This is a genomic window from Streptomyces albidus (ex Kaewkla and Franco 2022), from assembly GCF_013870515.1.
Lineage (GTDB): Bacteria > Actinomycetota > Actinomycetes > Streptomycetales > Streptomycetaceae > Streptomyces > Streptomyces albidus.
This window is the reverse complement of sequence record NZ_JACBXA010000020.1, coordinates 1-45,678: the sequence shown is the minus strand read 5'-3', so window position 1 is coordinate 45,678 and position 45,678 is coordinate 1. Positions and strand designations below refer to the sequence as shown.

Below are 45,678 nucleotides of genomic sequence, written 5' to 3'. Positions count from 1 at the left end.
CGTGCACCACCCGCGCCCCCTCCAGCGTCTCCACGCGGATCTGGTCGGGGGAGGTCGGTCCGGTGGAGCGCGCCTGGTTCTCGGCGGACGACCCCGCCCCGTTCTTCGCCATGACCCGCTCCTCGATCCGCCGCTGCGCACGCAAGGCCTGGCTGCGCGTCAGACCTGCGCGTCCCGAGTTCCCGGCCACCGTGCTGGGGCTGCCGTCCACAACGCATTTCCGCACCACTCGTGATGAGCGATCAGTGAATGATCAGAGAGAAGGAAACGCATGTACGACCTCGTAGTGGTGGGCGCCGGCCCCTACGGCCTCTCCATCGCCTCGCACGCAGCAGCGGCCGGACTCAACCTGCGCGTTCTGGGCCGGCCCATGGCCTCGTGGCGCGACCACATGCCCCAGGGCATGTTCCTGAAGTCCGAGCCCTGGTCCTCCAACCTCTCCGACCCCTCCGGCACCCACACGCTGGCCGCGTACTGCGCCGCACGCGGCATCACCGTGGAGCACGGACGCCCGCTGCCCATCGGCACGTTCACCGAGTACGGGCAGTGGTTCGGCAAGCGGGCCACTCCGCTCGCGGACGAGCAGACGGTGACCTCCGTCGTCCCCTGCGCCCGCGGATTCCGGGTCGAGACGGCGGAGGGCGAGGTCCTCGTGGCGCGTACGGTCGTGCTCGCCATCGGCGTCATGCCGTTCGTGCACAAGCCCGGACCGCTGCGCAAGCTCCCCTTCGAGCTCGTATCGCACAGCAGCCACCACCGCGAGCTGTCGCAGTTCAAGGGCAAGGACGTGACGGTCGTCGGAGCCGGCCAGGCCGCGCTGGAGTCCGCGGCGCTGCTCGCCGAGGAGGGTGCCCACGTGCGCGTCGTCGCCCGCGCCGACCGCATCAACTGGAACTCCCCGCCGCAGCCGCTGCAGCGCTCCATGATGCGGGCGCTGCGCGACCCGCACTGCGGCCTCGGCACGGGCTGGCCGAGCTGGGCGTGGTCCGAGATCCCGTGGGCCGTACGGAAGTTGCCGGCCGGGCTGCGCTTGCACATCGCGCGCAACGCGCTGGGGCCCGCGGGCGCCTGGTGGCTGCGCGACAGGTTCGAGTTCGCGGTGCCCGTGCTGCTCAGCAGCCGTCTGACCTCGGCGGAGCTGGTACGGGACCAGGTGCGGCTGCGTCTGGAGTCCACGGACGGCGTCGTCCGTACCGTCGAGACGGACCATGTCGTGGCCGCCACCGGCTTCACTCCGCGGCTGTCGCGGCTGCCGATGCTCGACGAGTCCGTACGCCGCATCCTGCACCGGGTCGGCAACAGCGACGCACCGGAGCTGAACGGACGCTTCGAGTCCTCGCACCCCGGGCTGTTCTTCGCCGGTCTGATCACGGCGCCGTCCTTCGGGCCTTCGATGCGCTTCGTGTACGGCGCGACCTTCACCGCCTCCCGGCTCGTGCAGGGCGTCCAGCGACGCCTGGCCGAGCCGCGGCTGCCGACCGTGCCGCACGCGGCCCGCTCCCGCGTGAGAGACGAGGAGAGGAGAGCGGTCGAGCAGCAGCTGAGCGCTCAGGCCGTACGGCGCTGAGCGCGCAAGCCTGTCAGGCGCTGAGCGCCGGCGAGTCACCGGATCAGGACGTGCCCAGCGCGCCGGCGGCCACCCGCAGGTCCTCCACCAGACCCCGGCGGACGGCCTCCCGGTCATCGGCGCGCAGCACGGCGGACGGGTGGATCGTCGCGAGAAGGCGTTCGGTCCGCCCGTGCACGTCCTGTTCCATGAGCACACCGCGCTGCTTGGTCACCCGGAACGAGGAGCCGAGCAGCGCCTTTCCCGCTGTCGCACCCAATACGACGATCAACTCCGGTTCGACCAGGGCGATTTCAGCGGCGAGCCACGGACCGCACGCGGTCATCTCGCGCAGGCTGGGCGCCTTGTGGATCCTCCGCTTGGACTTCGTCCCGGAGGAGTCCCCGCCCTTGCCGCGCCCGGCGGAGGCGTACTCGAACTTGAAGTGCTTGACCGCGTTGGTGACGTAGGACTGCGCGGGGTCGATCCCCGCCTCCTCCAGGGCCCTGTCGAGGACCTTGCCGGCGGGGCCGACGAAAGGCTCTCCCCGCCGGTCCTCCTGGTCGCCGGGCTGTTCCCCGAGAATCAGGATCCGGGCACCGGGAGCGCCCTCGCCGAAGACCGTCTGCGTGGTGTCCCGGTGCAGGGGGCATCCCCGGCACCGGGCTGCTGCCGCGCGCAGCTCGTCGAGTCCGGCCCCGCCTCCGGGAACGAAGGGCGCAGCGGTGTAGTCGTCCTCGGGACTGCCGTGCTCACGGGGTGCGGCCATGCGGCCGCGAGTACCCCGCCGCCCGTCTCAGATGCGCATCGGCTGAGGCGCCTCGCGGCGCTCCGGGTCCGGGCCGTCGTACTCGCGCAGGATCTCGTAGCGGGTGTTCCGCTCGACGGGCTTGAAGCCCGCGTCGCGGATCAGGTCGAGCAGATCCTCACGGGTGAGCTTGTCGGGCGTGCCGTAGTTGTCGGCGTCGTGAGTGATCTTGTACTCGACGACCGACCCGTCCATGTCGTCCGCACCGTGCTGTAGCGCGAGCTGGGCGGTCTGGACGCCGTGCATGACCCAGAAGACCTTCACGTGCGGCACGTTGTCGAAGAGCAGACGGGAGACCGCGAAGGTCTTCAGCGCCTCCGCACCGGACGCCATCGTGGTGCGCGCCTGAAGCCGGTTGCGGACCTTGCCGTCCTGCATGTCGACGAAGTCGTGCTGGTAGCGAAGGGGGATGAAGACCTGGAAGCCGCCCGTCTCGTCCTGCAGCTCACGCAGACGCAGCACGTGGTCCACGCGGTGACGCGGCTCCTCGATGTGTCCGTACAGCATCGTGCTGGGCGTCTTGAGGCCCTTCGAGTGCGCGAGGCGGTGGATGCGCGACCAGTCCTCCCAGTGGGTGTCGTGGTCGACGATGTGCTGCCGGACCTCCCAGTCGAAGATCTCGGCACCGCCGCCCGTCAGGGACTCGAGGCCCGACTCGATCAGGACGTCGAGGATCTCGCTCGCGTCCATCCCGGAGATCTTCTCGAAGTGCTGGATCTCGGTGGCGGTGAACGCCTTCAGCGACACGGTGTCGGGCAGCGCCTCCTTGAGCGCGCTGAGCGACCGCGGGTAGTACCGCCAAGGCAGCGTCGGATGCAGACCGTTGACGATGTGGAGCTCGGTGAGGTTCTCGCCCTCCATCGCCTTGGCGAGCTTCACCGCCTCCTCGATGCGCATCGTGTAAGCGTCCTTCTCACCCGGCTTGCGCTGGAACGAGCAGTACGCGCACGAGGCCGTGCACACGTTCGTCATGTTGAGATGGCGGTTGATGTTGAAGTGAACGACATCGCCGTTCTTGCGCGTTCGCACCTCGTGGGCGAGCCCGCCGAGCCATGCCAGGTCGTCGCAGTCGTAGAGGGCGATACCGTCCTCGCGGGTGAGCCGCTCACCTGCGTGGACCTTCTCCTCCAGCTCGCGCTTGAGCCCAGCGTCCATGCGTAGCCCTCCTCGGATGTCTGCTTCGAGCGCCTTGTGGAGCCTACTCCCCGCACTTGCGGGGCTCGGGACCGGTCTGGTCCCGCTCAGACCTCCTGCGGGAGTTCACCGACGCGGTTCTCCCACTTCGTGGACAGCACGACTGTCGTGCGCGTACGGGAGACGCCCTTGGTGCCGGAGAGCCGTCGGATGAGGGTCTCCAGCGCGTCCACGTCCGATGCGCGCACCTTGAGCATGTAGGAGTCGTCGCCGGCGATGAACCAGCAGTCCTCGACCTCGCTCAGGTCACGCAGCCGGCCGGCGACGTCCTCGTGGTCGGTGGCGTCGGAGAGCTGGATGCCGATGAGCGCGGTGACCCCCAGACCGAGCGAGCGTGCGTCGACGGTCGCGCGGTATCCGGTGATCACACCGGCGGTCTCGAGCCGGTTGATGCGATCGGTGACACTGGGGCCGGAGAGGCCGACGAGTCGGCCGAGCTCGGCGTAGGAGGCCCTGCCGTTCTCGCGCAGCGCCTGAATGAGCTGCCTGTCCACCGCGTCCATGTGTCCTGGTGCCTTCCGTTGCCGAATGCTTGAGGTCTCCCCGCCGAGCGTGGGGAAGCGTGGCTCCGTGAAATCTCCGGTAACGAATCTAAGGCATGGGGGTCGCTCGCCCTCAGACACCTCTCCTCAAGCGGCTCCGAGGCCACTCTTGGGCCTCCCCGTGCGCTCCTCCGGGATCCGCCGGGCGGGCCCCGCCCCAGGGCTTCGTCCCCGACGCCCCCGCGTACGCTCGACGACGTGACCGCATCGACCGACCGCCGCCCCTGGGTCGTCGGCGTCTCCGGCGCCTCGGGAACGCCGTACGCCGCCGCCGTGCTCCGTGCGCTGCTGCACGCGGGTGAGGCCGTGGACCTCATCGTCAGCCGCGCGGCCCGGCTCACGATTCTCGACGAGACCGGGCACCCCTTCCGTGACGGTCACGCCCAGGAGGACCTGCGCCGCTGGCTCACGCGCGGCGCCGACGGCACACCCGACGCCTTCGACCCCGACGTCTCCGCTGTACGGCACTGGCCCGCCGGCGACCTCGCGGCCGGCCCCTCGTCCGGCTCGTACCCGGTGAAGGGGATGCTGATCGTGCCGGCAAGCACCGCCTGCGTGGCGGGAGTTGCCCTCGGCCTCTCCAAGGACCTGCTGCAACGCACCGCTTCGGTCACGCTCAAGGAGCGGCGGCCCCTCGTCGTCGCCGTGCGCGAGACGCCGCTGAACGGTCAGACGCTCAGGCACCTGGTCTCCCTCGACGATGCGGGCGCCGTCGTGCTGCCCGCCTCCCCCGCCTTCTACGCGGGCGGCAGTTCCGTCCAGCACCTCGTCGACTTCGTCGCGGGCCGTGCGCTGGACGCCGCGGGCGTACCGCACAAGCTCTACCGGCGCTGGGAAGGCGAGTTGGCGGATCCTGACCGCCGCGCCTGACGCTCCCGTGATTTCCGTATCGTCCTGACTGGCGTCGAAGGCCGGTGATGCTGTTGGCTCGGTGCATGCACACCTCCCGCCCGCTCCACCGCCCGCGGCTGCGGCTCGTCGCCGCCGTGGGAGGAGTCGCGTTGCTGGCCGTCTCCGCATCCGCGTGCAGCGCGACGGAACGTCTGACGACCGGCATGAAGGTGCGGAGCGCCGTGGTCAAGCTCGGCGAGCAGTCCTCCGCGACCGTCGTCGCCTCCGTGGACGGTTCTACCCGTCAGGCCCGCACCTTCCTCACGCAGGCGCGCGGCAAGGCGGTCACCCACCGGGACGCGGTCCGGCTCGCGCGGGCCGAACTGACCGTCGCTGCGGGGTCGGGGGACGACGAGACGCCGCTCAAGGAGATGCCGGCGTCCGACGCGGCGGACGTGGCGGCTGCAGTCAACTTCGGCGGCAGGGACGTCGCCGCCCTCAAGTCGGTCGACGACAAGCTGTATCTGCGCGTCAGCCTGCGCTCGCTCGTACGGCAGACGGAGGGCTCGCACGAAGCGCAGAAGACGGCCTCGGAGATCGTCGAGCTCGCGGACGACCTGCCGTCCACGCTCCGGGCGGCGAAGGACGCGCTCAGGGGCGAGTGGGTCAGGGCCGACCCTGAGGCCTTCGACGACTTCGCACGGGCCGCCGAGACGCTGGCGGCACGCGAGGTGGACGAGCGGCACCGTTCCGAGAAGAAGTCCTCCGAGAAGTCCGAGAAGAAGGACAAGGGGAGCGACACCGGCAGCGAAAAGGCCCGCGCCCGCGAGGAGGCCCGCCGCGCGAGCGACGAGGCCAGGCGGAGCCGGGAGATCCGCGACGCGGTGACCGTCGGGGCGGCTCTCGACGGACAGTCGCAGCGCGAGTTCGTGGGCGGCGTGCAGGAGCTCCTCCGCGAGCACGCCACCTTCGCCGACAAGGGCGAGCACCACGGCGCCGAGCGCGTACGGATGACGCTGCCGGGCCGCGAGGCCGCCCATGACCTGGTCGCCGCGCTCCGGCCACTGGGTGCGGAGATCGACCCGGACCGCGTGCCGAAGCGCGACATCACCGCGGACCTCGACATCCGGCGCGGACAGCTGACGACGCTCTCCCTCGACCTCGGCCAGTTCACCGGCGCGGACGACCACCTGCCGCTGCGTCTGGAGTTCAACGGCGGCGACGCCGTGGCCGTCACGGCACCCGGCGGCACCAAGGAGCTGCAGCCGCAGGACCTGGTGGCGGCGCTGATGTACGGCACCCTGGGCACCGAGCGATTCTGACGCCATCCTGGTGTGCGGAACTCGGCAAGCCGTCTGCCACGTTGTAAAGCCACAGGCATCGGCCTCGCTCACTCTCTCTCGGGGGGAGACTCGATGGCGTACGGATCAGGCTCCGACATCAACCGCACCACCAGCGACAAGTCCACACGCGGGGGCGCCATGGCGGCGGCCAAGCTGATCCTGCTCTGGACCGGGCTGCTGTGGCTGCTCGAGGTCGTCGACCACATGACGGGGCACGCGCTGGACTCCTTCGGCATCGTGCCGCGGCAGCAGGGCGAGCTGGTCGATGTGGTTCCCGCCGCATTCATGCACTTCGGCTTCGGTCACCTCGTGGCGAACACGGTGCCGCTGCTCGTCCTCGGCTTCCTCGCGGCGCTGCGCGGCACGGGGCGCTTCCTGGCCGTCGCCTTCACGATCATCCTGGTGAGCGGCCTCGGCGTGTGGCTCGTCGCCCCCGACGGGAGCAACACGGCGGGCGCATCGGGCCTGATCTTCGGCCTCTTCGGCTATCTGCTGGTGAGGGGCTTCGTGGACCGCCGCATCACGGATGTGGCGCTCGGCGGGGTCGTCGCCGTGCTGTACGGCTCGATCCTCTGGGGCGTCCTCCCCACCGACGGAGGCATCTCCTGGCAGGGCCATCTGTTCGGCCTGATCGGCGGCATCATGGCTGCGTTCGTGACCTCGACGGGGCGCTCGTCCGGCGGCGGGAAGCCCGCCTGGCACTGACACCGGTGCACCGGGGGATGCCGCTTCTGCTCGGCGCCCACGGCCCCGTCACGGGTGTCAGACGCTGAGCCCGCGCACCGCCAGGTCCAGCAGCGCGCACACGAAGAGCGCGATGCCGATGAACCCGTTGACCGTGAAGAAGGCGCGGTTGAGGCGGGAGAGGTCGCCGGGCTTGACGATCGAGTGCTCGTAGACGAAGGCGCACGCGACGATCAGCAGCCCCAGCCAGAAGAACACCCCGGCCCCTGTCAGCACACCGAACCAGGCGAGCAGGACCACCGTGACGACATGGCTGCCCCGCGCCCCGTACAGCGCCGCCGCGATCCCGAAGCGTGCCGGTACGGAGCGCACGCCGTGCGCACGGTCGGCCGCGACGTCCTGGCAGCCGAAGATGAGGTCGAAGCCGCCGATCCACACGCCGACGGCCAGCCCCAGCACCACCGCGTCCCACGACCAGACGCCCGTCACCGCGATCCAGGCGCCGATCGGGCCGATGGCCTGCGCGATCCCGAGGATGGCGTGCGGGAAGTCCGTGAAGCGCTTGCCGTACGGATAGACCACCATCGGCACGACGGCGACGGGCGCGAGGGCGAGGCAGAGCGGGTTGAGCAGGGCGCACGCACCGAGGAAGACGGCGACGGCGACGAGCGCGCCCGTCCACGCGGACCGCACGGACAGCGCGCCGGTGACCAGTTCGCGTCCGGCGGTTCGCGGATTGCGCGCGTCGATCTCGCGGTCGATGATCCGGTTCGCCGCCATGGCGAAGGTGCGCATCCCCACCATCGCCACGGTGACCAGGAGCAGCTCCCGCCACTGGACCGTGCCGCTCGTCTCGAACATCGCGGTGAGCCCGGCGATGTAGGCGAAGGGCAGCGCGAAGACCGAGTGCTCGATCATCACCAGGCGCAGGAACGCCTGCACCCCACCGCGTGACGGGAGGTCGGCCTCCGCGCTTCCGCCCGTCGCGACGTCCCCACTCACAGGCCGTACTCCTTCCAGCGCCTCGTGACGCGTTCGGCGACTTCGGGATCCGACTCGATCATGTTCGGCCAGCCGCCGTCACGGGTGTAGCCCTCCTCGGGCAGTTTCGCCGTCGCGTCGATGCCGGCCTTGCCGCCCCAGAACTGCTGGTACGAGGCGTGGTCGAGGTGGTCGACCGGGCCCTCGACGATGCTGAGGTCACGGGAGTAGTCGACGTTCCCCAAGGCGCGCCATGCCACTTCGTGGAGGTCGCGTACGTCGCATCCGGCGTCCACGACGATGATCAGCTTCTCCAGGGAGAGCATGTGTGCGCCCCAGATCGCGTGCATGACCTTCTGGGCGTGCTTCGGGTACTTCTTGTCGATCGAAACGATCATGCAGTTGTGGAAGCCGCCGGCCTCGGGCAGGTGGTAGTCCACGACGTCCGGGACGATGATCTTGAACAGCGGCAGGAAGAACCTTTCGGTCGCCCGCCCCAGCGGCCCGTCCTCCGTCGGCGGGCGGCCCACCACGATCGACTGGAAGACCGGACGCTTGCGCATCGTCACGCAGTCGATCGTCAGCGCGGGGAAGTCCTCCTGCGGCGTGTAGAAGCCGGTGTGGTCGCCGAACGGCCCCTCCGGCAGCGTCTTCCCTGGCTCCAGCCAGCCCTCCAGCACCACTTCGGCGTTCGCGGGCACCTGGAGCGGCACGGTCTTGCAGTCGACCATCTCCACGCGCTTGCCCTGGGTGAAGCCCGCGAAGAGGTACTCGTCGATGTCGCCGGGCAGCGGCGCGGTCGCGGCGTAGGTCACCACGGGCGGGCAGCCGAAAGCGATGGCGACGGGCAGCTTCTCACCGCGCCGGGCGGCGACCTGGTAGTGGTTGCGGCTGTCCTTGTGGATCTGCCAGTGCATGCCGATGGTGTTCCGGTCGTGGCGCTGGAGCCGGTAGAGGCCCAGGTTCCGTACGCCGCTCTCCGGGTGCTTGGTGTGCGTCAGACCGAGGTTGAAGAAGGACCCGCCGTCCTCGGGCCAGGTGAACAGGGCGGGCAGCTGCTCCAGGTCGACGTCGTCGCCGCGCAGCACGACTTCGTGGACGGGCCCGTCCTTCACCTTCTTCGGCGGCACGTGCGCCATCGCGCCGAGCTTGCCGAAGGCCTCGCGCATGCCGACGAAGCCCTGCGGCAGTTCGGGCTTGAGCAGCCCGCCGATCTTGTCGCTGATCTCGTCGTACGACTTCAGGCCGAGCGCTTTGAGAAGGCGCCGGTCCGTACCGAAGACGTTCATGGCCAGCGGCATCGAGGAACCCTTGACGTTCTCGAACAGCAGCGCGGGACCGCCGGACTTCTGCACCCGGTCGACGATCTCCCCGATTTCGAGGTACGGATCGACCTCGGCGGTGATGCGCTTGAGGTCCCGGTCCCGCTCCAGCGCCCGCAGCAGCGAGCGAAGATCGTCGTATGCCATGCGCCCCAGTATCCGCCATGGCTTCACGCACTCGGCCGCCCGCCCCCGGGGGTTCCCGCACACCGTTACGCTTGCCCTGTACGTGAACAGCGCCGTGACCGTACGAACCGCGAAGCACGCACCATCCGCACCAACCGCACTTCTGGCCCGCCACGCCGAGTCAGCCCGTCTAGGGGGCGTCCCACATGCTCAGGTATCTGCCGTTCCTTCTCGTCCTGGCGGTGTGGATCTATGCGTTCATCGACTGCCTGAACACCCCGGAGAACGAGGTCCGCAAGCTGCCTAAGGTGGTGTGGGTCATCATCATCCTGCTCTTCGGGCAGGTGGTGGTGGGTCCCGTCGCATGGTTCGCCGCCGGCCGTCCGCGCAAGAACGCGCCCTACGGAGCGACTCGCCCCGACGAGCGGCGCTGGGTCGCCCCGGACGACAACCCGGAGTTCCTGAAGTCGATCAACGAGAGCACCCCGTCCGGGAGTCCGGGCACCGAAGCGGACCTCGCCGAGGAGCGGAACGCGGACAGCAGTGCCGACGAGGGCCGTACGGCCTCAGAGGCCGAGGACGCCACCACGGCCGGTCCCACTGCCGATCCCGGCACCGGCTCCCGTCCCGACCCGGCGCGGCAGGAGGCCGAAGTGCGCCGCCGCGAGGAGGAGTCGGGCGGCCGGGACAACGGTACGGACGACACACCGCCCCAGAGCCGCTGAGCGGCGCCGGGGCGGACGCGGTGGGTGCGGAGCGGGTCCGGCTCAGCCCACGCCCGCGTAGCTGTGCTTGCCGTTGAAGATGATGTTCACGCCGTAGTAGTTGAACAGGAAGCAGGCGAACGCGAGCAGCGCCAGATAGGCGGCCTTGCGTCCCTTCCATCCCGCGGTGGCCCGCGCGTGCAGGTAACAGGCGTACGCGACCCAGGTGATGAACGACCAGACCTCCTTGGGGTCCCAGCCCCAGTAGCGGCCCCACGCGTCGCCCGCCCAGATCGCGCCGGCGACGATGGTGAACGTCCAGAAGGGGAAGACGGCCGCGTTGATCCTGTACGCGAACTTGTCCAGGGACGCCGACGACGGCAGCCGCTCTAGCACCGATGTGGCGAAGCTGCCCGGGGCGCCGCCGTCCAGCAGCTTGGTCTCGTAGCGGTCGCGGAAGAGGTAGAGGATCGTCGCGACGAAGCCGAGGTAGAAGAGAGCTCCGCAGACGATGGCCAGCGAGACGTGGATCCACAGCCAGTACGAGTGCAGGGCGGGCACCAGCTGTTCGCTCTCGGTGTAGAGCACCGTGACGGCGAGGCCCAGGTCGAGCAGCACTGTCGTGACGAGCGGCAGCCCGATCCAGCGGACGTTCTTCTTCGCGACGAGGAATCCGAGATACCCGGCGACGGCCACCATCGAGAAGGCCGTCGAGAACTCGTACATGTTGCCCCAGGGGGCACGCTGCACCGACAGCGAGCGCGTCAGGACGCCGCCCGCGTGCAGGAGGAAGGCGAGAATCGTCAGCGAGACGGCGATGCGCCCGTAGAGGTCGCCCTGTTCGTCCCCTGCGGCGGCTCCGGGTCCGTCCGGGAGGTCGCCGCGGCGGCCGGCGGAGGAACGGACGACGACCTCGGGGCGCTCCAGTACGGAAGTGGCCCCGCCCGCCCGCACCTTGAGGGGCGCGGCGCCGGTCGCTCCGTTCGCCTCGGCCTCGGAGCTCCGCCCGCTCAGCGCGGCTGCCGTGCGGGCGACCTTGCTGCGGCTGCCGAATACCCACTCGGCGATGTACGCGACGAAGGCGAGGGTGTAGACGGCCATCGCCGAATAGATCAGGTAGTTGCTGATCTCGGCGAGATTCTCGTTCGTTGCGGCAGCGATGTTCACTGGCGTTCTCCTCGCGGCGAGGCTTCGGCGCCGTCATCGGGACTGGGTTCTGTGGTGGGTCGGGGTGCGGCCGGGGCAGGCTGCCCGTTCTCCGTCACGGGCTCACCCTCCGCTTCGGGCCGGCTCTCCGTTTCCGGGTCGCTCTCCGTTTCCGGATCGCTCTCCGCCCGGGCCGACGGTGCGCCGGCGTGCAGGATGAGCGCCAAGTCACCCAGCTCGTCGGGGAGTCTCGCGGACTCGCTGCGGCCCAGCCCGGCCATCTCGACGACCGTGGTGCCGTCCGGGCCGGGCACCGCCCGCACCCACAGACGGCGCCGCTGGATGAACAGCGATCCGGCGAGGCCCGCGATGGCCGTGAGCGCACCGCCCAGCGCCCAGCCGTTGCCGATCTGGTGGACGACCTGGAACTGGGCCCACTTCCGCACGCCCTCGAACTTCAGCGAACCGCCGCCGTCGGGCAGCTTCATCGATTCGCCGGGCAGGATCTTCTTCGCGAGCGGCTTTCCGCCCTCCGCCTTGAACTGCTTCATGCGCTCGGTGTCGAGCTGGTAGACGCTCTGCGCCGCTCCGTAGTCCAGGCCGAGGTCGCCGTGGTAAGCGGTGAGGAAGAGCACCGGGTACTGCAGCGCCGGTGAGCGGGAGAACATCGAGCCGGATCCGGAGCCGCCGAAGGTCGGCACGAAGAAGCCCTGGAAGCCGAGCTGGTCCCTGCGCCCCTGCGCGTTCTGGTAGTCGGTGACCTTGACCACGCCGGACGATGTCAGATTGCCGTCCTGCGGAAGGAAGGCGACGGGGCCGCGGTAGGCGGTCCTGCCCTTGCCGTCCTTGACGGAGACGACGGGGGCGTAGCCGTTGCCGTTCAGAAAGACCTTGGACTCGCCCACCTCCAGGGGGTGGTTGACCCGGATCGAGCCCTTCTTCTCCTTGCCGTCCGCGCCCTGCCAGTAGGAGACGTCGGCGCGGAAGGTGCGGGCGGTCCCCTTCTCGGGGCCGCTCTCGTCGTACGTGGCGTGGAAGCCGTCGAGGCTGAAGCCGAAGGAGTCCAGGTCGTCCGCGGAGAAGAGGGAGCCGGACTTGAAGTCGTCGTACTGCGTGAGGGTGTTGGAGAAGCCGTCACCCTGGATGATCAGCTTGCCGCCTTCGGACTTCCACAGCTGACCGGCGGCGAAGGCCAGCAGCAGGACGATCAGCGCGATGTGGAAGACGAGGTTGCCCGCCTCGCGCAGATACCCCTTCTCGGAGGCGACCGCTTCGCCGTCGCGGTGCACGCGGAAGCGGCGCTTGCGCAGCAACTTCACTGCGGAGCCGAGCACTTCGTCCGGCGCCGCGTCGGTGCGCCACGTGGTGTAGACGGGCATCCGGTCCAGACGGCGCGGCGCCCGCGGCGGCCTTGCCCGCATCTGGCCGACGAACTGCCAGGTGCGGGGCACGATGCAGCCGGCCAGCGAGATGAACAGCAGGATGTAGATCGCCGAGAACCACACCGACGTGTAGACGTCGAAGAGCTGCAACTTGTCGTAGACGGGCGCCAGTACGTCGTGCTTCTGCTGGAACTCCTCGACCTTGACGCTGTCGACGTTCGACTGCGGGATGACCGAGCCGGGGATCGCCGCCAGCGAGAGCAGGAAGAGAAGGATCAACGCGACGCGCATCGAGGTCAGCTGCCGCCAGAACCAGCGGGCCCAGCCGAGGACGCTCATGGACGGGACGTTGAGCTTGTCCTCGCCGGGCGCGGTGGACAGCTGGGATTCGGCCTCGCGCGTCAGCCGGCTCTCCTCGGCGGAGCCGTCCGCGCCGTCGGCCGTACCGGTGGCGTCCTTGCTGGCGGATGCGGTGTCGGTCGCGGTGTCGGTCGTACGCATTCTCAGATTCCCACGGTGTAGTCGGACGACCAGACTTGCAGGTCGTACACGATGCGGTCCCAGGCGCCGGTGACGAGCAGGACGCCGACGACGACCAGCATCCCGCCGCCGATCCGCATCACCCAGGCATAGTGCCGCTTGACCCAGCCGAAGGCACCAAGGGTGCGCCGGAAAGCGACGGCGGCGACGACGAAGGGGACACCGAGCCCGAGGCAGTAGGCCACGGTCAGCAGCGCGCCCCGGCCGGCGCTGGCCTCGCTGAAGGCGAGCGTCTGCACGGCGGCCAGCGTCGGCCCGATGCACGGAGTCCAGCCGATGCCGAACAGGACGCCCAGCATGGGGGCGCCCGCCAGCCCGACCGCCGGCTTGCGGTGGATGCGGAACTCGCGTGAGGTGAAGCGCGAGAGCGGCCCCAGGGCTCCCATGAAGGTGAGCCCCAGGAGGATCGTCAGCGCACCGAGCACGCGGGAGATGATCACCCGGTGCTCCTGCAACGTGGCGCCGAACCCTCCGAAGAGTGCGCCTCCCGAGACGAAGACGGCGGTGAAGCCGAGCACGAACAGCCCCGCGCCGAGGAACATCCGGCCGCGCCGGGCCTGTGCCAGATCCGTGCCGCTGACCCCGGTGACGTAGCTGAGGTAGCCCGGAACCAGGGGCAGCACGCAGGGCGAGAAGAAGGAGACCAGGCCGCCCAGCACCGCGACGGGCACGGCCAGCAGCAGGGCGCCGCTGAGCACCGTCCGGTTCACACCGCCCGAACCTGCGGCGGCCGTGTGGACAGCGGCAGCAGCGGTGTCGGCGAGCGCGCTCATGCCGAGGTCACTTCTCCGCCGTCAACGGGTCCAGGGCGGAGCGCAGTTCCTTCTCGCTGAGTTCCTTGAGGGCCCGTACGGCGATCTTGCCGTCGCGGTCGAGGATGAGCGTGGACGGGATGGCCTGCGGGGAGAGGCTGCCCTTGGGGAAGCGGAGGATCAGCTTGCCGCTGGGGTCGAAGAAGCTCGGGTACTCGACGCCGTAGTTGCGCTCGAAGGCCTTGGCGTTGGCGCGGTCCAGGTCACGCGTGTTGATCCCCACGAACTGGACGTCCTTGTCGTCGGTCTCCTTCTCGACCTTGGCGAGGTTGGGCGCCTCGGCACGGCAGGGCGCGCACCAGGAGCCCCAGACGTTCAGGACGACGATCTTCCCCTTGTACTCGGAGAGTTCGAGACGGTCTCCGTCGACACCTTTGCCCGAGATGTCAGGAACGTCCTGCCGGTCGCCCCTCTTCACTTTGGTGATCTTGCCGGTGCCCTGCACGAACTTCTTGTCGCCGGAGGACGATCCGGTCACCTCGTCGCCGCACCCGGCCAGCACCGACGCACCTGCTGCGACCAAGGCGATCAGCAGGGCGGGACGGCGGGAGAGGCCGCGGGTCTGACTCATGTGAAAAGTTTCGCATGGGTCTCCACGCGATCTTCCGCGCCCCCCGGCGGCCGTCCTCGCAGAGGCTGTGCGCAGCCTGGAACGCTCCGGACCGGTCGGAGGGGTCGCAGGATGCCCGGCCGCCCGCTCAAGCCCCGCGCCCCCCGGCGCCCTTGACCCGCGCCGCACCGGCACGCAGATGCGGAGGGACCAGATCACGAGCCGGCTCCGTGTAGCCGACCGAGACGATCTTGTCGCCGTTGAAGGTGAAGGTCGTCAGCGAAGCCAGCGTGCACTGCCGTCGACGCGGGTCGTGCCAGAGGCGGCGCCGCTCGACGAAGCTGCGCAGCGTCCAGATCGGCAACTGGTGGCTGACGCAGACCGCCTCGTGTCCGCGGGCGGCGTCACGTGCGGCGTCGAGCGCGGCGCGCATCCGAACGACCTGGTGCACGTACGACTCGCCCCACGACGGGCGGAACGGGTTCAGCAGATGCCGCCAGTTCGCGGGCCTGCGCAGGGCACCGTCGCCGACGCCGACCGTCTTCCCCTGGAAGACGTTGTCGGCCTCGATCAGCCCCTCGTCGCTCGCGATGTCGAGGCCGTGCGTCTTGGCGATGGGCGCGGCCGTCTCCTGCGCGCGCTCCAGCGGGGAGGCCACGACGTGCGTGACGTCCCGGTCGGCGAGGTGCTCGGCGACCCGGTCGGCCATCTGCCTGCCCAGCTCGGAGAGGTGGTAGCCGGGCAGCCTGCCGTAGAGGATGCCGCTGGGGTTCTCGACCTCGCCGTGCCGCATGACGTGCACGACGGTGACGATCCCCTCGTCACCCTGCTCCTGCTGTGGGCCGGAGCCGCGGTCCGCGCTCATGCCGTCGCCTCCGCCGCCGCTCGCGCCGCCTCCGGCAGCGCTTCGGCCACGCGCTCCAGCGCACCGTCGTCATGGGCGGTCGAGACGAACCACGACTCGAAGGCGGAGGGGGGCAGATAGACGCCCTGCGCGAGCATCGAGTGGAAGAACGCGGTGAAGCGGAACGCCTCCTGGCTCTTGGCGCCTTCGTAGTCGGTGACCGGCTGGTCCGTGAAGAACACCGAGAACATGTTCCCCGCGACCTGCACCCGGTGCGCGACTCCCGCCTTCGTGAACGCCTCGGTGACCGCGCCCCGCAACTGCTCCGACGCCGCGTCGACCGCCGCGTACGCCGCGTCGTCCAGAAGCCTCAACTGCGCCACGCCTGCCGCCGTGGCGACCGGGTTCCCGGAGAGGGTGCCCGCCTGGTAGACGGGCCCGGCCGGTGCGAGGTGCTCCATCACGTCACGCCGGCCGCCGAAGGCAGCCGCCGGGAAGCCGCCGCCCATCACCTTGCCGAACGTCATCAGGTCGGGCGTCACGCCGTCGATCCCGTACCAGCCGCGCCGGTCGACGCGGAAGCCCGTCATCACCTCGTCGGAGACGTAGAGCGCGCCGTGCGCACTGCACAGCTCCTTGAGCTGCTCGTTGAAGCCGGGAAGCGGCGGCACGATGCCCATGTTCCCGGGCGCCGCCTCGGTGATGACGCAGGCGATCTCGTCCGGCTGCGCCGCGAACGCGGCCCGTACGGCCTCGATGTCGTTGTACGGCAGCACGATGGTGTCGCCCGCCTGCGCACCGGTGACCCCAGGGGTGTCGGGCAGCCCGAGAGTCGCCACTCCCGACCCGGCCGCGGCGAGCAGGGCGTCGACGTGCCCGTGGTAACAGCCCGCGAACTTCACGACCTTCGCGCGACCGGTGAAGCCTCGTGCGAGCCGGATCGCCGACATCGTCGCCTCCGTGCCCGAGGAGACGAGGCGCACCTGGTCCACCGGGTCGATGCGGCCGGTGATCTCCTCCGCGAGGGCCACCTCGTCCTCGCCGGGCGTCCCGAAGGACATTCCGCGGCTGACGGCTTCCTGGACGGCCGCGATCACTTCGGGATGAGAATGGCCCAGAATCATCGGCCCCCATGAGCAGACGAGGTCGACGTACTCACGCCCGTCCGCATCCATGAGGTACGGACCGGCGCCGGACACCATGAACCGGGGCGTACCCCCCACGGCACGGAAGGCGCGGACAGGAGAGTTCACGCCTCCTGGTGTCACAGCGGCGGCGCGGTCGAAGAGCGACTGCGATACTGGGGCCTCGTACGAGTAAGTCACAGGGCCATGGTGTCAGAGCATCCTGAGCCGCACGCCTTCCCACCGGGAGCTACGGGAGGCGCGGGAGGTCCGGGGAGATACCAGCCGGGTAACACGGGGATTACCCGGGCGCTGCGGGGCGTTTCACGACCCGTAGGACGGGGAGGTCTCTGACACGATGATCGGGTTGCGCGGCGGCGGCCGCGAGTGGTCGGGTGGTGACATGCAGCGCGGTGGAGGACTGGGCGAGGGTACCGGGGACCTCGGTCCGGAGCGCGCAAGGGGACGTCACCGAAGAGACGCTGTGGAGAGGGACACTGGGAGCAGCAGAGGTGGCGGCCGAGTGGGGGTGACCTACAAGTACTTCGGCGCCCCGGACGGAGCGACGGCCGCACGGGTCCCTGTCTCGATGCGCCCCGAGGAGCTCGGCGGCGACGAGTTGGGCCACGGCATGTTCACCAAGATCAAGCCCGAGACGATGGCGGCCATGGTGCTCACGGGCATCGAGGGCATGCCGCTCCACAAGGTGCCGCCGCTCGAACTCGTCGTCCTGCACCCGGACTACGCCGTGGTGAAGCTCCCCATGACCGTCGTCGACCCGCTGCGCGGCATCGGCGAGGAGTCGGTGGGTGCGGCGGCGTTCATCTGGTCGACCGTTCCGGACCGCGCCGGCCCCCAGGACGCGTTCAACGTCTACCAACTGCTGCACGAGTGGCAGGACTTCTCCGACCGCCTTCACATGGCGGGTCACCAGCCCTACTGCCTTGTGTGGCCCTGAGCCGGCAGTCTCGCCGGCACCCTGACGACGGCCTGGTTCGACAGCCGTGATCGTTCGACAGCCCTGATTGACTTAGCGACGGCCCGCGCGGCTCACGCATGCGGTTGACGCGTGCGTCGCCTCGCGGGCCGTCGCGCTGTCGGGGTACGGGTTCTGACTCTCGGCCCTGGTCACCGGCCGCCCCGGGCCCGCCTCTTGAGGCTCGGGCGCCCGATTCGCCGCCGGATGCGGGGTAGTTGGAAGCCCCCGTCCAGGCTCGCCGTCAGACCTTCGCCGTTCAGACCCTCGACGCGTTGCCGGCTGCGGACTCGGCGGCCGTCTTGAACTCGCCCAGATCGTAGTTGGTCAGCGTGGAGTCGAGGTTGGTGAGTGCTCCCAACTGCTCCACGAAGCCCTGCGGGTTGTACTCGATCTGGAGCGTCACCCGGCTCCTCTTGTCGTCCAGGCGGTGGAAGGTGACGACACCGGCGTGCTCCACGCCTTCGGTGGTCTTCCAGGCGATGCGCTCCTGCGGGATGAGCTCGGTGATCTCGGCGATGAAGCTCTTGTCCGCACCGGGGAGCGCGAGCTTCCAGGAGAAGGAGCGGTTGTCGATGCGGACGACGTCCTTCACGTGGCTGAGGAACTTCGGCCACTCGGCCACGTCACTCCACAACGCCCAGCTCACGGCCACCGGAGCTTCGACATCGACGGTCTCTACGAGGGAGGACGACACGCTATGACACCTCTCATCGAACTAGGGGTTCGTCTGCGGTGTGCTGAGTACCCCTCGTGCGGAAGTCAGGCATGTCTTCCGGGCCCGGATTTCGCACTGCCGGGCCGCGCTCTAGCTCAACTGCGGCGCTTCCGCTGTGAGATAGCGCTGCACCGTCGGCGCGAGCCACGCCACGATCTCGTCGTCGGTGAGTGAGACCGCGGGCGGCAGCTTCAGCACGTACCGGCTCAGGGCCATGCCGAGGATCTGGGACGCGAGGAGCGCGGCCCTCGTGGAAGCCGGCACACCTTCCGGGCAGACGGCGGCGACGACCGGGGTGACCTGGTCGCGGAAGACCGCGTGCACGCGGTCGGCTCCCGCGGGGTTGGTGACGCCGACGCGGACGAGCGCGTTCAGCGTCTCGTCCCCCTCCCAGCGGTCGAGGAAGTGGCGGACCAGGCGGGCACCGATCTCCTCACGCGGGCAGTCGGCCAGCAGGGGCAGGCGCAGGTCGATCTCGGAGGCGGCGGCGAAGAGCCCCTCCTTGTTGCCGTAGTAGCGCATCACCATCGACGGGTCGATGCCGGCCTCGCGGGCTATGGCGCGGATCGTCGCGCGCTCGTACCCGTCGGCGGCGAAGCGGTCGCGTGCGGCGCGCAGGATGGCGGCCCGCGTCGCGTCGGAGCGGCGGGGCCTGCCCTCGGTGGCGAGCTGGGCGGCGACGGCGAGATTGGTCGCCGCGCCCGCGTCGGCACCTGCCGTGTCTGCATCCATGACAACAACTGTAGGCCAACACGCGTTGACACGCCAAGGCCGCACGTTTACCGTTGCCAACGAGCGTTGACCAACAAGCGTTGGCAACTTTCGAGAGGAGACCGCCATGTCACGCAGCAGCTCACAGGGCACGTCACCCGTCCCGTCCACCGGCGGAGGCACGCCGGTGCCCCGCAGCGGCGACATGTCCGACGTGCTGGTCGTCGGTGCGGGCCCCACCGGGCTGCTGGCCGCCGGAGATCTCGCGGCAGCAGGGCACCGGGTCACGCTGGTCGAGCAGCGTGACGAGGCGACCAGCAATCTCTCCCGCGCCCTCGTCGTGCACGCCCGCACCCTGGAACAGCTCGACGCTCGCGGCCTGGCCGACGAGCTGGTGGAGAGGGGCACCACCGCGGAGGGTCTCCGGCTGTTCGGGCGGGCCACGCTGGACCCCACGTCGCTCCGCAGCCGATTCCCGTTCGTGCTGATCGCGGGGCAGTACGAGGTCGAACGGCTGCTGCACCGGCGTGCCGTGGAGGCGGGCGTCACCTTCCGGTACGGCACGCAGGTGATCGGGCTCCGGCAGGACGAGGAGAGCGTGGACGTCGACGTCACCACGGAGCAGGGCGACTCCGGAAGGCAGAAGGCCACGCTCCGGGCCGCGTATCTCATCGGCGCCGACGGGGTGCGCAGCACCATCCGCGACGCCCTCGGGCTGCCCTTCCCCGGCAGGTCCGTCATCCGCTCCATCGTCCTCGCCGACGTGCGCCTGTCGAAGCCTCCGTCCGAGAAATTCCTGATCAACGCCGTCCCGGACGCCTTCGCGCTGATCGGCAGCTTCGGCGACGGCTGGTACCGGGTGGGCGGATGGAACCGGCATCGTCAACTCCCCGACGGGGGCACCGCCCGGCCGGAGGCCGGGGGAGAGCCCGTCGACCTGGAGGAGGTCAAGGAGTTCACACGGCAGGCGCTGGGTTCCGACTTCGGCATGCACGACCCGCGCTGGATCTCCCGCTTCCACAGCGACGAACGGCAGGCGCCGCGCTACCAGGTGGGCCGGGTCTTCCTCGCGGGCGACGCCGCGCACGTGCACTCACCGGCAGGGGGCATGGGCATGAACACCGGCATGCAGGACGCCGCCAACCTCAGCTGGAAGCTCTCGGCGGTGCTTCACGGACGATCGCCTGCGGCGTTGCTGGAGTCGTACCAGGACGAGCGCCACCCCGTCGGCACGATGGTGCTGCGCACCAGTGGTGCGATCATCCGTCTCGCCCTGGCCCGTTCGGTGGTGGGCCGCGGTCTGCGTGCTGTGGGCACCGAAGTGCTCAGCCGGGTCCGGCCGTTGGGCGCCCGCGCCGTGCGTACGGTCTCCGGGATCGGCATCGCCTACCGGGCACCGCGCGGCTCCCACCCGCTGGCGGGCAAGCGCGCCCCTGACCTGGCGCTCACCGACGGACGTCTCTACGAAGCCCTGCGGCAGGGGGAGTTCGTGCTCGTCTCCCCTGCCGGTGCGCCGGCGGACACGGCGATAGCCTCCGGCAGCCCCGTCGTCCAGGCTCAGGCGGCCGGTTCGCGCACGATGCTCATCCGTCCCGACGGCTACATCGCATGGGCGAGCGACAAGCCCGACCCCGAGGGCCTGCGCCGGGCACTCTCGAGGTGGACCGGCTCCCCCGCCGCCGTGACGGCATAGCCTGCGCCCATGCTCGTCGCACGCTCCGTCTCCCTGTTCGTCCTCGCCGCGCTCATGGAGATCGGCGGCGCCTGGCTGATCTGGCAAGGCGTGCGGGAACACCGCGGATGGGCCTGGATCGGCGCCGGGGTCGTCGCGCTGGGGATCTACGGCTTCGTCGCCACCCTGCAGCCCGACGCCAACTTCGGGCGCATCCTGGCCGCGTACGGGGGCGTCTTCGTCGCCGGCTCGCTGGCCTGGGGAATGGTGATGGACGGCTTCCGCCCCGACCGCTGGGACGTCACGGGCGCACTCATCTGTCTGGTGGGAGTCGCGGTGATCATGTACGCACCGCGAGGCCATTGAGCGTCCCGGCACACGTCGTAGCCTTTGGCCATGACTAACCGCACTGCCGTCATCAGCGGCGCCAGCAGTGGCATCGGCGCCGCCACCGCACGTCAACTGGCCGCAGCCGGTTACCGAGTCGTGCTCACGGCCCGGCGCCGGGACCGTATCGACGCCCTGGCAAGAGAGTTGACCGATGCCGGTCACGAGGCTCTCGCCCGGCCGCTGGACGTCACCGACCGGGCCGCGGTCGACGCGTTCGCGGCTGAACTCGACCGCTGCGACGTCCTCATCAACAACGCGGGCGGCGCATTGGGCGTCGATCCGGTCGCCACCAGCGATCCGGCCGACTGGCGCCGGATGTACGAGGTCAACGTCCTCGGCGTGCTGCACCTCACCCAGGCGCTGCTACCGGCCTTGGTCGACTCCCCCTCCGGCGAGGGCACCGTCCTGATCGTCTCCTCGACCGCCGGCCACGCCACGTACGAAGGCGGCGGCGGCTATGTCGCCGCCAAGCACGGCGCCCATGTGCTGGCGGAGACGCTGCGTCTGGAGCTGTGCGGAAAGCCGGTCCGGATCATCGAGATCGCGCCCGGCATGGTGAAGACCGACGAGTTCGCCCTCACCCGCTTCCGCGGAGACAGCGACCGGGCGGCCAAGGTCTACGAAGGAGTGGCGGAGCCGCTCACGGCGGAGGACGTCGCCGACACCATCACCTGGACGGTCACACGCCCGCCGCACGTCAACATCGACCTGCTGGTCGTACGTCCGCGGGCTCAGGCGTCCAACTCCAAGGTCCACCGCGAGCGCTGACCGCGCTCTCCGCCCGATCAGCACGTGCCCGCGCATCCCCGGGCACCCCGTGCACCCCTGCGCGAAGCGCGCCGCCCCGCACCGGAGACCGGTGCGGGGCGGCGCTTCCAGGACGGGACGGCCGGCGGCCGCCCCTCCCGGTCAGCCCTTCACACAGACGACCTGCTTCAGCTTCGCCACGACCTCGACGAGGTCGCGCTGCTGGTCGATGACTTTCTCGATCGGCTTGTACGCACCGGGGATCTCGTCCACGACGCCCGAGTCCTTACGGCACTCCACGCCCCGCGTCTGGTCCTCCAGGTCCTGCGCCGAGAAGCGCTTCCGCGCCGCGTTCCGGCTCATCTTCCGGCCCGCGCCGTGCGAAGCGGACTGGAAGGACGCGGCGTTGCCCAGCCCCTTCACGATGTACGAGCCGGTCCCCATGGAGCCCGGGATGATGCCGTACTCGCCGTCGCCGGCCCGGATGGCGCCCTTGCGGGTCACCAGCAGGTCGACGCCGTCGTAGCGCTCCTCCGCCACGTAGTTGTGGTGGCAGGAGATCACGGAGTCGAAGCGGGGCTTCGCCTTCTTGAACTCCTTGCGCATCACGTCCGTCAGCAGCCCCATCATCACCGCGCGGTTGTGCTTGGCGTACTCCTGCGCCCAGAACAGGTCGTTCCGGTACGCCGCCATCTGCGGTGTCTCCGCGATGAAGACGGCGAGGTCGCGGTCGACCAGGCCCTGGTTGTGCGGCAGCTTCTGTGCCACCCCGATGTGGAAGTCGGCCAGCTCCTTGCCGATGTTCCTCGACCCGGAGTGCAGCATCAGCCACACCGCACCGTCGGTGTCGGTGCAGACCTCGACGAAGTGGTTGCCCGACCCGAGGGTCCCCATCTGCTTCGTGGCCCGCTCCTGACGGAACTTGACGGCCTCCGCGACGCCGTCGAACCGCTGCCAGAAGTCCGCCCAGCCTGCCGTCGGGTAGCCGTGCAGACGCCCCGGGTCGACCGGCTCGTCGTGCATCCCGCGCCCCACCGGGATCGCCTGCTCGATCTTCGAGCGCAGCCGCGAGAGGTCGCCCGGAAGGTCGTTCGCGGTCAGCGAGGTCTTCACCGCGGACATGCCGCAGCCGATGTCCACGCCGACGGCGGCCGGGCAGACGGCACCGCTCATCGCGATGACGGAGCCGACCGTGGCGCCCTTGCCGTAGTGGACGTCCGGCATGACCGCGAGTCCCTTGATCCAGGGCAGTGTGGAGACGTTGCGAAGCTGCTGCATCGCGCCTTCCTCGACCGTGGAAGGGTCGGCCCACATCCGGATGGGCACCCGGGCGCCTGCGACCTCGGTGTAGGACATCTCACTCAACTCCCCCTAGAACAAAGAGCAGAAAGCGCGTCAAGTCCATGAATGGGAAAATGCGGACTTTGCGCAACATAAGCATCACGGGACCGGACGGCCGCGTGGTGCGTGCGATAGACATTGTCTTCCGTCGCCCCGTCACGGGGGCAACACGTTTTCGACCTGACGGCACCAGTGCCGGACCTGGAGGCAGGACAGTGCAGCGGAGGGCAAGGACGTACGTCACCGGCGTCGCGCTGGTCGTAATGCTCTCCGGCGGCCTCACCGCCTGCACGGACTCCTCGGACGGGAACGGCGAGGACACCAAGGCGGGAGACCCCACCGCCAGCGCCTCCTCGGCACCGCCCGGAAAGTACCGGACGCTGCCCGAGCCCTGCGGAGCCGTCGACGTCGCCATGCTCAAGGACCTGCTGCCCGGCGCCGAGCCGCCCCAGGACGGGGAGAACGGCTCCGGCAGCGCGGGCAAGTCGACGCAGGGCGACGAGGAGACCTCCCCCTACGAGGGCGAGCCCATCGCCACCTACGACACCGACCGCCGGGCCGGCTGCCGCTGGAAGAGCGCGAACAGCCTCGCCACCCGCCACCTCTCCGTCGACTTCGAACGCGTCGTCTCCTACGACCCCGCCGTCAGCGACGACGAGCAGGCACAGCTCCTCTGGGACGAACGCGCAGGTCAGGCGGAGATCCCGACGGAGAGCGACGCCCCCGCGGAGGAGAACGGCGACAAGAGCGGCGAAGAGGCCGAGGGCGGCGACGACAAGACCGCCGACGAGAGCCAGAGCGACGCGACGGCCGGCGGTGACGGCGAAGCGGGCGACGGCAAGGGCGGAGACAGCTCCCCCGGGAGTGAGAAATCCGACAGCCCCTCCCCCGGCGCCGACGAGCCCGAGGCGGATTCCTCGCCGCCCGCGGACGAGGATCTCTCCCCCCGTATGCTCGGCGAGATCGGCGACAGCGCCTACATCGACGACCAGCTGGACACCGGTGACTCCGGCGTCCACCGGGACATCACGCTCGTCTTCCGCAGCGCGAACGTGATCGCCACGGTCAAGTACGACCAGTGGCTCACCGACAAGCGACACACTCCTGACAGCGCCGAGTTGCAGAAGAAGGCCCGGAGCGTGGCCGAGAAGCTCGCTGCGGAGTTCGACGACAACTGACGCAGACTGACCGGTGACCGGAAAGCCGGACTGACTGGAAGCGAAGGAATCATGCCCCGTAAAGCTCAGCGAACCACTACGCGGAGCGCCCCGCGTCTCGCCCGGACGCTCGCCTGCGCGGCAGTCGCAATCCCCGCACTGCTGGTGTCGGGCTGCTCCTCCGACTCCGGCGGCGGCGACGCGGCAGGCTCCGCCGAGGACGGCGGAGGCCAGAAAGCCGCTCCCGTGAAGTTCAAGGAGCTCCCGGACGCCTGCAAGACCCTCTCCAAGGGCACCGTGAAGAAGCTGACGCCCAAGACCGAGAACGCGGGCGGCAAGCGCATCGGCGCGGGCAACACCCAGGACTCGGGCAGCTGCCTGTGGAGCGGTCTCGACAAGTTCGACTACCGCCAGCTGACCGTCTCGCTCAAGCGTTTCGAGTCCGACACCTCCCGCGGCTCCGGCGACAAGCTCGCCGCCGCGTTCACGGAGCAGCAGGCCGACGCCCTCAAGACCGACAAGGCCAACAAGGACCTCAAGACCGCCCCGGTCAACGGTCTCGGAGAGCAGGCCACGTCGATCAGCTACAAGTCCAAGAAGAAGGACGGCAAGGACTCCGAGGACTTCACCGAGGAGCGCGTCGTCGTCCGCTCGGCGAACGTCGTCGTGACGGTGGACTACTCGGGTGCGGGCTTCGAGGACGGCAAGGCCCCGAAGTCCGAGGACCTCAAGAAGGACGCCCAGAACGCGGCCAAGGAAGCGGTCGGCTCCCTGAAGTGACGCCTGTCCCCGCCGTGCACCCGTACGGCGGGGACTTGACGCGTGTGCCAGTCTGGTGCGCCGCGCCGGTTTCCGAGGGTGGGGGACAACTCCAGTGCAGGCCGTACAACTGACTCGTACACACCGCATATTGGTCGCGGTGGTCATCATCGGTGCCGTGACGATCGCCGCGATCGGTTTCGCCGGTTCGTTCGCCGCCGTGCGCGACCTCGCCGAGAAGAAGGGCTTCGGCGCGTTCGCCCCCTTCTTCCCCATCGGCATCGACGCGGGCATCGTCGTCCTTCTCGCGCTGGACCTGCTGCTCACCTGGATCCGCATCCCGTTCCCGCTGCTGCGCCAGACGGCGTGGCTGCTGACGGCCGCGACGATCGCCTTCAACGGCGCGGCCGCCTGGCCGGACGCCCTCGGCGTCGGCATGCACGCGGTGATCCCCGTCCTCTTCGTCGTCTCCGTCGAGGCTGCACGGCACGCCATCGGCCGGATCGCCGACATCACCGCCGACAAGCACATGGAGGGCGTGCGCCTCTCGCGCTGGCTGCTCGCCTTCCCCTCCACGTTCCGGCTGTGGCGCAGGATGAAGCTGTGGGAGCTGCGCTCCTACGACGAGGTCATCCGCATGGAACAGGACCGTCTCGTCTACGAGGCGCGGCTGCAGGCCCGGTTCGGGCGCAACTGGCGGCGCAGGGCACCGGTGGAGTCGCTGATGCCCCTCAAGCTCGCCCGCTACGGCGTCCCCCTCTCCGAGACCGGACCGCAGGGCCTGGCGGCGGCCGGCATCAAGGCGCCCGCCACGGCGGCACGTTCGGACAGGGCCGCGGGGCGCCCGGCAAAGGCCCTGCAGGAGCCTCGCGCGGCCCTCACGACAGGAGAGGCGCCCCCGGAGGCGGAGGCACCCGCGGACGCCTCACAGGCGCCTCAGGGCCTTCAGGCGCCCCAGACCTCCCAGTCGCTCCAGGCTCCTCGGACCGCTCAGGCCCCGGCGGCCGAACCCGAGCCGTACGGCTACGAGTTCACGGCCGACCCGCGTACACCCCAGGCCCCCGCCGCATCGCCCTCCGAACCGGCGGCGGCCTCCGCGCAGGCATCGCCGAGGCCCGTTCCGGATGCCGAACCCGCGCCTTCGCCCGAGTACACCTACGCCGCCGAGACACAGCCCACCGGCCCCCAGGTGACCGTTCCCGTCGGGCCCGGCCGGCGCCGCGCGCTGGGCAACTCCAACGCACCCGTCAACGGCGGGCCCGCCTACCTGCCGCCCCAACGCACCGAGGAGCAGCAGCTGTTCGTCGAGCCCGCGCCCACTGCGGGCCCGCAGGAGTTCGAGCAGGAGTTCATCCCGGAGCAGGAGCCCCTCCACTACGGACAGTCCGACGAGGCCGAGCCGGTGGGCATACCGGACGGCGTGCCGCGCGACGAGTTCTACTTCCTGGCCTACCGCCAGTTCGTCGCCGCGCAGGCGAGCTTCCCCAACGCGCGCCAGCTCTCACGCGCGCTGCACGAGCGGCACGGCGTGACGAACGCCGACGGTTCGCTGCTCAGCGAGGCGTATCTCCGCAACTACATGCGGGAGTTCAAGGAGCGCTACAACACCGAGATGGGCCTGGCCGGCTGAGCGGCACGAGCGGAATCCGGCGCGGCTCTCACCGTGCCGTCCCCCCTCCGAACCGCCGACCTGGCCAAGTGGTCCGGCCGGTCAGGCCGTTCAGGCCGTTCAGGCCGTTCAGGCCGTTCAGGCGCCCAGCAGCTTGCGCACCCGGTCCGTGCCCACGGCCAGCAGCAGCGTGGGAAGCCGCGGACCGGTCTCGCTGCCGACGAGCAGCCGGTAGAGCAGCGCGAAGAACGACCGCTGCGCCACCTTCAGTTCAGGCGTCGGCTTGGCGGCCGGATCGATGCCGGCCTGCACCTTCGGCACCCCGTAGACGAGTTGCGTCAGGCCCTCCAGCGACCAGTGGTCGTCCAGGCCGTCCAGCAGCAGCCGCAGCGACTCGCGCTGTTCGTCGTCCAGCGACTCCAGCAGCGCCGTGTCCGGCTCGTCCCGCACGCGTGTGCGCTGCTCCGCCGGAACCTGCGTGGTGATCCAGCGCTGTGCGCGGTCCAGCCGGGGCCGGACCTCCTCCAGCGTGCTCACCGGACGCTCCGGGTCCAGATCGCTCAGGATGCGCAGCGTCTGCTCGTCGTTGCCTGCCGTCACGTCCACGACGGACGCGAGTGTGCGGTACGGCAGCGGACGCGGCGTCGACGGCAGGGGCCCGGCGGCCGTGGACGACGCACGGAGATGCGCTGCGGCGTCCGCGGGCTGCGCGTCGCCGGCGGCGAGCTTGCGCTCCAGCGCGTCCCACTCGTCGTACATGCGCTGGATCTCCTGGTCGAAGGCGACCTTGAAGGACTGGTTCGGCCGGCGGCGCGCGTAGAGCCAGCGCAGCAGCGGCGCCTCCATGATCTCCAGGGCGTCGGCGGGCGTGGGCACGCCGCCCTTCGAGGACGACATCTTCGCCATGCCGCTGATGCCGACGAAGGCGTACATCGGGCCGATGGGCTGCTCCGCGCCGAAGATCTCCTTCACCAGCTGCCCGCCGACGACGAAGGAGGAGCCGGGCGACTGGTGGTCGACGCCGCTGGGCTCGAAGACGACGCCCTCGTAGGCCCATCGCATCGGCCAGTCGACCTTCCACACGAGCTTGCCGTGGTCGAACTCGCGCAGCAGCACGGTCTCGCTGTGCCCGCAGGCGCAGGTGTAGGTCAGCTCCGTCGTCTCGTCGTCGTACGCCGTCACCGTGGTCACGTCGCGCGAGCAGACGGTGCAGTAGGGCTTGTACGGGTAGTACGCGCCGCCGCCGGCTCCCGAGCCGTCGTCCTCGGCGGCCGCGCCGGAGCCCTCGGCGGCCTCGACCTCGGCGGCGTCCGGCTCACCCTGCTTCTGCTGCTTCTTCTTGCCGGCCCCGCCTGCGGCCGCCTTGTCGAGCGTCCGGTAGCGGTCGAGCACGGCGTCGATGCGGCGGCGTTCGCGCATCGCGAAAAGGATCTGCTCGCGGTAGGCGCCCGAGGTGTACATCGCGGTCTGGCTGATGCCGCGGTACTCCACCCCGAGCTGGGCCAGCGACTCGGCCATGGCGGACTTGAAGTGCTCGGCCCAGTTCTCGTGGGCGCTGCCGCGCGGCGCGGGCACCGACGTCAGTGCCTTGCCGATGTGCTCCTCCCAGGACGCGTCGACGCCCTCGACCCCGACGGGCACCTTCCGGAACCGGTCGTAGTCGTCCCAGGAGATGATGTGCTCGCACTCCACACCGCGCCGCTTGATCTCGTCCGCGACCAGGTGCGGAACCATCACCTCGCGCAGATTGCCGAGGTGGATCGGCCCGGAGGGTGAGAGACCGGATGCGCAGACCACTGCTTTCCCGGGCGCCCGACGCTCCGCTTCGGCGATGACGTCGTCCGCGATGCGGGATACCCAGTCGGTCTCGAGGGTGGTCTGAGCCACGTCCGGCACTTCCTTCTCTCTGCGCTTGGCTTCCAGGCTTGAGGGCCCATTCTCCCACTGCGGCGGGCCGGATTTCACATGGGATACTGGGGCACTGACCCAGCCAATCACCACGGAACGGCTCTCATTCATGGCCTCGGTCCCGTCCCTCGCCGCCACGCTCGACAAGCGCCTCACGGAGGCGATCACGGCAGCCCTTCCGGATGCCGGGAGTGCACAGGCCGCACCCGCGCCGGGCGCGGACGCGGTCGACCCCATGCTGCGACGGAGCGACCGGGCCGACTTCCAGGCCAACGGGATGCTGGCGCTGGCCAAGCGCCTCAAGGCCAACCCCCGGGAGCTGGCGGGCGAGGTCGTGGAGAGCCTGCCGCCCAACGAGGAGATCGAGGGCGTCGAGGTCTCCGGGCCCGGCTTCCTCAACATCACCGTCTCGGACGCGGCGATCCTCCGCAATCTCGCGGCACGCTCCGACGACGACCGCCTCGGCGTCCCGTACGCCGACCGGCCCGGCACCACGGTGATCGACTACTCGCAGCCGAACGTGGCCAAGGAGATGCACGTCGGGCACCTGCGCTCGACGGTCATCGGCGACGCGGTCACGCAGATCCTGGAGCACCAGGGCGAGAAGGTGATCCGCCGCCACCACATCGGCGACTGGGGCACCAACTTCGGCATGCTCATCCAGTATCTGATCGAGCACCCGCACGAGTTGGACCACGAGTCGGACGCCGCGAACGCGCACGACGAGGGCGAGGCCGCGATGGCGCGCCTCAACCGCCTCTACAAGGACTCCCGCCCCCTGTTCGACTCGGACGAGGAGTTCAAGAGCCGCGCCCGCGACCGGGTCGTGGCCCTGCAGAGCGGCGACGAGGAGACGCTCACCCTCTGGCGCAAGATCGTGGACGAGTCGAAGACGTACTTCCAGGGCGTCTACGAAGACCTGGACGTCGAGATCCACGACGAGGACATCGTCGGTGAGAGCGCCTACAACGACGACCTCCAGCAGGTCGTGAAGGACCTGGAGTCCTCGGGCGTCGCCGTGCGCTCCGAGGGCGCCCTGTGCGTCTTCTTCGACGACGTCAAGGGCCCCGACGGCACTCCGACCCCCCTCATCGTGCAGAAGTCCAACGGCGGCTTCGGCTATGCCGCGACGGACCTCGCCGCCATCAGGGACCGCGTCGGCACGCTGAAGGCCGACACCTTGCTGTACGTGGTGGACGCCCGCCAGGCGCTGCACTTCCGCATGGTCTTCGAGACCGCGCAGCGCGCCGGATGGCTCCCCGAGGGCGCGGCACGGCAGCTCGCGTTCGGCACCGTCCTGGGCAAGGACGGCAAGCCGTTCAAGACCCGCGAGGGCGAGACCGTGCGCCTCGTGGACCTGCTGGACGAGGCGAAGGAGCGCGCCGCCGTCGTCGTACGGGAGAAGGCGCAGGACCTGACGGACGAAGAGATCAACACCCGCGCAGCCCAGGTCGGCATCGGCGCGGTCAAGTACGCGGACCTGTCCAACTCCATGACCCGCGACTACGTCTTCGACCTGGACCGCATGGTCTCCCTCCAGGGCGACACCAGCGTCTACCTCCAGTACGCGTACGCCCGTAACCGTTCGATCTTCCGCAAGGCGGGAGACCTGAAGCCGGCGGTGCACCCGACACTTTCGCTGGCCCCTCAGGAACGTGCGCTCGGGCTGCATCTGGACGAGTTCGCGGACACGCTGGCGGCCGCCGCGGAGACGTACGAGCCGCACAAGCTCGCGGCCTACCTCTACGGCCTGGCCACCCTCTACGCCGGCTTCTTCGAGAACTGCCCGGTGCTGAAGGCGGAGACCAGGGAGCTGGCCGAGAACCGTCTCTTCCTGTGCGACCTGACGGCGCGCACCCTCCGCCAGGGCATGTCGCTGCTGGGGATCCGTACGCCAGAGCGTCTGTGACGCAGCCCGAGGTGGTGACGGCGGGCCCGGAACTGCTGGCCCGCGCCGCGGAGTTGGCCGACTCCGGAAGCCGCCGCCTCCTCGGGGTCGCCGGGCCTCCCGGCGCCGGCAAGTCCACGCTGGGATCCTGGCTGGTCGACTCCCTCGGTCCTGAGCGCGCCGTGCTCGTCCCGATGGACGGCTTCCACCTCGCCGACGTCGAGCTGCACCGCCTCGGGCGAAGCGACCGCAAGGGCGCGCCGGACACCTTCGACGCGTACGGCTACTCGGCGCTCCTGCGACGGCTGCGCACGCCGCGAGCGGGCGAGACCGTCTACGCGCCTGCCTTCGACCGCGAGTTGGAGCAGCCCGTGGCAGGCTCGCTGCCGGTTCCGCCCGAGGTGCCGCTCGTCGTGACCGAGGGCAACTACCTGCTGCTCGACGAGCCCGAGTGGCGGCCGGTGCGGCAACTCCTCGACGTGTGCTGGTGGTTGGGCCTGGACGAAACCACCCGTGTCGAGCGGCTGATCGCCCGGCACGTGCGCTTCGGCAAGTCACCGGCCGAGGCTGCGAGTTGGGTGCACCGCTCGGACGAGGCCAACGCCCGCCTCATCGCGCCGGTGCGCGAAAGAGCCGACCTGGTCGTGGAGATGGCGCCGGGGAACGTTCCCGGCTGCTCGTCTCAGGAACCGTGAACGGTTAGGTCCGGGCTGAGTACGGCTGCGCCGCCCGGCTCCGGTACGGGCCCGCGCGAGGGCGCCTGCCGTGCTGTCAGGGGCGGTCGTTCCCGCTCACTCCGCGCCCCGCTGTCACCGCCTCGATGAACGGCTCCGGCGGACGGTAGCCGTGATCAGTGACGTAGTGCAGCACCAGGTCCGGTGCGATCAGCCAGCTTCCGTCCTCGGCGACGACCCGGACCTCGGCCCCGCCCAGCGACAGCTCGCTTTCGCCTACCTGCGCCTTGACGGGATAGGGCGCCTCGCCACCCGCGTGGTCGAGGTGGCACATGTGCCACCCTCGCATCTTCATCTGCGGCTCGTCACGGCACAGGACGCCCAGGGACGCGACGAACTCCTCGGGGACCTCTCCCTGCGGTACGTCGTCGCCCGCCTCCAACCAGCCGACGTTGAGGGCTTCGACGCCCTCCGGCACCGAGTCGGGCATGTACGCGTACGCCGAAAGGTCGGAATACCGTGCCAACTGTTTGCCTCCATCACTCACATGACCGATCGACATGCCGCCCAGTGCACGGGGCCCATGTTGGGCCGCAGCAGGTCGGACAGCGCGGTCTCACCCGTCACCGTCACGTTTCTCGGAACGCCCAGGATTTTCAGTCCGTCGGGCGGGAACAGCGAGTAGTTCGGGAGTTGTTCGCCCGGACCGTAGACCTCGAGCCGCGACGGATTCTGCGTCTCGATCTTGTTGCCCAGGGCGTCACTGATCGGCTCGCCGTGCCTACTGTACATCGACACGCTCGTGCCCTCCGGGACGGTCACGGGGGTCCCGTCACCTGCACGAATACCGCCGTGGCCACTGAAGACGAGGTTGTTGTCGGGCCGCCCGAGATGGCGCACGTCCTGCACGGCACCGTTGGCGTCGGTGACGAAACTCGGCGCCGTTCCCTGCGTCGGGAGCGGGTTGCTGTTCGGGACGCACGGGGCGAGACCCAGCGGGTCGGTCCAGGCATGCGGATTCGGCACGTACGTGGCCGGGTTCGGCGCGGCCTCCAGGCCGAGCGGGTCGGGTGAGGCGTAACGGGCCGTCTGCGGGTCGTAGTAGCGGTAGTGGTTGTAGTGGAGCCCGCTCTCCGGGTCGAAGTACTGGCCGGGGAACCGCATCGGCATGTAGGCCGTGCTGTCCCGCGTCCATGTCGTCGTACCCCAGAGCGTCGACCGCGAGCGCCACGCGATCCCGCCGTGCTCGTCGACGAGTTCGGACGGCGTACCGACCATGTCCGTGACGATGGTGAAGAAGCGGCTGTCGATCTCCCGCTGCGTCATCTCGTCGGTGATGCGTTCCGTCTGCGCGACGGGACGCCCGCCCTCGTGGTCCCACGTCAGGGTCACCGGGTCGGGAAGTCCCTCAGCGGTGGTGGTCTGCTCGACCAGCGTGGAGCCGTCCCAGCTGAAGTCCACCCGCTCCACGACGGTTGCACCGTCGTCGGCAAGACGCTGCTTGGCGATGCGTCTCCCCAGCGGATCGTAGAGGTACCGCCAGAGCGTCCCGTCGGGCGTCACCAGCGAGGTCAGCCGGTCCTCGGCGTCCCAGGTGCAGCGCCAGACGTCGGGCTTCTTCGACAGCCGGCTCTTCAGGCGCCGGACGATGCGCCCGGCGGCGTCGTGCTCGTACCGGACGCGTCCCGCAGTCGCGATGCGCGTGCCGACGTAGACGCGTGGTCCCGTCGCCTCCTGTCCAGGGACCGATTCGGGCCACGTGGCGTGTGCCTGGTTACCCGCCTCGTCGTAGGCGTAGGTCTCGGTCCAGCCGCGCGCGTGGACGGCTGTGACCCGTCCCTCCTGGTCCAGGTCGTAGTGACGACTGCCGTCCAACCGGTCCCGTACGCCGACGAGATGGCCGTCGGGACGGTAGTCGTACGCCCGGTGCTGGACCGTCTGGGCCCCCGGACCGGTCACGTGCTGCGTGAGGAGCCGGCCCACGGGATCGAAGGTCTGCGCGAGAGCAAGGGAGTCCTCGATGCGGCGGCCGGTCTCACGTCCGGCCGTGTCCCGCTCGAAGCCCAGGTTCCGGCCGGAGGCGACCAGTGCGGTCCGGCGTCCCGCCGCGTCGTAGGAGGAGCTGGAGACGGCCCCGGAGGGGGTGATCCGGCGTGTGGGACGACCCACCGCGTCGTAGGAGTGCGTGAGCGCGCGGCCGTTGACGAGTTCTGTCCGGACGCGTCCCATCCGATCCCGGTCGAAGATGACCTCGGCGTCAGGGCCCGACGCCGAGACCAGTCGTCCGGCACGGTCGTAGGCATAGGTCGTCAACATCCCGCCGACGTCCTTGCGGATCACACGGCCGCCGGGGTCCCTGACGAAGGAGACAGTCTCGTTCAGCGGGTTGGTACGGGAGACGATCCTGCCGTTGGCGTCGTGCTCGTAGACCAGCGTGCGGTCGTCGAAGTCCGTCTCGGACAGCAGCCGCCCCGCCGGGTCGTACTCATAACTCCACTCCGCCCCCTGCGGGTTGACGACCTTCCGCAACCGCAGTTCCGCGTCGTGCTCGAACTCGAAGCGCGCGCCGTCGTGCCGAGTCTCGGCCGCGAGCCGGTCGAAGTGCGTGTACTCGTACCAGGTGACATTGCCCGTGGCGTCAGTGTGGCGGACGCAGTTGCCCTCGCCGTCCCACTCCCATGTCTGTTCGGCACCGTCCGGGGCGGTGTGACGAGCGAGCTTGCCCTCGACCGTCCACTCCATCCGGGCCGTGGCCCCGAGCGGGTCGACAACGGCCGTCGGCCGCCCGAACGCATCGCGGTGGTAGACGGTCGCACCGCCCAGCGGATCGGTGACCTCCACCGGCAGTCCCGCCGCGTCGCAGCGGATGCGGGTGGTGGCCCCAAGTGCGTCCGTGACCCACGCCGGATGCCCGTGCTCGTCGTAGCCGGAGGTGGTGCTGTTTCCCGACGGGTCGGTCACCGACGTCCGGTTGCCACGGCTGTCGTACTCCTGCCGCCACGTCGCGCCGTCCGCGTCAGTGAAGAGGACCGGCAGGTTCAACTCGTTGTGGACCGAGGAGGATTCGCCACCGTCCGGCAGCGAGACCCTCTCCAGCCGCCCCACTTCGTCGTAGCCGAAGCGCGTGGTGTGCCCGAGAGCGTCCGTACGGGAGACGACCCGGCCGCCGCGGTCGTACTCCGTGCGGACGGTGTGTCCCAGCGGGTCGGTAACGGCGACGACGCGGCAGCCGTCGTCGATCGAATAACGCGTGGTGCGGCCCGCGGTGTTCGTGACGGTCGTGACGCGGTGCCCGGTGCGGTCATCGACGCCGTCGTAGTCGATGCGGACAGAGACGTGCCCTTCGGTGCCGCCCTCCGCGACGCAGCGGTCCCGGTCGTCGTAGACGTAGTCATAGCGGCGGTCGTTGGAGTCCGTCCACGCGATGACACGGTGCTCGTCGTCGTACTCGAACCGCAGCGCTCTGCCGCAGGAATCGACGACTTCGGTGAGGTCGCCGCCGGTGTAGACGTACTTCTTGAGGACCTGGTCGCCACCGCCCGCCGCGGCACCCGCCAGCGCGAGGGCGGTGACACGGCCATCCTCGGTCGTCAGCTTCAGGTGGTAGCCGCCGCTGTGGAAGACGCCCGTGGGAACGCCCTCGGGGGTGTACTCGAAGGTGATGCGGTGACCGTTGCGGTCGGAGAGTTGCTCCAGGAGCGCCTCGCCGTCACCACCACTCGCGGGCCCCGTGAAGTGCCACGTACGTCCCGAGTCGCGGTCCTCGACGATGTAGTCACCGTCGGCGGTGCGCTCCAGCGGCATGCGCGGGCCGCATTCCGGCAGCGTCGGCACCCCGGGTGCGGGATGCGGGTAGGCGAGCAGCAGACCGTCCTCGGCCAGGAGGACGACGCCCTTCGCATCGATCTCCAGCCGCTGGTCGACGGTGCTGGACCAGGACGGCCCGAACCAGCGACCGGCACGGTAGCCGGACTCAGCCCGGCGACGGAAGACGAGCGCCAGCGCGCCGGGCAGAGCCACATCAGTCTGCGGGAGGTACATCCTGCCGGTCGCCAAGTCCACCGGGTCGGTGACGCCCTGCGTCTTCGCGCCGTCCGGTGTGCTGTGCATCCCGGGGCCGTTCGTGTCCAGGTCGATGCGCCCCGGAGGCTTCCCGTCGGGCACGTGCTTGGCGACGGTGGCGACCTTCTTCACAGCGCCCAGACCCTTCGTCCCCAGCAGTTCGGGGATGAGGCGGCCGGTGCCCTCGGCCGGGTCCTTCATGAAGGTGTCGTACATCGTCTTGGCCGTGCCCACCGGGTCGTTGGCCATCCGCACGAGTCCGGCAGTGGTGCTGTTCAGGCTGGTCATGTATTCGGCGGGGTGAGTGATGTTGTACGGGTCGGTCGGGTTCACGCTCCGCGCGAAGTTGACCAGCCCCGCGGTCCCCTTGACGATGCCCCCGTAGAAATGGGAGGCGTTCAGCTGCATTCCGGTGAGGCCGTCCTTGAACTGCTCACCGTACGAAGGTTTGTCGGGCGCCTTGTCCCGGGCCGCCCCCACTGCGCTCTCCGCCGAAGTCCGCGCCGAGTTGCGCTGGCTGCGCGCCTCGGCGAGCTTCTCCTCGGCCGCCTTCACATCCGCGGCGCCCGGGTCCGTCGAACTCGGCTTGTCCGGCAGCGATGCCGGGTCCCGCTCGTCCTCCGGCTTGGCGTTGTACGAGTCGACGGCGCTGTTGTAGGAGTCCACCTTCGACTTGTGCGCCTTGGAGGCCTCAGTGCCCTTCTTGTACAGGGCGATGGCCTCCTTGGCCTGCTTCTGCGCCCAGTCCACCGTTCCCGCGAAGTCGCGCAGCGCCTTGCCGGCGTCCTCGCATGCATCAGCGGCCTCGAACCACTTCTTCGGCTCGACGGACACCTTCGCGCGGAAGGCGTCGGCCGCCTCCCCCTTCAGGTGCGAGGAGTCGAGCCCTTTCAGCCCGTTGCCGACATTGGTGAAGGCCCTCTTGAAGTCCGTCAGATGACTGGCCGTGGACCGCAGCTTGTCCACGCTGCCGTGGACGAGTTTCGTCTCGTCCTCGGTCTCGCCGAGCTGCATCTCGTCCACGTCCGCGCCAAGTGCGTTCGCGAGGGAGTCACCCTTTTCACGCACCCAGTCGGCGCCCGACTCCCAGCCGACGTCGTCGAGCCTGTCCGCGCCCCAGTCGGAGACCTCGTCGACTCCCTCGCCGACCTTCTCGACGCCGTCCTCGACGAAGTCCTCGACCGGGTCCGGAATGAAGTCTCCGATGCCCATCAGCCCTCACCCCCCGGACCCTGCTGCTGCTGTTGCTGAGCGCGTTCCTCCGGCGACGGGCCGAAGAGGTCGTCCCGGGCCTGCTCCTGCTGCTCCTCCGAGATCCCGGCCGCGTCCATGACCAAGTCGTTCCGCATCCCGCCCATGCCGTCCTCGGTCAGCGACCTTCCGGTGTCCTTCCACGTCTGGCCGATGTCCTCCTGGGCCTGACGGAAGGACTCGGGGCTGTAGTCCGGGTTCAGGTAGTCCGGCTTGAACGTCTCGCCCCAGCTCTGCTGCGCGACCTCTTCCTCGGTCGCATGCGGGTTGCCGACGAGCGAGTTCACGCCCACCTTGAACGTTCCTGCCCAGTACTCGTCCTCTGCGTGCACCATCCCGGCGGCCAGCCCCAGTCGCTGGGCCAGGCCGTTGGCGTCCTGGACCAAGGCCCGTACGCCCCACTCCCAGCGCTCGCAGAAGCCCTCGAACGCATCGGCCAGCGAACCCCCGCCCGCCTCCATGCCGGTCATGGACATCGACTCGAAGCCCGCGCCCTGCAACGCGTCGGTCGAGCTACCGACGTCCTTCAGTTCGCTGATCGCCGAGTTGAGGCCCTTGGTGACCAGAGCCAGCGACTCCTTGCTGAACTTGAGGTCCTCATCGCCCATCCGAAGCGCCCCCGTCCCCCGTGATCCGGTTTCCGTCCTCGTCGACGTCGACGGCCACCGCGTCCGGGACGATCCCCGCCACCGGCGGGAACATCATCGAAGCGTCGTCGTCGGCCACGTCCACCGCCACACCCGTCGGACCGTCCAACTCCGGGATGATCCCGTCCAGCAGCCGCGCCCCGAGCACCGTCACGAACTCCCAGGCCTCATCCGGAGCCGAGCCGCGAGCCTCCGCGAAACGCGCCAGGGGAGCCTCGTCGGTGAAGGCGTAGATCCACCGGATACCGCCGTACTCGGCGGACATGAAGCCGTCGGCCACGACCGGCACCAGCACGGCCGTACGCCTGAACTCCCCCACCATCTCCTGCGGGTCACCGACCCCCGCCCGCACCGATGCGATCTGCTCCGCCAACTGCATGGCAGTCCCCGTTTCTCACTCTCGTCAAGCAGCCCCCAGAAAGGTAGTCGCAAGGGGGTGGTGGGAGGCAAGACCGGTCGGAACGCTGTTGCGGACTTGAAGAGTTGCCGCGCGCAGCGGCGCTCGACACCTGTGGTCCCCCAGAAGGGTAATGATCCCCGCGGACATCTGACGGTGAGTAGCATCCAGCGGCGGAGACGCTCCGTAGACGCCGCCCCAGGAGGACACTCATGCGCCCCGAACCGACCAGACGGACCGCCCTGTACGGCCTGGCCACGGCAGCCGCCGTCGTCGGATTCGACCCGGCGGCGCGCGCCTGGGCCACCGAGAAGCGGAAGCCCGCGGAGGGCGACTTCGACCACGTGCCCCCGCTGGACGGGACGCTGCTGACCGACGACGCGTCACGCGACGCCGCCTCCGAGGACTTCGGCCACATCGTCCACCGGCGCCCGGCAGCCGTACTGAGACCAGGCTCCGTCAACGACGTCGTGGTGATGATCCGGTTCTGCCGCCGCCACAAGATCCCGGTCGCCCCGCGGGGCCAGGGCCACGCCACGTTCGGGCAGGCGCAGGTCAAGGGCGGTCTGGTGATCGAGACGGCCCCGCTCAAGCACATCGGGCCGGTCAAGGGCGACACCGTCACCGTCGGCGGAGGCGCCCGCTGGAGCGAGGTGGCCAAGTCCACTCTGCGGAAGGGGCTCACGCCTCCGGTCTTCACCGATTACCTCGAACTCTCCGTCGGCGGCACGCTGTCCGTGGGCGGACTCGGCGGCCAGACGCACCGGCACGGCGCACAGGTCGACAACGTCACCGAGCTCGAAGTGGTCACCGGAGCAGGCGAGTTGGTCCGCTGCTCGGCGACGCGTCACGCCGACCTCTTCGATGCCGTACGGGCCGGGCTCGGGCAGTGCGCCATCGTCGTCGGCGCGACGCTCCGCCTCGTACGGGCCCCGCGGACGGTACGGCACTACCAACTGCCCTACACCGAGCTGTCGGTCTTCCTGGAGGACCAGCGGCGGCTGATCGACGACCGGCGCTTCGACTACGTCGAGGGCCTGGTGCTTCCCGACGCGACCGGAGCGTTCCGGGTCCACGTGCTCGAGGCCGTCGCCTACGGGCCGCCCGCCGGCCCGGAGCCCGACGACGACGAACTGCTGGCCGGGCTGCGGTTCGAACGCCCCGGTCTGGTGGCGGAGACCCTCGACTACTACGCCTTCCTCGACCGCCTCGCGGCGTCCGTGGCCGAGCAGATGGAGGCCGGGCTCTGGGACGACCCGCACCCGTGGCTGAACCTGCTGCTGCCGTCCGACTCGGTCGAGGAGCTGGCCTCCGGCATCCTCGACGAGCTGCGGCCCGAGGACGTCGGCACGAGCGGTGTGGTGCTGCTCTACCCGATGCGCCGCAAGGTCCTGCGCACGCCGCTCCTGCGGATGCCCGACGACCCCGCGCCGTATCTGCTCGCCGTCCTCCGCACGAGCCCGCCCGACGACGCGGCCACCGTGAAGCGCCTCCTCGCCGCCAACCGGGCCGCGTACGAGCTGGTGAGGGACGCGGGCGGCAAGCAGTACCCGGTGGGCTCCATCCCCTTCGACCGCTCCGACTGGAGGGACCAGTTCGGCCCCGCCTTCCCCGCGCTGGCCGCCGCGCGGCACCGCTACGACCCGGCCGGCCTCCTCGCGCCGGGACAGGGCATCTTCTAGGGGGTCCGCGCAGGGCGTCGGCGTCACCGGTCTTCGCGGTGCACGCCGGCGCCCTGCTGCCTCGCGATCAGACCCTTCAATGCGCAACGATCGCTCTGATAGCTTCAACTCCGCTGCATCCGAAGGCTGTTGACGAACCGCCGAGACCTCGTGGCACGCCCGGCGATGCCGCACTACATCCTGGGCAATCGCTCGGAGGGCCGGGAGAGCCGCCCGCAAGACCTCTTGCGAAGGCGCGACGCGGGCACGGACGTGATTGCCCTGCACCTCCAGGCAGCGGCAGAAGAGGAAACACAGCGATGACCGGTTCCGGCGGACAGCCCACCCAGATCGACACCAGCAGGGCGCACTCGGCCCGGATGTACGACTACTACCTGGGCGGCAAGGACTGGTACCCCGTCGACCAGGAGGCGGCCGAGAAGGTGAAGCAGGTCTTCCCCTTCATCGTGACCGGCGCCCGCGCCAACCGCGACTTCATGCACCGCGCGACGCGCACCCTCGCCTCCGAGTACGGCGTACGCCAGTTCATCGACATCGGGACCGGCATCCCCACCGCGCCCAACCTGCACCAGATCGCCCAGGAGGTCGCTCCGGAGGCGCGCGTGGTCTACGCGGACAACGACCCGACGGTGCTGGAGTACACCGACGCGCTGACACTCAGCAGCCCCCAGGGCCGGACCGCCTACGTGCACGCCGACCTGCGCCACGACTCCATCCTGGACGACCCCGCGCTCCGCTCGACCATCGATCTGGACGCGCCCGTCGCCCTGTCGATGCTCGCCGTGACGCACTTCCTCCCGGACGAGTTCAGGCCGCTGGAGATCGTGCACGCGATGGTCGACCGGCTCGCCCCCGGCAGCTTCCTGGTGCTGTCCCACGCCACCCCCGACTTCAACCCCGCGGCCGAGAAGGCCGTCGAGGTCTACCGGGCGAGCGGCACCCCCGCGCAGATACGCACCAAGGCCGAGATCGAGCGCTTCTTCGACGGCACGGAACTGATCGAGCCCGGCCTGACCACGACGCACCGCTGGCGCCCCGAAGGCGAGTCCGGCATCACCGACGAGGACGCCTTCTTCTACGCGGGCATCGGCAGGAAGCCCTGAACTCCGCGGAACGCAGCAGGTCCCGGGGCGTCTGCGGACCTCACCGTGTGCCGGGCGACCGTCCGGCGGCATGGGCGAGGAAAGCCGTGAAAGCCGTGTGGGTGAAGGCGAGTTGGGGCCCGCCGAGGCGCTTGGAGTCCCGGATGTGGACGCTGTGCGAGCGGGCCGCCACCTCGACGCAGTTCGGACCGTCGTTGCTGCTGTAGCTGCTCTTGGTCCACTCCAGCCTGCTCTGTCCGGTTGTCGGTCTGATCATCAAGTCTCTCCAAGCACCTTCTCGATGAGGGCCAGCGATTCCCGTGGATCGAGCGCCTGTGAACGGAGGATCCCGTGACGCAGTTCCAGGATGTGCACATCCTTGGGGTCGGAGATCAGACGGCTGGCTAGCTGCTCCTCGGACTGTCCCACAGCAGTACGGTCCTTGAACTTGATCAGATGGATTCCGCCCGCCATTCCCGCGTGATCGTCCCGTCCCGTCGGCATGACCTGAATCTCCACGTGGCGCAACCGCCCGATCTCCAGCAGATGTTCGAGCTGGCGGCGCAGGACCATTCTGCCCCCGATGGGGCGGTACAGCGTCACCTCTTCCTGGATGAACGCGAGCGTAGGAGGTGACACCCGCCGGATGATCTCCTGCCGCGCCAGCCGTGCCGCGACGTACTGGTCGATCTGATCCTCCGAGTACGCGGGCCTGCGCATGCCGTACAGCGCCCGCGCGTACTCCTCGGTCTGCAGCAGTCCGTGCATGTTGTGGTTGGCGTACGCGCCCAGCTCGACCGCGTCGGCCTCCAGCTTCGCCAAGTCCCGTACTTTCCTGGGGTATCGGGCCTCCGCGACGTCCTTCTTCATCGCGGCGATGATGCCGCCCGCACCCAGCGCCTCGTCCGCGTTCACGAGGAACTCCGGCTTGGGGACGCGTCGTCCGCGTTCCACGGAGGAGACCTGATCGAGGCCGTAGCCGATGGCGGCTCCGAGCTCGGCCTGCGTCATCCGCGCCCGCTCGCGCCAGAGTCTGATCAGTTTGCCGACGGTCCGTACGACTGCCGCGGTGTCGTCCTCCTCCCACCCCGGCCGTTCCGTGCCGTCCGGCATGCGCCCCGACTCGTCCATCCCCACCTCCGGTGCCGGACCTGCCCAACTCCCGTGCGGGACAAGGCGTCACGTGCCCGGACACGTACACGGCCGAGTTGTCGAATCGGGTGCCGGACGTGTCACTGGAATCGGTGAGCGGGGCCCAGGACGAGGGCGGCACCGCGTCACGGAAGGCGAAAGCGCCGGTACGGGAGTGTCCGTACCGGCGCCGATGCACCCGGAAGGCAAGCGCTGCGCGCGGACCGCCCGTGCGCGGGGCGGCCCGAGCCGCTACAGCTTGCCGGCGAACTCCGTCGCCCAGTAGGTCAGAATCAGGTTCGCGCCTGCCCGCTTGAAGCTGGTGAGGGTCTCCATGATGGCCTGGTCCCGGTCGATCCAGCCGTTCTGCGAGGCGGCCTCGACCATCGCGTACTCACCGGAGATCTGGTAGACGCCGACCGGCACGTCGGCCCGCTCCGCGAAGTCCCGGAGGATGTCCAGGTACGGCAGACCGGGCTTGACCATCACCATGTCCGCGCCCTCGGCAAGGTCCAGGGAGAGTTCGCGCTGAGCGTCACGGGAGTTGGCGGGGTCCTGCTGGTAGGTCTTGCGGTCGCCCTTGAGCGAGGATGCGACGGCCTCGCGGAAGGGGCCGTAGAAGGCCGAGGTGTACTTCGCGGTGTAGGCGAAGAGGGACACGTCCTGGTGGCCCGCCTCGTCCAGGGCCCTCCGCACGTGGCCGATCTGGCCGTCCATCATCCCGCTCGGGCCCAGCACGTGGGAGCCCGCTTCGGCCTGGACGACGGCCATCTCGGCGTAGCGCTCGAGGGTGACGTCGTTGTCCACACGCCCCTGAGCGTCCAGGACACCGCAGTGGCCGTGGTCGGTGAACTCGTCCAGGCACAGGTCCGACATGACGACGAGGTCGTCGCCGACCTCGCCCCGCACGTCCCGCAGGGCCAGTTGGAGGATGCCGTCGGGGTCGGTGCCGGCGCTGCCGACCGCGTCCTTGTCCCGCTCCTCGGGCACGCCGAAGATCATGATCCCGCCGACGCCCGCGCGTACGGCCTCTGCCGCCGCCTTCTTCAACGTCTCCCGCGTGTGCTGGACCACGCCCGGCATGGAAGAGACGGGCACCGGCTCGTCGATGCCCGCACGTACGAAGACGGGGAGGATCAACTCCGCCGGGTGGAGCCGGTGTTCGGCGACCATGCGGCGCATCGCCGGGGTGGTGCGCAGCCTCCGCGGCCGTACCGACGGGAATCCGCCGCCCGGAACGGGGCCCGCCGGACCGGATCCGGCGGGAACGTGCTCTGTCACGATGAGCGTGCCCTCCTCCTGGCCGGGCGCTTCTCGCTCGGCCGCTTCACTGCGTCTCCCGCGGCGACCGCCTCCGCGCGGCGCTTCGCGCCGAAGTCCGCGAGAGCCTCCGCCAGTTTGTGCACCGAAGGCTCGGGTGACATGACGTCCACCCGGAGCCCGTGCTCCTCGGCGGTCTTGGCGGTGGCCGGGCCGATGCAGGCGATGACGGTGACGTTGTGCGGCTTGCCGGCGATGCCGACGAGGTTCCGCACCGTGGACGACGAGGTGAACAGCACCGCGTCGAAGCCGCCGCCCTTGATCGCCTCACGCGTCTCCGCGGGCGGAGGCGACGCCCGCACGGTCCGGTACGCCGTGACGTCGTCGACCTCCCAGCCCAGCTCGATGAGCCCGGCCACGAGCGTCTCGGTGGCGATGTCGGCCCGGGGCAGGAAGACGCGGTCGATCGGGTCGAAGACCGGGTCGTAGGGAGGCCAGTCGTCCAGCAGCCCGGCGGCGGACTGTTCGCCGCTGGGCACCAGGTCGGGCTTCACGCCGAACTCGACCAGCGCCTTGGCGGTCTGCTCGCCGACGGCCGCGACCTTGATCCCGGCGAACGCCCGGGCGTCCAGGCCGTACTCCTCGAACTTCTCCCGCACCGCCTTCACCGCGTTGACGGACGTGAAGGCGATCCACTCGTACCGGCCGGTGACGAGCCCCTTGACCGCCCGCTCCATCTGCTGCGGTGTGCGCGGCGGTTCGACGGCGATGGTGGGCACCTCCGCGGGCACCGCTCCGTAGCTCCGGAGCTGGTCGGAGAGGGACTCCGCCTGCTCCTTCGTACGCGGTACGAGCACCTGCCAGCCGAAGAGCGGCTTGGACTCGAACCACGCGAGCTGCGGGCGCTCCGCAGCGGCGCTGTGCTCACCGACCACGGCTATCACCGACTGCGCGCCGTCCGAAGAGGGCAGCACCTTCGCCGACTTGAGGACCTGGCCGATGGTGCCGACCGTGGCCGTCCAAGTGCGCTGGCGGGTCGTCGTACCCGCGGCCGTGACGGTCAGCGGGGTCTCGGGCTTGCGGCCCCCCGCGACGAGTTCACCCGCGACGGCGACGACGGAGTCCAGCGTCGCCGAGACGACCACCGTCGCGTCGCTCGCGCCGACCTCGGTCCAGCATCTTTCGTCGGCGCTGCGCGCGTCGATGAAGCGGACGTCGGTCCCGTGGCCGTTCCGCAGCGGAACACCCGCGTACGCGGGGACACCGACAGCGGTGGCGATACCGGGCACGACCTCGAAGGGGATGCCCTCGCCGGCACAGGCGATCATCTCCCGCGCGGCGTCCGCGTCGAGCCCCGGATCACCCGTCACGGCACGCACGACCCGCTTGCCCGCACGCGCTGCGGCCATGGCAAGATCTGCTGCACCGCTCTGGGAGGCGGAGGGAGCCGACGGATCGTCAGCTTCGTGAAGCGGCGTGTCCACCCCTGCCCGCGTATGGGTACGGACGACGTCGTGCACCTGGGGGTCGGCCACAAGCACGTCGGCCTGCGCCAGCGCCTCGACGGCGCGCAGCGTCAGCAGACCCGGGTCTCCGGGCCCGGCACCGAGGAAGGTGACGTGTCCGTGTGCACCGTAGAGGTGCTGAGTTGTCGAATTCTGGGCAGTGGTGGGGCTCAAAGTGCTCGCTCCCCCATCAGACCGGCCGCACCCTTGGCGAGCATCTCGTCGGCGAGTTCGCGCCCCATTTTCTGCGGGGTCGCTGTGTCGGCGGCGGATGCCGGTACGGGACCGGTGGTGGACAGCTGCACCAGCGTCTCGCCGTCGAGGGTGCCGACGACGCCACGCAGGCGCATTTCGGTGACAACCTGCCCGTCGCCAAGCAGGTCGGCGAGCGCACCCACAGGTGCGCTGCAGCCGGCCTCCAAGGCGGCGAGCAGGGTTCGCTCAGCGGTCACGGCGGCCCGTGTGTACGGGTCGTCGAGATCGGCGAGCTGGACAGCCAGGTGCACGTCGGCCGACGCGCACTCGACGGCCAGTGCTCCCTGGCCGGGGGCGGGCAGTACGGCGTCGGGACTCAGCAGTTCGGTGGCTTCGTCGAGACGTCCGGTGCGCTCAAGTCCGGCGGCTGCGAGCACCACGGCGTCGAGTTCGCCTGAGCGCACATACCCGATGCGCGTGTCGATATTCCCACGGATCGGCACGGTGTCGACTTCCGTTCCCAGGCTGCGTGCCCAGGAGTTCAGCTGCGACATGCGGCGCGGGGAGCCGGTGCCGATGCGCGCTGCCCTGCCGGTCGTCCTCATCGTGTACGCGAGCTGCGTGAAGTCCAGCCCGTCGCGTGCCACCAGTACGTCGCGCGAGTCCGCCCGCTCGGGCACGGCCGCCAGGGTCAACTCGTCGGGCTGCGCTGTCGGCAGGTCCTTCAGCGAGTGCACCGCGAAGTCGATCTCACCGCGCAGCAGCGCGTCGCGCAGCGCGGTGACGAAGACGCCGGTGCCGCCGATCTGGGCGAGGTGCTCCTTGCTGGTGTCCCCGTACGTCGTGATCTCCACCAGCTCGACGGGGCGACCCGTCAACTGCCGTACCTGCTCGGCCACGAGGCCCGACTGGGCCATGGCGAGCTTGCTGCGCCGGGTGCCCAACCGGAGGGCCGGTGCCCGTGTGTTGCTCATTCGCTCACCTCGTCGCACCACGGCGCGCAGTCGCGCGGGGCGCCTTCTTCGTTGACTTGCTCACTCCGGCTACGACCACTCCGGTCGTCGCGGACACTTCCTGGTCCGGCCTCGCGCACGTTCACGGCCGCCCCCCGCCCGTGGTGGGGTCGGGGGCGCGCTCGGCGGTACGTTCCGGCGACTCCGCGGGTGCGGGGACGCCCGTGGGCATCGGGCTGCTGACGGCGGCGACCGCTTGCGGGTCGAGGTCGAACAGTTCGCGGAGGGCGTCCGCATACCCGGCCCCGCCCGGCTCGCCCGCGAGCTCCTTCACGCGCACCGTCGGCGCGTGCAGGAGCTTGTCCACCACCCGGCGGACGGTCTGGGTGATCTCCGCGCGCTGCTTGTCGTCGAGCCCCTGGAGCCGCCCCTCGAGGCGGGCCATCTCCGCGGAGACGACGTCGGCGGCCATCGTGCGGAGCGC

At 69.9% G+C, this 45,678-nt stretch carries 40 protein-coding genes and 1 pseudogene; 16 read left to right on the top strand and 25 right to left on the bottom strand.

Features of this window, described 5'->3' with window-relative positions:
* Nucleotides 1–271: 271 nt before the first annotated feature.
* Nucleotides 272–1,567, top strand: a complete 1,296-nt coding sequence (locus H5J26_RS06055) for an NAD(P)-binding domain-containing protein (RefSeq protein ID WP_181764656.1) — start codon at nt 272–274, stop codon at nt 1,565–1,567.
* 43 nt (nt 1,568–1,610) lie between these two features.
* Here the strand turns inward: H5J26_RS06055 and H5J26_RS06050 are convergent, their stop codons facing one another.
* The 3 genes from H5J26_RS06050 to H5J26_RS06040 all read right to left on the bottom strand — a co-directional run bounded on the left by H5J26_RS06050 (nt 1,611) and on the right by H5J26_RS06040 (nt 4,051).
* Nucleotides 1,611–2,315, bottom strand: a complete 705-nt coding sequence (locus H5J26_RS06050) for a UdgX family uracil-DNA binding protein (protein ID WP_181764655.1) — start codon at nt 2,313–2,315, stop codon at nt 1,611–1,613.
* Nucleotides 2,316–2,342: 27 nt separating this feature from the next.
* The gene (mqnE, locus tag H5J26_RS06045) at nt 2,343–3,509 is read right to left on the bottom strand and encodes an aminofutalosine synthase MqnE (RefSeq protein ID WP_181764654.1); all 1,167 of its coding nucleotides are present in this window, start codon (nt 3,507–3,509) and stop codon (nt 2,343–2,345) included.
* 86 nt (nt 3,510–3,595) lie between these two features.
* On the bottom strand, nt 3,596–4,051 hold the full coding sequence (locus tag H5J26_RS06040; RefSeq protein WP_181764653.1) for an Lrp/AsnC family transcriptional regulator: 456 nt from the start codon (nt 4,049–4,051) through the stop codon (nt 3,596–3,598).
* 237 nt (nt 4,052–4,288) lie between these two features.
* On the opposite strand from H5J26_RS06040, the gene H5J26_RS06035 reads away from it, so the two are divergent.
* From H5J26_RS06035 to H5J26_RS06025, 3 genes are all read left to right on the top strand, one after another.
* On the top strand, nt 4,289–4,960 hold the full coding sequence (locus H5J26_RS06035; RefSeq protein WP_181764652.1) for a UbiX family flavin prenyltransferase: 672 nt from the start codon (nt 4,289–4,291) through the stop codon (nt 4,958–4,960).
* Between the two features lie 65 nt (nt 4,961–5,025).
* Nucleotides 5,026–6,243, top strand: coding sequence for a hypothetical protein (locus tag H5J26_RS06030; RefSeq protein WP_235980430.1), 1,218 nt, complete (start codon nt 5,026–5,028; stop codon nt 6,241–6,243).
* A gap of 159 nt (nt 6,244–6,402) precedes the next feature.
* Nucleotides 6,403–6,969, top strand: a complete 567-nt coding sequence (locus tag H5J26_RS06025) for a rhomboid family intramembrane serine protease (RefSeq protein WP_235980434.1) — start codon at nt 6,403–6,405, stop codon at nt 6,967–6,969.
* 57 nt (nt 6,970–7,026) lie between these two features.
* Here the strand turns inward: H5J26_RS06025 and mqnP are convergent, their stop codons facing one another.
* Both mqnP and H5J26_RS06015 read right to left on the bottom strand, forming a co-directional pair.
* Entirely contained in the window at nt 7,027–7,950 is a 924-nt protein-coding gene (mqnP, locus tag H5J26_RS06020) for a menaquinone biosynthesis prenyltransferase MqnP (RefSeq protein ID WP_181764650.1), read from the bottom strand.
* On the bottom strand, nt 7,947–9,398 hold the full coding sequence (locus H5J26_RS06015) for a menaquinone biosynthesis decarboxylase (RefSeq protein ID WP_181764649.1): 1,452 nt from the start codon (nt 9,396–9,398) through the stop codon (nt 7,947–7,949). Before H5J26_RS06015 ends, mqnP begins: the two co-directional genes overlap by 4 nt.
* A gap of 185 nt (nt 9,399–9,583) precedes the next feature.
* Between H5J26_RS06015 and H5J26_RS32380 the strand changes: the two genes are divergently transcribed.
* Nucleotides 9,584–10,102, top strand: a complete 519-nt coding sequence (locus H5J26_RS32380) for a PLD nuclease N-terminal domain-containing protein (RefSeq protein ID WP_181764648.1) — start codon at nt 9,584–9,586, stop codon at nt 10,100–10,102.
* A 42-nt stretch (nt 10,103–10,144) separates the two neighbouring features.
* On the opposite strand, the gene ccsB is transcribed toward H5J26_RS32380, so the two are convergent.
* From ccsB to hemL, 6 genes are all read right to left on the bottom strand, one after another.
* Nucleotides 10,145–11,248, bottom strand: a complete 1,104-nt coding sequence (ccsB, locus tag H5J26_RS06005) for a c-type cytochrome biogenesis protein CcsB (RefSeq protein ID WP_181764647.1) — start codon at nt 11,246–11,248, stop codon at nt 10,145–10,147.
* Nucleotides 11,245–13,110: a cytochrome c biogenesis protein ResB gene (locus H5J26_RS06000; RefSeq protein ID WP_181764646.1), complete on the bottom strand. Its 1,866-nt coding sequence runs from the start codon at nt 13,108–13,110 to the stop codon at nt 11,245–11,247. The genes ccsB and H5J26_RS06000 overlap by 4 nt, the downstream gene beginning before the upstream one ends.
* 2 nt (nt 13,111–13,112) lie before the next feature.
* On the bottom strand, nt 13,113–13,922 hold the full coding sequence (locus H5J26_RS05995; protein WP_181764645.1) for a cytochrome c biogenesis CcdA family protein: 810 nt from the start codon (nt 13,920–13,922) through the stop codon (nt 13,113–13,115).
* A gap of 7 nt (nt 13,923–13,929) precedes the next feature.
* Nucleotides 13,930–14,532, bottom strand: coding sequence for a TlpA family protein disulfide reductase (locus H5J26_RS05990; RefSeq protein ID WP_181764644.1), 603 nt, complete (start codon nt 14,530–14,532; stop codon nt 13,930–13,932).
* Nucleotides 14,533–14,659: 127 nt separating this feature from the next.
* Nucleotides 14,660–15,376, bottom strand: a complete 717-nt coding sequence (locus H5J26_RS05985) for a histidine phosphatase family protein (protein WP_181764643.1) — start codon at nt 15,374–15,376, stop codon at nt 14,660–14,662.
* The gene (gene hemL, locus H5J26_RS05980) at nt 15,373–16,680 is read right to left on the bottom strand and encodes a glutamate-1-semialdehyde 2,1-aminomutase (protein WP_181764642.1); all 1,308 of its coding nucleotides are present in this window, start codon (nt 16,678–16,680) and stop codon (nt 15,373–15,375) included. The genes H5J26_RS05985 and hemL overlap by 4 nt, the downstream gene beginning before the upstream one ends.
* Before the next feature lie 202 nt (nt 16,681–16,882).
* Here hemL and H5J26_RS05975 point away from each other — a divergent pair, with 202 nt between their 5' ends.
* Entirely contained in the window at nt 16,883–17,437 is a 555-nt protein-coding gene (locus H5J26_RS05975) for a hypothetical protein (protein WP_181764660.1), read from the top strand.
* A 277-nt stretch (nt 17,438–17,714) separates the two neighbouring features.
* Here the strand turns inward: H5J26_RS05975 and H5J26_RS05970 are convergent, their stop codons facing one another.
* Both H5J26_RS05970 and H5J26_RS05965 read right to left on the bottom strand, forming a co-directional pair.
* Nucleotides 17,715–18,152 (bottom strand): SRPBCC family protein, encoded by a 438-nt coding sequence (locus H5J26_RS05970; RefSeq protein ID WP_181764641.1) that lies wholly within the window; start codon nt 18,150–18,152, stop codon nt 17,715–17,717.
* 111 nt (nt 18,153–18,263) lie between these two features.
* Nucleotides 18,264–18,905: a TetR family transcriptional regulator gene (locus H5J26_RS05965; RefSeq protein ID WP_181764640.1), complete on the bottom strand. Its 642-nt coding sequence runs from the start codon at nt 18,903–18,905 to the stop codon at nt 18,264–18,266.
* Between the two features lie 106 nt (nt 18,906–19,011).
* Here H5J26_RS05965 and H5J26_RS05960 point away from each other — a divergent pair, with 106 nt between their 5' ends.
* Genes H5J26_RS05960 through H5J26_RS05950 form a run of 3 tightly spaced genes read left to right on the top strand, consistent with a single transcriptional unit; the run spans nt 19,012 to nt 21,714 of the window.
* A complete protein-coding gene (locus H5J26_RS05960; RefSeq protein WP_181764639.1) occupies nt 19,012–20,577 on the top strand; it encodes an FAD-dependent oxidoreductase in 1,566 nt (521 codons plus the stop codon).
* A gap of 9 nt (nt 20,578–20,586) precedes the next feature.
* On the top strand, nt 20,587–20,922 hold the full coding sequence (locus H5J26_RS05955) for a YnfA family protein (protein ID WP_181764638.1): 336 nt from the start codon (nt 20,587–20,589) through the stop codon (nt 20,920–20,922).
* A 30-nt stretch (nt 20,923–20,952) separates the two neighbouring features.
* Nucleotides 20,953–21,714, top strand: a complete 762-nt coding sequence (locus tag H5J26_RS05950; protein WP_181764637.1) for an SDR family NAD(P)-dependent oxidoreductase — start codon at nt 20,953–20,955, stop codon at nt 21,712–21,714.
* Nucleotides 21,715–21,855: 141 nt separating this feature from the next.
* Here H5J26_RS05950 and H5J26_RS05945 read toward each other — a convergent pair whose 3' ends face one another.
* On the bottom strand, nt 21,856–23,049 hold the full coding sequence (locus H5J26_RS05945; RefSeq protein ID WP_181764636.1) for an RtcB family protein: 1,194 nt from the start codon (nt 23,047–23,049) through the stop codon (nt 21,856–21,858).
* Between the two features lie 200 nt (nt 23,050–23,249).
* Here H5J26_RS05945 and H5J26_RS05940 point away from each other — a divergent pair, with 200 nt between their 5' ends.
* The 3 genes from H5J26_RS05940 to H5J26_RS05930 all read left to right on the top strand — a co-directional run bounded on the left by H5J26_RS05940 (nt 23,250) and on the right by H5J26_RS05930 (nt 26,580).
* Entirely contained in the window at nt 23,250–24,212 is a 963-nt protein-coding gene (locus tag H5J26_RS05940; protein ID WP_181764635.1) for a hypothetical protein, read from the top strand.
* A gap of 51 nt (nt 24,213–24,263) precedes the next feature.
* Nucleotides 24,264–24,971, top strand: a complete 708-nt coding sequence (locus tag H5J26_RS05935; protein ID WP_181764634.1) for a DUF3558 domain-containing protein — start codon at nt 24,264–24,266, stop codon at nt 24,969–24,971.
* A gap of 94 nt (nt 24,972–25,065) precedes the next feature.
* Nucleotides 25,066–26,580: a DUF2637 domain-containing protein gene (locus H5J26_RS05930; RefSeq protein ID WP_309237797.1), complete on the top strand. Its 1,515-nt coding sequence runs from the start codon at nt 25,066–25,068 to the stop codon at nt 26,578–26,580.
* A gap of 117 nt (nt 26,581–26,697) precedes the next feature.
* On the opposite strand, the gene lysS is transcribed toward H5J26_RS05930, so the two are convergent.
* Complete coding sequence (lysS, locus tag H5J26_RS05925) at nt 26,698–28,446, bottom strand: lysine--tRNA ligase (RefSeq protein WP_181764633.1); 1,749 nt, start codon at nt 28,444–28,446, stop codon at nt 26,698–26,700.
* Between the two features lie 130 nt (nt 28,447–28,576).
* On the opposite strand from lysS, the gene argS reads away from it, so the two are divergent.
* Both argS and H5J26_RS05915 read left to right on the top strand, forming a co-directional pair.
* Entirely contained in the window at nt 28,577–30,376 is a 1,800-nt protein-coding gene (gene argS, locus H5J26_RS05920) for an arginine--tRNA ligase (protein WP_181764632.1), read from the top strand.
* Nucleotides 30,373–31,050, top strand: a complete 678-nt coding sequence (locus H5J26_RS05915) for a nucleoside/nucleotide kinase family protein (RefSeq protein WP_309237796.1) — start codon at nt 30,373–30,375, stop codon at nt 31,048–31,050. Before argS ends, H5J26_RS05915 begins: the two co-directional genes overlap by 4 nt.
* A 76-nt stretch (nt 31,051–31,126) precedes the next feature.
* On the opposite strand, the gene H5J26_RS05910 is transcribed toward H5J26_RS05915, so the two are convergent.
* The 4 genes from H5J26_RS05910 to H5J26_RS05895 are packed head-to-tail and all read right to left on the bottom strand — an operon-like array spanning nt 31,127 to nt 37,368.
* Entirely contained in the window at nt 31,127–31,555 is a 429-nt protein-coding gene (locus H5J26_RS05910) for a hypothetical protein (protein WP_181764631.1), read from the bottom strand.
* A 17-nt stretch (nt 31,556–31,572) separates the two neighbouring features.
* A complete protein-coding gene (locus H5J26_RS05905) occupies nt 31,573–36,303 on the bottom strand; it encodes a putative T7SS-secreted protein (protein WP_181764630.1) in 4,731 nt (1,576 codons plus the stop codon).
* Complete coding sequence (locus tag H5J26_RS05900; protein WP_181764629.1) at nt 36,303–36,950, bottom strand: hypothetical protein; 648 nt, start codon at nt 36,948–36,950, stop codon at nt 36,303–36,305. Before H5J26_RS05900 ends, H5J26_RS05905 begins: the two co-directional genes overlap by 1 nt.
* The gene (locus H5J26_RS05895; RefSeq protein ID WP_181764628.1) at nt 36,940–37,368 is read right to left on the bottom strand and encodes a hypothetical protein; all 429 of its coding nucleotides are present in this window, start codon (nt 37,366–37,368) and stop codon (nt 36,940–36,942) included. Before H5J26_RS05895 ends, H5J26_RS05900 begins: the two co-directional genes overlap by 11 nt.
* A gap of 230 nt (nt 37,369–37,598) precedes the next feature.
* Between H5J26_RS05895 and H5J26_RS05890 the strand changes: the two genes are divergently transcribed.
* Nucleotides 37,599–39,068, top strand: a complete 1,470-nt coding sequence (locus tag H5J26_RS05890; protein ID WP_181764627.1) for an FAD-binding protein — start codon at nt 37,599–37,601, stop codon at nt 39,066–39,068.
* Nucleotides 39,069–39,367: 299 nt separating this feature from the next.
* Nucleotides 39,368–40,171: an SAM-dependent methyltransferase gene (locus H5J26_RS05885; RefSeq protein WP_181764626.1), complete on the top strand. Its 804-nt coding sequence runs from the start codon at nt 39,368–39,370 to the stop codon at nt 40,169–40,171.
* Between the two features lie 40 nt (nt 40,172–40,211).
* Here the strand turns inward: H5J26_RS05885 and H5J26_RS05880 are convergent, their stop codons facing one another.
* The 6 genes and pseudogenes from H5J26_RS05880 to H5J26_RS05855 all read right to left on the bottom strand — a co-directional run.
* On the bottom strand, nt 40,212–40,427 hold the full coding sequence (locus H5J26_RS05880) for a DUF397 domain-containing protein (RefSeq protein WP_181764625.1): 216 nt from the start codon (nt 40,425–40,427) through the stop codon (nt 40,212–40,214).
* Nucleotides 40,427–41,281 carry a helix-turn-helix domain-containing protein gene (locus H5J26_RS05875; RefSeq protein WP_181764624.1) on the bottom strand — a complete coding sequence of 285 codons (855 nt, stop codon included), beginning with the start codon at nt 41,279–41,281 and terminating at the stop codon, nt 40,427–40,429. The genes H5J26_RS05880 and H5J26_RS05875 overlap by 1 nt, the downstream gene beginning before the upstream one ends.
* A 252-nt stretch (nt 41,282–41,533) precedes the next feature.
* Nucleotides 41,534–42,562: a porphobilinogen synthase gene (hemB, locus tag H5J26_RS05870; protein WP_309237795.1), complete on the bottom strand. Its 1,029-nt coding sequence runs from the start codon at nt 42,560–42,562 to the stop codon at nt 41,534–41,536.
* Entirely contained in the window at nt 42,559–44,220 is a 1,662-nt protein-coding gene (locus H5J26_RS05865; protein ID WP_181764623.1) for a uroporphyrinogen-III synthase, read from the bottom strand. The genes hemB and H5J26_RS05865 overlap by 4 nt, the downstream gene beginning before the upstream one ends.
* Nucleotides 44,217–45,215 carry a hydroxymethylbilane synthase gene (gene hemC, locus H5J26_RS05860; RefSeq protein WP_181764622.1) on the bottom strand — a complete coding sequence of 333 codons (999 nt, stop codon included), beginning with the start codon at nt 45,213–45,215 and terminating at the stop codon, nt 44,217–44,219. Before hemC ends, H5J26_RS05865 begins: the two co-directional genes overlap by 4 nt.
* Before the next feature lie 121 nt (nt 45,216–45,336).
* Nucleotides 45,337–45,678, bottom strand: a pseudogene (locus H5J26_RS05855) (glutamyl-tRNA reductase); the annotation flags it as partial.

Coding starts and splice junctions, on each gene's coding strand:
- H5J26_RS06055 (WP_181764656.1), top strand. CDS start 272: ATGTACGACCTCGTAGTGGTGGGCGCCGGCCCCTACGGCCTCTCCATC.
- H5J26_RS06050 (WP_181764655.1), bottom strand. CDS start 2,315: ATGGCCGCACCCCGTGAGCACGGCAGTCCCGAGGACGACTACACCGCT.
- mqnE (WP_181764654.1), bottom strand. CDS start 3,509: ATGGACGCTGGGCTCAAGCGCGAGCTGGAGGAGAAGGTCCACGCAGGT.
- H5J26_RS06040 (WP_181764653.1), bottom strand. CDS start 4,051: ATGGACGCGGTGGACAGGCAGCTCATTCAGGCGCTGCGCGAGAACGGC.
- H5J26_RS06030 (WP_235980430.1), top strand. CDS start 5,026: ATGCACACCTCCCGCCCGCTCCACCGCCCGCGGCTGCGGCTCGTCGCC.
- H5J26_RS06025 (WP_235980434.1), top strand. CDS start 6,403: ATGGCGGCGGCCAAGCTGATCCTGCTCTGGACCGGGCTGCTGTGGCTG.
- H5J26_RS06015 (WP_181764649.1), bottom strand. CDS start 9,398: ATGGCATACGACGATCTTCGCTCGCTGCTGCGGGCGCTGGAGCGGGAC.
- H5J26_RS32380 (WP_181764648.1), top strand. CDS start 9,584: ATGCTCAGGTATCTGCCGTTCCTTCTCGTCCTGGCGGTGTGGATCTAT.
- H5J26_RS06000 (WP_181764646.1), bottom strand. CDS start 13,110: ATGCGTACGACCGACACCGCGACCGACACCGCATCCGCCAGCAAGGAC.
- H5J26_RS05995 (WP_181764645.1), bottom strand. CDS start 13,922: ATGAGCGCGCTCGCCGACACCGCTGCTGCCGCTGTCCACACGGCCGCC.
- H5J26_RS05990 (WP_181764644.1), bottom strand. CDS start 14,532: ATGAGTCAGACCCGCGGCCTCTCCCGCCGTCCCGCCCTGCTGATCGCC.
- H5J26_RS05985 (WP_181764643.1), bottom strand. CDS start 15,376: ATGAGCGCGGACCGCGGCTCCGGCCCACAGCAGGAGCAGGGTGACGAG.
- H5J26_RS05975 (WP_181764660.1), top strand. CDS start 16,883: ATGCAGCGCGGTGGAGGACTGGGCGAGGGTACCGGGGACCTCGGTCCG.
- H5J26_RS05965 (WP_181764640.1), bottom strand. CDS start 18,905: ATGGATGCAGACACGGCAGGTGCCGACGCGGGCGCGGCGACCAATCTC.
- H5J26_RS05960 (WP_181764639.1), top strand. CDS start 19,012: ATGTCACGCAGCAGCTCACAGGGCACGTCACCCGTCCCGTCCACCGGC.
- H5J26_RS05955 (WP_181764638.1), top strand. CDS start 20,587: ATGCTCGTCGCACGCTCCGTCTCCCTGTTCGTCCTCGCCGCGCTCATG.
- H5J26_RS05950 (WP_181764637.1), top strand. CDS start 20,953: ATGACTAACCGCACTGCCGTCATCAGCGGCGCCAGCAGTGGCATCGGC.
- H5J26_RS05945 (WP_181764636.1), bottom strand. CDS start 23,049: ATGTCCTACACCGAGGTCGCAGGCGCCCGGGTGCCCATCCGGATGTGG.
- H5J26_RS05935 (WP_181764634.1), top strand. CDS start 24,264: ATGCCCCGTAAAGCTCAGCGAACCACTACGCGGAGCGCCCCGCGTCTC.
- argS (WP_181764632.1), top strand. CDS start 28,577: ATGGCCTCGGTCCCGTCCCTCGCCGCCACGCTCGACAAGCGCCTCACG.
- H5J26_RS05905 (WP_181764630.1), bottom strand. CDS start 36,303: ATGGGCATCGGAGACTTCATTCCGGACCCGGTCGAGGACTTCGTCGAG.
- H5J26_RS05900 (WP_181764629.1), bottom strand. CDS start 36,950: ATGGGCGATGAGGACCTCAAGTTCAGCAAGGAGTCGCTGGCTCTGGTC.
- H5J26_RS05895 (WP_181764628.1), bottom strand. CDS start 37,368: ATGCAGTTGGCGGAGCAGATCGCATCGGTGCGGGCGGGGGTCGGTGAC.
- H5J26_RS05890 (WP_181764627.1), top strand. CDS start 37,599: ATGCGCCCCGAACCGACCAGACGGACCGCCCTGTACGGCCTGGCCACG.
- H5J26_RS05885 (WP_181764626.1), top strand. CDS start 39,368: ATGACCGGTTCCGGCGGACAGCCCACCCAGATCGACACCAGCAGGGCG.
- H5J26_RS05880 (WP_181764625.1), bottom strand. CDS start 40,427: ATGATCAGACCGACAACCGGACAGAGCAGGCTGGAGTGGACCAAGAGC.
- H5J26_RS05875 (WP_181764624.1), bottom strand. CDS start 41,281: ATGGACGAGTCGGGGCGCATGCCGGACGGCACGGAACGGCCGGGGTGG.
- hemC (WP_181764622.1), bottom strand. CDS start 45,215: ATGAGCAACACACGGGCACCGGCCCTCCGGTTGGGCACCCGGCGCAGC.